Annotated in this window: 50 protein-coding genes and 1 tRNA gene (2 of these 51 only partly in view); 36 read left to right on the top strand and 15 right to left on the bottom strand. The window is 59.4% G+C overall.

Annotated features, from left to right (window positions below; translation table 11 throughout):
• Positions 1 to 136, top strand: partial view of a mannose-1-phosphate guanylyltransferase gene (locus JN12_RS05835; protein ID WP_145019598.1) — the end only. The gene continues 941 nt to the left of window position 1, outside the view; only the last 136 of its 1,077 coding nucleotides appear in the window; the start codon falls outside the window, past its left edge; the stop codon is at positions 134 to 136.
• Between the two features lie 178 nt (positions 137 to 314).
• Positions 315 to 2,054: an aldehyde ferredoxin oxidoreductase family protein gene (locus JN12_RS05840; protein WP_145019601.1), complete on the top strand. Its 1,740-nt coding sequence runs from the start codon at positions 315 to 317 to the stop codon at positions 2,052 to 2,054.
• A 15-nt stretch (positions 2,055 to 2,069) separates the two neighbouring features.
• Here JN12_RS05840 and JN12_RS05845 read toward each other — a convergent pair whose 3' ends face one another.
• Positions 2,070 to 2,423: a hypothetical protein gene (locus JN12_RS05845; RefSeq protein WP_145019604.1), complete on the bottom strand. Its 354-nt coding sequence runs from the start codon at positions 2,421 to 2,423 to the stop codon at positions 2,070 to 2,072.
• A gap of 439 nt (positions 2,424 to 2,862) precedes the next feature.
• Here JN12_RS05845 and JN12_RS05850 point away from each other — a divergent pair, with 439 nt between their 5' ends.
• From JN12_RS05850 to JN12_RS05895, 10 genes are all read left to right on the top strand, one after another.
• Complete coding sequence (locus tag JN12_RS05850) at positions 2,863 to 4,713, top strand: methyl-accepting chemotaxis protein (RefSeq protein WP_145019607.1); 1,851 nt, start codon at positions 2,863 to 2,865, stop codon at positions 4,711 to 4,713.
• Positions 4,714 to 4,730: 17 nt separating this feature from the next.
• Positions 4,731 to 5,093, top strand: coding sequence for an STAS domain-containing protein (locus JN12_RS05855; RefSeq protein ID WP_145019610.1), 363 nt, complete (start codon positions 4,731 to 4,733; stop codon positions 5,091 to 5,093).
• The gene (locus tag JN12_RS05860; protein ID WP_145019612.1) at positions 5,093 to 5,458 is read left to right on the top strand and encodes a response regulator; all 366 of its coding nucleotides are present in this window, start codon (positions 5,093 to 5,095) and stop codon (positions 5,456 to 5,458) included. The genes JN12_RS05855 and JN12_RS05860 overlap by 1 nt, the downstream gene beginning before the upstream one ends.
• Positions 5,455 to 7,563 (top strand): chemotaxis protein CheA, encoded by a 2,109-nt coding sequence (locus JN12_RS05865; protein WP_145019615.1) that lies wholly within the window; start codon positions 5,455 to 5,457, stop codon positions 7,561 to 7,563. Before JN12_RS05860 ends, JN12_RS05865 begins: the two co-directional genes overlap by 4 nt.
• Before the next feature lie 91 nt (positions 7,564 to 7,654).
• Positions 7,655 to 8,158 (top strand): chemotaxis protein CheW, encoded by a 504-nt coding sequence (locus JN12_RS05870; RefSeq protein WP_145019618.1) that lies wholly within the window; start codon positions 7,655 to 7,657, stop codon positions 8,156 to 8,158.
• Between the two features lie 78 nt (positions 8,159 to 8,236).
• Positions 8,237 to 9,928, top strand: a complete 1,692-nt coding sequence (locus tag JN12_RS05875; RefSeq protein WP_145019621.1) for a HAMP domain-containing methyl-accepting chemotaxis protein — start codon at positions 8,237 to 8,239, stop codon at positions 9,926 to 9,928.
• Between the two features lie 161 nt (positions 9,929 to 10,089).
• Entirely contained in the window at positions 10,090 to 10,962 is an 873-nt protein-coding gene (locus JN12_RS05880) for a CheR family methyltransferase (RefSeq protein ID WP_407925375.1), read from the top strand.
• Entirely contained in the window at positions 10,959 to 11,468 is a 510-nt protein-coding gene (locus JN12_RS05885; RefSeq protein ID WP_145019624.1) for a chemotaxis protein CheD, read from the top strand. Before JN12_RS05880 ends, JN12_RS05885 begins: the two co-directional genes overlap by 4 nt.
• 39 nt (positions 11,469 to 11,507) lie before the next feature.
• Positions 11,508 to 12,578 carry a protein-glutamate methylesterase/protein-glutamine glutaminase gene (locus JN12_RS05890; protein WP_145019627.1) on the top strand — a complete coding sequence of 357 codons (1,071 nt, stop codon included), beginning with the start codon at positions 11,508 to 11,510 and terminating at the stop codon, positions 12,576 to 12,578.
• Positions 12,579 to 12,679: 101 nt separating this feature from the next.
• Entirely contained in the window at positions 12,680 to 13,402 is a 723-nt protein-coding gene (locus JN12_RS05895; RefSeq protein ID WP_145019630.1) for a J domain-containing protein, read from the top strand.
• Between the two features lie 97 nt (positions 13,403 to 13,499).
• On the opposite strand, the gene JN12_RS05900 is transcribed toward JN12_RS05895, so the two are convergent.
• Positions 13,500 to 13,576: transfer RNA gene (locus JN12_RS05900), tRNA-Arg, on the bottom strand.
• A 123-nt stretch (positions 13,577 to 13,699) separates the two neighbouring features.
• Between JN12_RS05900 and JN12_RS05905 the strand changes: the two genes are divergently transcribed.
• Both JN12_RS05905 and JN12_RS05910 read left to right on the top strand, forming a co-directional pair.
• Entirely contained in the window at positions 13,700 to 14,578 is an 879-nt protein-coding gene (locus JN12_RS05905; protein ID WP_145019633.1) for an MBL fold metallo-hydrolase, read from the top strand.
• 114 nt (positions 14,579 to 14,692) lie between these two features.
• A complete protein-coding gene (locus JN12_RS05910) occupies positions 14,693 to 16,255 on the top strand; it encodes a DUF3426 domain-containing protein (protein ID WP_145019875.1) in 1,563 nt (520 codons plus the stop codon).
• An 80-nt stretch (positions 16,256 to 16,335) separates the two neighbouring features.
• Here JN12_RS05910 and JN12_RS05915 read toward each other — a convergent pair whose 3' ends face one another.
• On the bottom strand, positions 16,336 to 16,503 hold the full coding sequence (locus JN12_RS05915) for a DUF362 domain-containing protein (protein WP_145019636.1): 168 nt from the start codon (positions 16,501 to 16,503) through the stop codon (positions 16,336 to 16,338).
• A gap of 280 nt (positions 16,504 to 16,783) precedes the next feature.
• Between JN12_RS05915 and JN12_RS05920 the strand changes: the two genes are divergently transcribed.
• A complete protein-coding gene (locus JN12_RS05920; RefSeq protein WP_145019639.1) occupies positions 16,784 to 18,049 on the top strand; it encodes an acetate kinase in 1,266 nt (421 codons plus the stop codon).
• A 113-nt stretch (positions 18,050 to 18,162) separates the two neighbouring features.
• Here the strand turns inward: JN12_RS05920 and pta are convergent, their stop codons facing one another.
• From pta to JN12_RS05950, 6 genes are all read right to left on the bottom strand, one after another.
• A complete protein-coding gene (pta, locus tag JN12_RS05925) occupies positions 18,163 to 19,164 on the bottom strand; it encodes a phosphate acetyltransferase (protein WP_145019642.1) in 1,002 nt (333 codons plus the stop codon).
• A gap of 151 nt (positions 19,165 to 19,315) precedes the next feature.
• On the bottom strand, positions 19,316 to 19,609 hold the full coding sequence (locus JN12_RS05930) for an EscU/YscU/HrcU family type III secretion system export apparatus switch protein (RefSeq protein WP_145019644.1): 294 nt from the start codon (positions 19,607 to 19,609) through the stop codon (positions 19,316 to 19,318).
• Complete coding sequence (locus JN12_RS05935) at positions 19,593 to 21,260, bottom strand: flagellar hook-length control protein FliK (protein ID WP_145019647.1); 1,668 nt, start codon at positions 21,258 to 21,260, stop codon at positions 19,593 to 19,595. Before JN12_RS05935 ends, JN12_RS05930 begins: the two co-directional genes overlap by 17 nt.
• A gap of 3 nt (positions 21,261 to 21,263) precedes the next feature.
• Complete coding sequence (locus JN12_RS05940) at positions 21,264 to 21,752, bottom strand: MogA/MoaB family molybdenum cofactor biosynthesis protein (RefSeq protein WP_145019650.1); 489 nt, start codon at positions 21,750 to 21,752, stop codon at positions 21,264 to 21,266.
• Positions 21,749 to 22,231 carry a cyclic pyranopterin monophosphate synthase MoaC gene (gene moaC / locus JN12_RS05945; RefSeq protein WP_145019653.1) on the bottom strand — a complete coding sequence of 161 codons (483 nt, stop codon included), beginning with the start codon at positions 22,229 to 22,231 and terminating at the stop codon, positions 21,749 to 21,751. The genes JN12_RS05940 and moaC overlap by 4 nt, the downstream gene beginning before the upstream one ends.
• Positions 22,232 to 22,323: 92 nt before the next feature.
• The gene (locus JN12_RS05950) at positions 22,324 to 22,971 is read right to left on the bottom strand and encodes a helix-turn-helix domain-containing protein (protein ID WP_145019656.1); all 648 of its coding nucleotides are present in this window, start codon (positions 22,969 to 22,971) and stop codon (positions 22,324 to 22,326) included.
• A 131-nt stretch (positions 22,972 to 23,102) separates the two neighbouring features.
• Between JN12_RS05950 and JN12_RS05955 the strand changes: the two genes are divergently transcribed.
• Positions 23,103 to 23,537: a response regulator gene (locus tag JN12_RS05955; RefSeq protein WP_145019659.1), complete on the top strand. Its 435-nt coding sequence runs from the start codon at positions 23,103 to 23,105 to the stop codon at positions 23,535 to 23,537.
• A gap of 57 nt (positions 23,538 to 23,594) precedes the next feature.
• Here JN12_RS05955 and JN12_RS05960 read toward each other — a convergent pair whose 3' ends face one another.
• Positions 23,595 to 25,592 carry a cache domain-containing protein gene (locus JN12_RS05960; RefSeq protein WP_145019662.1) on the bottom strand — a complete coding sequence of 666 codons (1,998 nt, stop codon included), beginning with the start codon at positions 25,590 to 25,592 and terminating at the stop codon, positions 23,595 to 23,597.
• Positions 25,592 to 26,974, bottom strand: a complete 1,383-nt coding sequence (locus JN12_RS05965) for a sigma-54-dependent transcriptional regulator (RefSeq protein ID WP_145019665.1) — start codon at positions 26,972 to 26,974, stop codon at positions 25,592 to 25,594. The genes JN12_RS05960 and JN12_RS05965 overlap by 1 nt, the downstream gene beginning before the upstream one ends.
• A 267-nt stretch (positions 26,975 to 27,241) precedes the next feature.
• On the opposite strand from JN12_RS05965, the gene fdnG reads away from it, so the two are divergent.
• The 5 genes from fdnG (at position 27,242) to JN12_RS05990 (ending at position 33,571) form a co-directional block, all read left to right on the top strand.
• The gene (gene fdnG / locus JN12_RS05970; RefSeq protein ID WP_145019669.1) at positions 27,242 to 30,271 is read left to right on the top strand and encodes a formate dehydrogenase-N subunit alpha; all 3,030 of its coding nucleotides are present in this window, start codon (positions 27,242 to 27,244) and stop codon (positions 30,269 to 30,271) included.
• A complete protein-coding gene (locus JN12_RS05975) occupies positions 30,268 to 31,113 on the top strand; it encodes a 4Fe-4S dicluster domain-containing protein (RefSeq protein WP_145019672.1) in 846 nt (281 codons plus the stop codon). The genes fdnG and JN12_RS05975 overlap by 4 nt, the downstream gene beginning before the upstream one ends.
• Positions 31,110 to 32,327: an NrfD/PsrC family molybdoenzyme membrane anchor subunit gene (nrfD, locus tag JN12_RS05980; RefSeq protein WP_145019675.1), complete on the top strand. Its 1,218-nt coding sequence runs from the start codon at positions 31,110 to 31,112 to the stop codon at positions 32,325 to 32,327. The genes JN12_RS05975 and nrfD overlap by 4 nt, the downstream gene beginning before the upstream one ends.
• The gene (gene mobA / locus JN12_RS05985; RefSeq protein ID WP_145019677.1) at positions 32,287 to 33,015 is read left to right on the top strand and encodes a molybdenum cofactor guanylyltransferase; all 729 of its coding nucleotides are present in this window, start codon (positions 32,287 to 32,289) and stop codon (positions 33,013 to 33,015) included. Before nrfD ends, mobA begins: the two co-directional genes overlap by 41 nt.
• A gap of 127 nt (positions 33,016 to 33,142) precedes the next feature.
• Positions 33,143 to 33,571, top strand: coding sequence for a bacteriohemerythrin (locus JN12_RS05990; RefSeq protein ID WP_246125765.1), 429 nt, complete (start codon positions 33,143 to 33,145; stop codon positions 33,569 to 33,571).
• Between the two features lie 116 nt (positions 33,572 to 33,687).
• Here JN12_RS05990 and JN12_RS06000 read toward each other — a convergent pair whose 3' ends face one another.
• From JN12_RS06000 to JN12_RS06010, 3 genes are all read right to left on the bottom strand, one after another.
• Positions 33,688 to 35,991: a hypothetical protein gene (locus tag JN12_RS06000; protein WP_246125766.1), complete on the bottom strand. Its 2,304-nt coding sequence runs from the start codon at positions 35,989 to 35,991 to the stop codon at positions 33,688 to 33,690.
• A 254-nt stretch (positions 35,992 to 36,245) separates the two neighbouring features.
• A complete protein-coding gene (locus JN12_RS06005) occupies positions 36,246 to 36,569 on the bottom strand; it encodes a hypothetical protein (RefSeq protein WP_145019681.1) in 324 nt (107 codons plus the stop codon).
• A gap of 350 nt (positions 36,570 to 36,919) precedes the next feature.
• Positions 36,920 to 38,050 (bottom strand): ABC transporter permease, encoded by a 1,131-nt coding sequence (locus JN12_RS06010; protein ID WP_145019684.1) that lies wholly within the window; start codon positions 38,048 to 38,050, stop codon positions 36,920 to 36,922.
• Between the two features lie 87 nt (positions 38,051 to 38,137).
• Between JN12_RS06010 and JN12_RS06015 the strand changes: the two genes are divergently transcribed.
• On the top strand, positions 38,138 to 38,806 hold the full coding sequence (locus JN12_RS06015) for a metallophosphoesterase family protein (protein WP_145019687.1): 669 nt from the start codon (positions 38,138 to 38,140) through the stop codon (positions 38,804 to 38,806).
• Between the two features lie 10 nt (positions 38,807 to 38,816).
• Here JN12_RS06015 and JN12_RS06020 read toward each other — a convergent pair whose 3' ends face one another.
• On the bottom strand, positions 38,817 to 39,200 hold the full coding sequence (locus JN12_RS06020; protein WP_145019690.1) for a transposase family protein: 384 nt from the start codon (positions 39,198 to 39,200) through the stop codon (positions 38,817 to 38,819).
• A gap of 322 nt (positions 39,201 to 39,522) precedes the next feature.
• Here JN12_RS06020 and JN12_RS06025 point away from each other — a divergent pair, with 322 nt between their 5' ends.
• The 14 genes from JN12_RS06025 to JN12_RS06090 form a co-directional block, all read left to right on the top strand.
• On the top strand, positions 39,523 to 41,340 hold the full coding sequence (locus tag JN12_RS06025) for a PAS domain-containing sensor histidine kinase (protein ID WP_145019692.1): 1,818 nt from the start codon (positions 39,523 to 39,525) through the stop codon (positions 41,338 to 41,340).
• Positions 41,341 to 41,410: 70 nt separating this feature from the next.
• Positions 41,411 to 42,838 (top strand): sigma-54-dependent transcriptional regulator, encoded by a 1,428-nt coding sequence (locus tag JN12_RS06030; protein WP_145019695.1) that lies wholly within the window; start codon positions 41,411 to 41,413, stop codon positions 42,836 to 42,838.
• 40 nt (positions 42,839 to 42,878) lie between these two features.
• Positions 42,879 to 44,252 (top strand): tRNA lysidine(34) synthetase TilS, encoded by a 1,374-nt coding sequence (gene tilS, locus JN12_RS06035; protein ID WP_145019697.1) that lies wholly within the window; start codon positions 42,879 to 42,881, stop codon positions 44,250 to 44,252.
• 98 nt (positions 44,253 to 44,350) lie between these two features.
• Positions 44,351 to 46,195 (top strand): ATP-dependent zinc metalloprotease FtsH, encoded by a 1,845-nt coding sequence (gene ftsH, locus JN12_RS06040; protein ID WP_145019700.1) that lies wholly within the window; start codon positions 44,351 to 44,353, stop codon positions 46,193 to 46,195.
• On the top strand, positions 46,192 to 47,064 hold the full coding sequence (folP, locus tag JN12_RS06045; protein WP_145019702.1) for a dihydropteroate synthase: 873 nt from the start codon (positions 46,192 to 46,194) through the stop codon (positions 47,062 to 47,064). The genes ftsH and folP overlap by 4 nt, the downstream gene beginning before the upstream one ends.
• 29 nt (positions 47,065 to 47,093) lie before the next feature.
• Positions 47,094 to 47,867 carry a diadenylate cyclase CdaA gene (cdaA, locus tag JN12_RS06050; RefSeq protein ID WP_145019704.1) on the top strand — a complete coding sequence of 258 codons (774 nt, stop codon included), beginning with the start codon at positions 47,094 to 47,096 and terminating at the stop codon, positions 47,865 to 47,867.
• Positions 47,864 to 48,265 (top strand): hypothetical protein, encoded by a 402-nt coding sequence (locus tag JN12_RS06055; RefSeq protein ID WP_145019706.1) that lies wholly within the window; start codon positions 47,864 to 47,866, stop codon positions 48,263 to 48,265. The genes cdaA and JN12_RS06055 overlap by 4 nt, the downstream gene beginning before the upstream one ends.
• A gap of 2 nt (positions 48,266 to 48,267) precedes the next feature.
• Positions 48,268 to 49,623 carry a phosphoglucosamine mutase gene (gene glmM, locus JN12_RS06060; protein ID WP_145019708.1) on the top strand — a complete coding sequence of 452 codons (1,356 nt, stop codon included), beginning with the start codon at positions 48,268 to 48,270 and terminating at the stop codon, positions 49,621 to 49,623.
• A gap of 1 nt (position 49,624) precedes the next feature.
• Complete coding sequence (locus tag JN12_RS06065; RefSeq protein WP_145019710.1) at positions 49,625 to 50,344, top strand: pyridoxine 5'-phosphate synthase; 720 nt, start codon at positions 49,625 to 49,627, stop codon at positions 50,342 to 50,344.
• A 303-nt stretch (positions 50,345 to 50,647) separates the two neighbouring features.
• Positions 50,648 to 51,457, top strand: coding sequence for a hypothetical protein (locus JN12_RS06070; RefSeq protein ID WP_145019712.1), 810 nt, complete (start codon positions 50,648 to 50,650; stop codon positions 51,455 to 51,457).
• A 127-nt stretch (positions 51,458 to 51,584) separates the two neighbouring features.
• A complete protein-coding gene (locus JN12_RS06075; protein WP_145019715.1) occupies positions 51,585 to 53,477 on the top strand; it encodes an APC family permease in 1,893 nt (630 codons plus the stop codon).
• A 106-nt stretch (positions 53,478 to 53,583) separates the two neighbouring features.
• Positions 53,584 to 55,377, top strand: a complete 1,794-nt coding sequence (locus JN12_RS06080; RefSeq protein ID WP_145019718.1) for a bifunctional protein-serine/threonine kinase/phosphatase — start codon at positions 53,584 to 53,586, stop codon at positions 55,375 to 55,377.
• Positions 55,378 to 55,445: 68 nt separating this feature from the next.
• A complete protein-coding gene (locus tag JN12_RS06085) occupies positions 55,446 to 55,766 on the top strand; it encodes a YnfA family protein (RefSeq protein WP_145019721.1) in 321 nt (106 codons plus the stop codon).
• Between the two features lie 302 nt (positions 55,767 to 56,068).
• Positions 56,069 to 57,671: the 5' portion of an ammonium transporter gene (locus JN12_RS06090; RefSeq protein ID WP_211360509.1), read on the top strand. The gene runs 68 nt beyond the window's last position; only the first 1,603 of its 1,671 coding nucleotides appear in the window; it begins with the start codon at positions 56,069 to 56,071; the stop codon falls past the right edge of the window.

The raw sequence follows: 57,671 nt of genomic DNA on the forward strand, positions 1-57,671 counted from the left end.
GGCCCTGGTCGGGGTGGAGGGGCTGGTGGTGGTGAACAGTCCTGACGCCCTCCTGGTCTGCCCCCGTGAGCGGGCCCAGGAGGTGAAGAAGGTGGTAGAGGAGTTGCAGCAGAGGGGACTTACGGAGTACCTTTAAAGCCGTGACTGGTAACTGGTGACTCGTAAAAACCTTACAATCGGGTGAAACGAGTCACGAGTCACGAGTCACGAGTCACGAGTCACGAGTCACGAGTCACGAGTCACGAGTCACGAGTCACGAGTCACGAGTCACGAGTCACGAGTCACGAGTCACGAGTCACGAGTCACGGATTTTAATGAACGGCTGGACCGGAAAGATACTGCGTGTTGACCTGACCGAAGGGCGCGCCTGGCGGGAGGAGATCCCGCAGGAACTCCTCCACGCCTACCTCGGCGGGCGGGGGCTCGGGGTGCGTCTGATGCGGGACCATTTCCGCCTCGACCCCTTGGCACCGGAGATGCCGCTCATCTTTGCCGTCGGCCCCCTCTGCGGTACCACGGCGCCGACTGCGGCACGGCTGACCGTGGTCTCCCGCTCGCCGCTCACCGGTACCATCTACGACTGCTCGGCCGGTGGCCGCTTTGCCTGGCGGCTCAAGGCGGCCGGGCTCGATGCCCTTTTCATCACCGGTCAAAGCGAAAGACCGGTGCTCCTCGCCATCAATGATGACGCAGTCGAACTCCTACCTGCCGAAGAACTGTGGGGCGGGCGGATCAGGGAGACAGTTGCAGCCCTTGCCGACAGAGGGAGTGTGGCGGCCATCGGTCCGGCCGGCGAGAACGGCGTCCTGTTCGCCAATATCATGATGGGGGAGGGGAACTCGGTTGGGCGCGGCGGCCTGGGTGCGGTCATGGGGGCCAAACGGCTTAAAGCGATAGTGGTGGGCGGCAGCCGGCCGGTGACAATCGCCGACCAGGCCCGTTTCGACCATGCCCGCCAGGACGTGATGCGGCTCTTCCGGGCCTCGCCGGTCATCTTCGGCGAGTTGGGAATCGCCGAGTACGGCACGCCGGCCCTGGTGGACCTGATGCGCCAGCGCCGGATGGCGCCGACGGAGAACTTTGCCAGGACGGTGTTCGCCGGGTCGCACCACTATTCGGGACCGGCGATCCGCCGGGAGTGCGGGGCAAAGAAAGACGGCTGCTACGGTTGTCCCATCCAGTGCAAGAAGAGCACACCTAGCGGCGAACATCTCCCCGAATACGAGACGGTCTCCCACTTCGGCGGCCTGAACGGCATCGCCAGCCTGGCTGCCATTGTCGAGGCCAACACTCTCTGCAACCAGCTGGGCATCGACACCATCTCCGCCGCTGTCACGCTGGCGGCCTGGGGTGAGGCCCGCGGCCGCTTTCCCGTGGCCGACGAACTGCCTCCCCTGCTGGAAGCGATTGCCATGCGAAGCGGCGATGGTGAACACCTCGCCCTCGGCTCCCGCCGCGTGACGGAGCAGTTGGGGCGTCCCGGACTGTCCATGAGCGTCAAGGGGCTGGAACTGCCGGCCTATGATCCGCGGGGCGCCTATGGCATGGCCCTGGCCTACTGCACCAGCAACCGGGGCGGCTGTCACCTGCGGGCCTACCCGATTGCCCACGAGATCCTGCGCAAACCGGTGGCCACCGACCGGTTCTCCTTTTCCGGCAAGGCCCGGATCATCAAGATCGCCGAGGACACCAACGCCGCGGTCGACTCGCTGGTGGCGTGCAAGTTCTCCTTTTTCGGCGCCACGCTGGAGGAGTATGCCGAGCTGCTGTCCGCCACCACCGGCGTGGAGTATTCTCCCCAGAGCCTCAAGGAGATCGGCGAGCGGATCTACCTGACGGAGCGGTTCTACAACTGTGCCAATGGCTTTACCGCCGGCGACGACATCCTGCCGGCACGGTTTTTTGCCGAGGCCGGTTCCAGCGGGGAAGGGATTCAAATTCCCCCCATCGATCGTACCCGCTTTGACGAAGAGTTGCAGAAGTACTACCGCATCCGGGGGCTGAACCCGGACGGAACCTTTCCCGATGACACCTTCCTGGATCGCCAGCCATAGCCCATGTCTCGTTGATCAGTCGATCTCCCATTCCCCCCGGTCCCACCGTTCGATGGCCATCCCGGCCCTGAATCCCAGCAATCCCGGTTCCCCGGCAATCCGCCGAAGAACCGGCAACGCTTCCTGCGGAGCATAGCGCAGGGAATAGACGGCAGCCATACCGGCCACGGCCGGCTGTTCGCTGGTCAGGAGACCGAGCAGCCTTGCCCGGCCGGCAACACCGTGCGCAACAATGCCGGCAAAAAGCCGACTGATAAGGAAGGCCTGCCGGTTGGCCCCTGCTTCGTCCATCGCTTCCAGAGCTGCATTGTGACGTTCCGCGGCACGGGCAAAGCGAACAGTGAGTCTTTCCAAGGTCTCGTCGGGCATAACCATCCATGATGCCCATCTGGGCAAAATTTTCCCCGCAGCATACCATGATCTTCGGGCAGATGCCGCTTTTTCGCAGTGCACCAGAGCTGGTGGTTCTTCTCCCGTCGCTGTTCATGGCACTTAACCGTCTTTTTGACAAAAAATCGCATTTTTTTGCGGAATTGGCTTAAGTAAGTTTAATATTCCCCGATAATTCATACATGCAATAGGGGGATATCTTTTTGATGGTAACCGGCATTCAGCCGACAAGGCCTGCTCAGCCCCCCAATGCAATGCATTACGGAGTTTCTGATTTCTCAATCCCGATGTTGTCAAAAGAAAAATAAAGGATACAGTTATGATTACATTAAAACCCGCCAACCTTGTACTGACCAGGGCATTTGAGAGAGCTGTACCTTATCCTGATCGTTCCGATACGCTGGCTTGGTAATCCAACATGTTCGAACATAGTACAGAATCCAGGCATAACAACTTCCAGAACAACAACGCCTTTGGCGACTGGCAGGAGATTCTTGGCAGTCAGGCCAGATCCCTGGGAGCGGTAGCCGTTGCCAGCGAGCGGGAGTTCCTCGCGCTGGGCGGTCGTTTTCAAGGCCTTTGGGGACAGGCGCGCGGTGTGACTACTCAGTCTGACCAGATGGTGAGGGTGGTCAGCGGAGAGAAGATCACCGCGACCATGACGACCATCAACAATATCGTCAGCCGGCTCGGTCTCTACCTGTCCAATCTACAGAGAGAAATGGACGAGATTAGCGGAGACTTCCGGGAAATCATCAGCATGCTTGAAAACGCCAAGGCGCCGTTGGTCGGCTTCGGCAAAATCAACAAGGTGCTGCGCATGCTGGGGATCTCCACAAAGATCGAAAGTTCCCGCCTGGGAGGGAATGCTGCCGGTTTCGAGACGTTGGCCAATGACGTGGCCCGTCTCTCGGTGGATGTGGTGAGCAAGTCGGAAACCATAACCGGCCAGTTGAACAGTCTGGAAGGGCTGATCGGCGAAACTCTCGAACGGGTACGGGGGGTGGAAGCGCACCAGCACGCCCAGGTTCACGCGACGCTGCAGCGGGTTCGGGAAAGCCTGGAAACCCTGGAGACGGTAAACAGCCAACGTGGTGAGGCGGCAGCAGTCATCAGCGCCATTTCCGCCGAGATGGAACAGAACCTGGGTGAAATCGTTACGTTCATGCAGTTCCACGACATTGTCCGGCAGCAGCTGGAGCATGTTCAGGAGGCCTTCGACGAGCTCAGTGCCGCCATCGACAGGATGGATGACCTTTCTCAGCAGGCTCGGCACAACCTTGCCGTCGAGATCGGCGACATCTGCGAACTGCAGATGGCTCAATTGAAAAACTCGGACAATGAACTGGAACATGCCATTGGCACGATCACTAAAAGCCTTGAGTCGATCAGCACCAAGGGGGGAGGGCTTGCCGGTGAGGTCAGAAAGATGGCCGGGGTCTCGGATCAGACCGACCAGACCTTTTTTTCGACCATGGAAAAAGAGCTGGCAGGCGTGACCACGGTGCTTGCCGAGAGCGCCCGGGAAAACGGCAGGCTGATCAGTGCCATGGGGACGGTAATCGGGACGATCGGCGAGATTATCACCTTTGTCCGCGACATCGAAACCATTGGCACAGAGATCGAACTGATAGCTCTGAATGCCCAGATCAAGGCTGTCAGGGTCGGCAGCGAGGGGGCAGCCCTGGGTGTGCTGGCAGAGGCGATTCAGCGGCTCTCCCTTGACACCATGGAACAGACGGCGTCTGTTTCACGGCCGCTCCAGGCCATCACGGCGGTGACCGAGCGGCTGCAGGGACGGGTGGCCAATGATTCTGCCTCCATTGACCGGGACGTTAAAGGGATGCTCGACGAGTTGACCATATCCCTGCAGGAGATCTGTGCCGTCCAGAACGAAGTATTCGAGCTGGTTGCGTCGATCGACGGGACCGTTGACAGTCTGCAAGGGGAGATCGTGGAAGGGATCAGGGGGATTGCTGCCCACGAGGAGCTCTCGCAGGCGATTGCCGACTCGTTGCAGGCCGCAGAGCAGGTCTGCACGGCCAGCCGCCGGGAGTTTCCGCCACCGGTCGGGCAACCGGCTGCCGAACGGCTGAAAGTCTTGGCTGCCCGCTATACCATGCATAGCGAGCGTAAAGTGCACGAAGTCGTTACCCGGACAGAGCGCGGGGCAGCAGCGTTTGACAAGGCGGTGCCGTTTGGGGGAAGCCCTGCCGGCGATCAGGCGGCTTCAGCGGACAGCCTGGGCGATAACGTCGAGCTTTTCTGATATCAGGGGGATCGGGAATGAGTGACCTTTCAGTACAGACCTTGGCAGCGCCAGACGATCCAGCCGCGGTTGTGGTGACCATCGCCGGAGAGATGACCATTCCGTATGCCGGTGAGCTCCGGGAGCATCTGCTGGCAGCCTTCCAGAAGGCGAACCGTATAACTGCGGACTTGACCGCGGTGACGGGGATAGACGTTGCCGGGCTGCAAATTCTTTGCTCGGCCCACCGGAGTTCGGTGTTTATGAAAAAAAGTTTTACCATTATCGGCGGACCGGGGTCGGCGGTCTGGGAGGCAGCGGACGCTGTCGGCCAATTGCGGCAGATGGGGTGTGTGGTGGATGTCTGCCACACCTGTATTTGGACGGGAGGACGAGGCTGATGGCGAAGATGATCATGACTGCCGACGATTCGGCAAGTGTCAGGCAGATGGTGAGTTTTACCCTCAAGCAGCACGGTTATGACGTCGTCGAGGCGGTTGACGGTAAGGATGCCCTGCAGAAGCTGCAAGGGCAGAAGGTCGACATGCTGATTACCGACCTGAATATGCCCAACCTGGACGGCATCGGCCTGATCAAGGGGGCGCGGGCCCTGCCGGCCTGTCGCTTCATCCCGATCGTCATGCTCACCACCGAATCGCAGGATACCAGGAAACAGGAAGGCAAGGCAGCGGGGGCCACCGGGTGGATCGTCAAGCCGTTTCAGCCGGACCAGCTCATTGCGGTCGTAAAGAAGGTGCTGGGATGATCGATCAACATCGGCAGGCATTCAAAGACGAAGCCTACGAACTCCTGGCAGAACTGGAGAGTTCACTGCTTGAGCTGGAGGAAAATCCCACTGACAGCGAGCTCATCGGGCGTGTTTTCCGCGCCATGCACACCATAAAGGGGTCCGGGGCCATGTTCGGCTTCGAGACCATTGCCGCCTTTACCCATGAAGTGGAGGCCGTCTTCGATCAGGTGCGCAGCGGCAGGCTGTCGGTCAGCCAGAACCTGGTGGATTTGAGCCTGGGGGCCAGGGATCGGATCAAGGCGATGCTCGATGGTGACGGGGTCGATCCGGATACCGCTGCCAGCGAGGAACTCATTGCCGGGTTCAAGGCGCTTTCCGGCAATGGGGAGGTGCAAGGGACCAACGTTTCTCCACGTCCCGTAGACCAACTGCCAGCCGCGGAAGTCGGCGGCCAGGTTACCTATCGTATCCGGTTCAAGCCGTTTGCCGGGGTTTTCATGACCGGTACGAACCCCTTGTCGCTGCTGAATGAACTCCGCGGACTGGGCAGGGCCAACGTGGTTGCCCAGATGGCCAATCTTCCCGTTTTGAGCGATCTCGAACCGGAGAGCTGCTATCTCTATTGGGACATCATTCTCACCACCAACCGGGGTGAAAATGCCATCCGCGACGTTTTTATCTTTGTCGAGGACGACTGCGATCTGACCATCGAGATGATCGATGACGGCGGCCGGCTTGATGTCGACGAAGATTACAAAAAGCTGGGTGATATCCTGGTGGAGCGCGGAGAACTCCGGCCCGAGGATATGGAACATGTTCTGGCCCAGCACCGTCGTTTCGGCGAACTGGTAGTTGATGCCGGCCTGGTGAAGGCGGAGCAGGTAGTGTCTGCCCTGGTCGAGCAGCGGCACGTCCGGGAAGTGCGCCAGGAGAGGCAGGTCCAGGAGTCGGCATCCAGCATCCGGGTACCGGCCGAGAAGCTGGATGTTCTGGTCAACCTGGTGGGAGAGCTGGTTACCGTGCAGGCGAGGCTCACCCAGTTGGCCCAGTCCACCAAGCAGGCCGACCTCCTGGCCATTTCCGAAGAGGTCGAGCGGCTTACCGCCGACCTGCGGGACAATGCCCTGAATATCCGCATGCTTCCCATCGGTACCACCTTCAGCAAGTTCAAGCGGCTGGTGCGGGATCTTTCCCAGGAACTGGGCAAAGAGATCGAGATGACCACCGAAGGGGCCGATACCGAACTGGACAAGACAGTCATCGAGAAACTGAACGACCCGCTCGTCCATCTCATCCGCAACAGCATCGACCATGGCATCGAAGCCCCGGACAAACGGGAACGGGCCGGCAAGCCGCGCCAGGGAACGGTCCACCTGACCGCGGTCCATTCCGGCGACAGCGTTCTGATCACCATCAAGGACGACGGCGGCGGCCTGGACCGCGAAGCCATCCATGCCAAGGCGGTTGAAAAGGGGCTCATTGCGGCCACGGCCGAGATCGACGACAAGGAGATCTTTGCCCAGATATTCGAGCCGGGTTTTTCCACCGCCAAGCAGGTAACCAGCGTCTCCGGCCGCGGGGTGGGGATGGATGTGGTCAAGCGCGCCATTGAAACCCTGCGTGGCACCATCAACATCGACAGCAAGAAGGGGGTGGGGACGACCATCACGGTCAAGCTCCCCCTGACCCTGGCCATCATCGAGAGCCTGCTGGTACGGATCGGCCCCGACTGTTTCGTCATTCCCCTGGCGCTGGTCAATGAATGCGTGGAACTGACCCGCGAAGATGTGGAAAATTCCCACGGCCGGAACATTGCCAATGTCCGGGGACGTATCGTTCCGTATGTTCCCCTGCGGGAACAATTCTACATGCACGGGGAAAGGCCGGACATCGAGCAGATCGTCATTACGACCGTCGAGAACCACCAGGTCGGTTTTGTGGTCGATCATGTGATCGGTGAACACCAGACGGTCATCAAGTCCCTGGGCAGGGCCTACAAAAATATTGACGGCATTTCCGGCGCCACGATCCTTGGAGATGGCTCGGTTGCCCTGATTCTCGACATCCCGCATCTGATCAGGCGGGTTGAAGCGCTGGAGCGCAGAGTGGAAGCTGCTTGATCCTTCGGTTCGGACCGCAACCGTCTGCATACGCTGAAGCAGGTGGATAATGGTTCTCCGTTCAAACAAATCCGGATGAAAAGGGGGAGTTATGGCTGCGACAGAAGTCGGTGAATCAACCCAGTATTTGACCTTTACCCTTGATGAGGAGCTTTTCGCCCTGGACATTGCCAAGGTGCGGGAGGTGCTGGATTATACCAGTATCACCAAGGTGCCGCAGACGCCGGATTTCATGCGCGGCGTCATCAACCTGCGGGGGAGTGTGGTGCCGGTGGTGGACATGCGGAGCAAGTTCAACATGCCGGTGGCCGAAACCACGGTCAATACCTGTATCATCATCGTCGAGGTGGATATCGACGGCGAAGGGACGGTGCTGGGGGCCATGGCCGATTCGGTTCAGGAGGTGCTGGAACTCGGACCGGAGCAGATCGAGCCGCCCCCCCGCATCGGCACCAAGCTGAGGACCGATTTCATCAAAGGGATGGGGAAGCGGGACGACCATTTTGTCATCATTCTGGATATCGACAAGGTGTTCTCCGCGTCGGAGCTTACCATGGTGGAAGAGGCCCTGGTGCCGTCTGTGGCGGCGGTTTGATCGGGGCGTATCCGTAATCGAGACGAGTGTCTGTAACGGTGCCAGGCGTTGAAGGCATAGATCACAAGGAGGTTCGAGATGCTGAAGAACATGAAGATCGGAACAAGGCTGATGCTGGCGTTCGCAACGTTGCTCATTTTCATGGTGGGACTCATCTGGATCGGTATTGCCAATATGGCACACATTCATGACAAACTGGACCGGATTGTCAAGGTCAACGTCGTTCGCCTTGAAGAGGCGAACCATATGGGCGAATGCGTCAGGGAAGTGTCGATCCAACTGCGCAATATCCTCCTGGAGAAGAGCCCGGAAAAACGACAGGAAACCGTGAAAAAGATCTCTGTCGTCCGGGATGGTTACAATGAAGCCTACAAGAAGCTGGAAGAGATGACCCCGAAAGACGACAAAAAAGCCTACGAGATGATCGCCAAGGTCAAGGAGGCTGGGGACTCGGCGCGGTCGATGAACAACAGGGTAATAGAACTGGCAATGGCCGGCAAGGAGGAAGAGGCTGCCGGCGTGATGATGAAGGAGGCCCGTCCCCTGGTCCGCAAATGGCTGGACAATATTGATGAAGTAGTAAAGTTCCAGCATGAACGGAATACGATCCGCTACGAGGAGGCGCTGAAAGCCTATCAAAATGCCCGTAGCCTGATGCTTTTCATCGGCGCGGCAGCAATCGTTCTGGCAGGACTTGTCGCAGTTTTCCTGACCAGAAGCATAACGAAACCTCTTGTTGAGGCTGTAGACGTATCCAACCGCCTGGCGGAGGGTGATCTGACCGTCAAAATCGAATCGCACAGCACGGACGAGACCGGGCAGCTGCTTGCCGCCATGAAGAACATGGTTGAAAAACTCAAGGATGTTGTCAACGATGTCCGCTCCGCTTCGGACAACGTGGCGGCCGGGAGCCAGGAACTGTCGTCCGGCTCGGAAGAGATGTCCCAGGGGGCGAGCGAGCAGGCGGCGGCGGCCGAAGAGGCCTCATCCTCCATGGAGGAGATGTCGTCCAATATCCGCCAGAATGCCGACAATGCGGCCCAGACCGAGAAGATCGCCCTGAAATCGGCAACCGACGCCAAGGAAGGTGGGGAGGCTGTCACCCGGACCGTGGCGGCCATGAAGGATATCGCAAGCAAGATCTCGATCATCGAGGAGATCGCCCGGCAGACCAACCTGCTGGCGTTGAACGCGGCCATCGAGGCGGCACGGGCCGGCGAGCACGGCAAAGGGTTTGCGGTAGTGGCATCCGAGGTACGCAAGCTGGCCGAGCGGAGCCAGAAAGCGGCCGCCGAGATCTCGGAGCTGTCAGCCTCCAGTGTCGATGTTGCGGAACGGGCCGGGGAACAGTTGACCAAGATGGTGCCGGACATCCAGCGGACCGCGGAACTGGTGCAGGAGATCTCTGCCGCCTGCCGCGAGCAGGACACCGGCGCGGACCAGATCAACAAAGCGATCCAGCAGCTCGATCAGGTCATCCAGCAGAACGCCTCGGCCTCCGAGGAGATGGCGTCCACTGCCGAGGAGTTGAATTCCCAGGCCGAGCAGCTGCAAAGTGCCATTTCGTTCTTCAAGGTCGATTCCCGATCGCGGGCGGCTGCGTTGCCGGCCGGCATTGCCCATGCAAAACCGGTCATAAAAACCGAGAAGGTCAAAATATCCCATCTCGGGCAAACCGGGCAGAAGGCCAAAGCGGGAGCAACTGGCGGACGCGGCGTGAGTCTGGATATGGACGAGGACCGGCTGGACGAAGCGTTTGAAAAGTTTTGACAATCAGAGTGGTCCTTGAATCGAACGGAGACGTCAAACCATGGGGACGACGTCTCCGTTTTTCTTTATTAAGGGATTCACAATAATACCGATAACCACCTAAAGGGATTGGTCGGGAAGTGCCCTGACAATTTTTTCCAGGTACCGCGGAGGAGAACAGCGTGTTCAGTAGTGCGACCAGCATGCCAACTGCAGAGCGCAATCCTGCCCTCTCCGGCAAGGATTTTACGCGATTGAGCAGCTTCATCTACGAGCATTGCGGCATCAAGATGCCGCCGGCCAAAAAGACCATGCTTGAGGCCAGGCTGCAGAAGCGGTTACGCGCACTTTCAATGCCGTCATTTTCCGACTATTGCGAGTACCTCTTCTCTCAAGAGGGGTTGCGGAACGAACTGATCATGATGGTCGACCTGGTGACGACCAATAAGACCGATTTCTTCCGTGAACCGGCCCATTTCACCTATCTGGTAAATACCGTCATCCCGGAATGGCAGAAGAAAACGGGCGGCCGTCGGCCTTTGAATGTCTGGAGTGCCGGCTGCTCCACCGGTGAGGAACCGTACACGCTGGCCATGGTCTTGAGCGAGGTGGCCGCAGCGCAGCAGGACGGTTTCTCCTATCAGATCATGGCCACGGATATCTCGACCCGGGTTCTGGAAAGGGCTAAAAAGGCCGTATATGACGAGGACCGGATCGATCCGGTTCCCATGCAACTGAGGCGCAAATATCTGCTCAGGAGCAAGGATAGGACTAATCCCCTGGTGCGGATCGTCCCGGAACTTCGCTCCAGGATACGGTTCAGTCGCCTGAACTTCATGGACAGCGACTTCGGTTTCAAAGAGCAATTGGATATCATTTTTTGCCGGAACGTGATCATCTATTTTGATCGCAAGACCCAGGAGCGGCTTCTGAACAAGTTCCATGGGCACCTCAGGGCAGGAGGTTGGATCTTCATGGGGCATTCGGAAACGCTCAACGGGCTCGATGTCCCACTGGTCCAGGTGCATCCGACTGTCTACAGGAAACCGGCATGAGGCACCACGGCAGCCATCTGTCGCACCATTACCTCAAGCCGGGTGAGATGTTCATTGCACAGCAACCGACCATAGTCACCACCCTTCTCGGTTCGTGTGTGGCTGTTACCATGTTCCACCCGCAAAGGAGGATCGGGGCGATCTGTCATGGACTGCTCCCATCCTGTCGTGACAACGACGCCAGCAGATGCGATCGCAATTGCCTGTTGGGATTCAAGTACATGGATTGCTCCATCCGACGGATGCTGGAACAGTTCAATGCCTTGGGGATGTACCACAGCGAGTTGGAGATCAAGGTGTTCGGCGGGTCGGACATGTTCGGTGTTCCCGAGGCGGGCCAGCGCATGACCATTGGCACACAGAACGTGACGGTAACGAAAAGGATATTGGAAGAGGCGGGTCTTCTGGTGCAGGCCGCCGACATCGGCGGGCAACAGGGGCGGAAGATCTATTTTTACACCCATACCGGGGAGATACTGCTCAAGCGGCTCAACAACAGACCTTGACCAGAGCTGCATTATCATGGTTACGGCGTGGAGGGGCATGTGCCAACCAAAAAGATACGGGTATTGATCGTCGATGATTCGGCCGTGGTGCGTCAGACCATGGCGGATATCCTTTCTTCAGACCCTCAGATCGAGGTGATGGCAACGGCTTCCGACCCGTTCATCGCTGCAGAGCGGATGCGTGATGAAATCCCCGATGTAATCACGCTCGATGTGGAAATGCCGAAAATGGATGGCATTACCTTTCTGCACAAGATCATGAGCCAGCATCCGATTCCGGTCGTGATGTGCTCGAGTCTGACGGATCAGGGTTCGGAGACCGCGCTTAAAGCCCTGGAATATGGTGCCGTGGAGATAATCCAGAAGCCCAGGCTGGGCACCAAGAAATTTTTGGAGGAATCGCGCATCAGCATCTGCGATACGATCAAGGCTGCTGCTCAGGCGCGGGTCAGGCCCGTTGCCGCTACACCCCGCAAGATTGCCCCCAAGCTCTCGGCAGACGTAATCCTGGAAAAGCCGGCAACAAAGGCGATGATCCAGACAACGGAGAAGGTGGTCGTTGTCGGGGCCTCGACAGGCGGTACCGAGGCGCTGCGCATCTTTCTTGAGGCGCTGCCGGCCGACACGCCCGGAATCGTTATTGTCCAGCACATGCCAGAAGGGTTCACCAGAAGCTTTGCCCAGCGCCTGGACAGCCTCTGTCGGATTAATGTCAAGGAGGCGGATAACAATGACACGATCATCCGCGGCCGCGCCCTGATTGCCCCGGGAAACCGGCACACGCTACTCAAGCGGAGCGGGGCACGTTACTACGTGGAGATCAAGGACGGTCCGCTGGTTTCAAGGCACCGGCCGTCCGTGGATGTGCTTTTCCGGTCAGCGGCCCGCTATGCCGGGAAAAATGCGGTTGGTGTCATTATGACCGGCATGGGTGATGATGGCGCCAACGGCATGCTTGAAATGAAGCAGGCAGGAGCCTATACGGTTGCCCAGGATGAAGCGAGCTGCGTGGTCTTCGGTATGCCGCAGGAAGCGATCAAGAGGGGGGGCGTCAACCTCGTCATTCCGCTCGAAAGGATCGCGCGGGAAGTTCTGCACGTCTGCTCTTAATCCTCGTCTCAACAGGTTCGGACCGTTTTGGGTGGGCAATATGCCGCTCATATGCTAGGATTATCCCCTCTTGAGTTAGCCTGTGTTCGAGAGGGTGCCCTGTGAATGGAGATGCTTCCTACTCTGAGCTGTTTAACGCCTGCCGCGTGCTGTTTGGCCATGAAATCGACCTGTCCGTTGATTTTCTGCGGTATCTGCATCACGATGGAGTGAAGGCAGCCTTCCGCAGAAAGGCCAAGGAAACCCACCCCGACCTTGCTGCCCATGTCTCGCCCCACAATGCACCTTCTGGTTCCGAGCTCTTTCATCGGGCGAATGAAGCCTATGAACTGCTTGGTAATTTCATTCGGAATCGGGGCATACGGCTGAAGACTGACCACAATTTCAATCCCACCCGAACATACGAAAAACCACCAGAATCTGCCCGTCACACGTACCATCACGGTTCTCTTCCCCCTCGCCCGCTCCCCTTTGGCCGGTACCTCTATTATCGTGGCATCATACCATTCCGGGCGTTATTGGATGCCGTGACGTGGCAAAGGGGAGGCCGGGTGACAATTGGCTCCATTGCCCGTGAATGGGGCTGGCTGTCGCACTCTGATGTGGAGGCCATTCTTTCGGTCCGTCCTGCTGGCAGATTCGGCGAGAATGCCGTCCGTAGCGGCTTGTTGAATCCCTTTCAGGTGAAGCTGTTACTGATGAATCAGAAATCGCGAATGCGTCGTATCGGGCAGTACTTTGTGGTCCACAAGATGATCAGCGGGCAAGAGATGGAGCGGTTGGCAAGAGACCACTACACGCACAACCTGGTATTCGGAAAGTAGCAATAAGCCTTACGCATCGGGATTGGGACGATTCGAGGAGTGAAGGGCGCGGAACTGAAAAAGGGCTACGGCAATGCCGTAACCCTTTTGTTTTTTTTGGCGGGCGGCATGGGATTCGAACCCACGACCCCAGGCTTCGGAGGCCTGTACTCTATCCAACTGAGCTAACCGCCCGTGAGCTATCCTTTCTACAATATTTCATCACTAAACTCAAGACCTTAATGTCGATATTGAGCAAATTCTTTAGATAGCCGCAAATGTGTCGAAAATGTTACTATAATTTCGCACGGAGGTTCGATGAAGCGTTTTATACTGTTTCTGGTTTGCACGACCATTGTTTTTTTTGTGCCGGTGCAGGTGCGGGCGGCTTATTATTCCATCCAGAAAATCGGAGACGGTGTGTATGGCGCCATCGCGCTCCCGGAGGGAAAAGCGGCCAGCAATGCGATGATTGTCGTCACCAATTACCAGGTAATCCTGGTCGGAGCCCATTTTCTTCCAGAAGGGGTCAGGGAACTGGTTGCCGAGATTGCCAAGATTACCCCGCTTCCGATCCGTCATGTGATACTCACCCACCATCATCCGGGATTCAATTACATCGACTTTGACCTGCCCGCCAATGCGGAGATCATCACTTCATGGCAAACCTGGCAAGCACTGAAGAATGAGCTCAGGCCCTTCAAGAACCAGGTCATCATTTTCGACAGTCAGCTCACGCTGCAGCGGGATAATATTTCCCTGGTGCTGAACAATACGGTAAGTGGTCACAGCGATGGGGATGTCATTGTGTATGTCCCCAGCGAAGGGGTGCTCTTTGCCTCGGACCTCCTCTTCAATGATGCTGTCGGTTATATGGGGGATGGGCATATGCGGGACTGGGTCCTCAACCTGGACATGATGGAGCAGTTGAATCCACGGGTGGTGATCCCGGGGGTCGGGAAGGTGACGGATGCCGAGGGGATAGTCCGCTTCCGCACCACTATGCGTGCCTTCCTGACAGAGGTTTTGCAGAATATTGAAAAAGGATACACTTTGGCTCAGACCAAGAAGGCTTTTTCCCTGCCGGAATATCAATCGCTCCCCGGCTTCAAGGTTTTCTTTGACGTGAATCTGGAACGGGCTTACAAGGAATTGAAGGAAGACTACTCTACACCGCCCAGTTCTAGAGCCCATTAATGGTTTGACACTCATCTTTGTTTCTGTTATAGACGGGAATCGACAAAAGCTTGTAAAAGAGGGATATGACGGTGTTTTTGTCCAGTTACGGCATCTCTCCTTGTGGAGGGTTTCATGATTATTCAGTGTGAACAGTGTAATACCAAGTTCAGGCTCGATGATGCAAAGATCAAGGGTCGAGGTGTCAAGGTTCGCTGTTCCAAGTGCAGACACGTGTTCCTGGTGCAAAAGGAAGAACGGCCAGGTACCACGTTTGGCGACCTGTTGGGGCAGTACGGTGAGAGCGGGGGGGCTGCTTTCGGAGTGGAGTCGGGATCGGAGTTTGCTGGCACCACATCGGCCAACCTTGCTGATGAATCTGTTGCCAGTGCCCCTTCCGTGGTGCCAGTTGTCGCTGCGACCTCTGAAGTTCAAGAGGGGGCGAGTATCTCAGCATCACCGCAAGCTACGTCCATAGACGCAGAGCTCGCTTCGCTTGATAATCCCGACGCTGAACCCGGTCGATTTGACTCGGACAGGTTGCCTGCAGAATATGGCCCGGAGCCCGGCATCTCCTCCATTCCCGGTGAACCGGCCGGATTCGACCTTGACTATGATTTCAATGACGCGGACCAGTCCCAACAATTGGGTACGACGAACAGAGATGCTTCCTTCGATACCACCCCGCAGACGGATGCTGCTCCGGAGTCGACGGCGGCGGAAGACTTCAGTATTGATTTCGACGAGGTGAGTCTTTCCGGGGAATCGGTGGCCGACAGGGCTCCCGTGGCTGATGGCGAGGCGTCGGCGCGGGACGAATTTAATCTTGATTTTGATGATGTGTTCGGCGATGTCCCTTCGTTGCATGCTTCGGCATCTTCCACTCCTACAGCGATTCCCGATGGCGATTCGGCATCGGCACAGTCTGGGGAAAAAAGCGACGACGACCTTGGTGGGCTTGATTTGGGTGAGGTGTCGTCGTTGACGCCGAGCTCGCGGGGTGCAACAACAGGCGTTGCGCAGGATCACGAAGTTTTTCCCAAGGCCGACCCCTCTACTCCCGCACAATCTGCGCCACCTGCTTCCACCCCACCGGGACTCTCTGAGGGTACCGTCGATGAACTACCGCCCCTCACTATTTCGTCTCGTCGTAAAGGGGCCTCTTTTTTCCCGGCAGCCATTACCATTACCGCCATTTTCATTGTTGTGATTTTGGCAGGCGTCGGTTTCTTTGTTGTCAGTGGTCCGGAGACCATGACTAAAATGGGACTTGGCTTTCTGGTTTCGCTGACCGGTGGTGCTCAGGAAGAAGGAAAGATATCGCTGGGCAAGATAAGCGCAGAGTTCGTTACGAACAATGAGGCGGGAGAGCTTTTCGTCATCAGAGGGGAGACGATTAACAACTATAGCAAGCCACGGGCTTCGATCCAGGTAAAGGCAACGCTGTTGGGTGCAAATGGACAGCCGATACTTAACAAGCAAGCCTATTGTGGCAACAGTCTGACCAAGGAACAGCTCACGATGCTTTCCCTGAACAAACTGGAAGAGGTGATGAACAACCAGTTCGGAGATTCACTTTCCAATCTGGGAGTGCAACCCGGGAAGTCTATTCCCTTTGTTGTCGTATTTGCGAGTGTTCCAAAGGAAGCTGTTGATTTCAGTGTTTCCGTGGCAGGCTCTACCGTTGCTGCGAAGTGATGCTGTGGTTCAACGTTGCAGAACATAAACAAAAAAGGCCGACGGTAAGTCGGCCTTTTTTGTAACTACTTCGGGTGCAACTAGGCGCTGATGGCGTTAACCGGGCACGTATCAACACAGGCGCCGCAGTCGATGCAGGTGTCAGCGTCGATAACCCTCTTGGCACCTTGCTCGCTGATGGCGTTGACCGGGCAGGAATCTTCGCAAGCGGCACAGTTGGTGCAGTCGTCGGAAATCTTGTGAGCCAAGTTATTCACCTCCTTTGCTGTAAGTTTGACTGTAAGTTAGGTCGTATTGACTATTTTCTGATACATAGCATAAGGGGCGGGTAAAGTCCATAAAAAGCTGTTTATAGATTAGGTGTCATTTTGCCAGGCAAAACAAAAACCTTGAATTGATACATGACCTCCTGTAATATAAAAAACAGTTTTATTAGAGCTAAATTTCACTTTCTCTTTTTTTAACTTCACGGAAATCACAATTGAATCGGTTTGATTTATTCTAGATAGATCCTTAGTGGAGGCTTGCATGGATATTCTTGCCCTTAACTGCGGTAGTTCGTCGGTCAAATATCAGCTATTCAACTGGGATACACGTGAAGTCATAGCCAAGGGGATGGTTGAGCGGGTCATCATCGGTGATTCCTTTATCCTGCACGAGGTCCCGGGACGGGAAACCCACCGTCTTGAGCGCGACTGTCCGGACCACCAGGTGGCGATAGATTTGATCATCACTACGCTGACCGACCCGGTTCATGGTGTGTTGACCGACATTAACCAGATTTCGGCCGTGGGGCACCGGGTGGTGCATGGTGGCGAGAAGTTCACCTGTTCAGTCTTGATTGACGAACAGGTGCTTGACGCGGTCAAGGACGTTCAACATCTGGCTCCCTTGCACAACCCTCCCAATATTTCCGGCATCGAGGCGGCCCAGGCGGTTCTGCCCAACGTTCCCCACGTGGCGATATTCGATACCGCCTTCCATCAGACAATGCCGGAACACGCCTATATCTATCCCGTGCCGTACGAGTGGTACGAAAAGCACGGAGTCCGGCGCTACGGCTTTCACGGCACGTCCCATCTCTACGTCTCCAAGCGGGCTGCGGTGCTTCTTGGCAAGAAGCCCAGCGAGTGCAATATCATCACCATGCACATAGGTAACGGTGTCTCTCATTGTGCCATCAAGAACGGCATCTCGGTCGACACCACCATGGGGTTGACCCCTCTGGAGGGGGCAATGATGGGGACCCGCTGTGGCGATATCGATCCGGCGATTCCTGCCTTCATGATGCAGAAGGAAAACCTCTCGGCCAAGGAGATCGACAGCATCCTGAACAAGAAGAGTGGCGTCATCGGGGTCACCGGTCGTTTCACCGACCGGCGGGACGTCATTGAGCATGCCCATGCCGGCGATAAACGCTGTCAGCTTTCGTTGAAGATCGAGGGCTATCGCTTGAAGAAGTATATCGGGTCTTACCTCGCTGCCATCGGCCGGCTTGATGCGGTGGTGTTTACTGCCGGTGTCGGGGAGATGGGATGGCCTATTCGCGAGAAGGCCATTGAAGGGCTTGAGCACATCGGCATTGTTCTCGATAAGGAGCGGAACAAGGGGGCAATGACCCGTAAGCGGGAGAGCCTGATTACGACCGATGACTCGCCGATCAAGGTGTTCGTCATTCCGACCGACGAGGAGCTGGTATTTACCGAGGACGTGGTGGCCATTCTCAACGGTACCTACACCGATCACATGAACTTTGAGTATACCTTTGCCAGGAACGATTTCGTGAGGAAGTAGCGCAACTACGAAAGACGAAGAAGGATGACGAACGAAAAGGCCGTCGGGATTCCCGACGGCCTTTTCGTTTGGTCTTGTGAAGTCTGTGCAAGGGGTTCCTCGCCCAGATAGAACTACGCCTGCGCCTGCACTGCGGTAATTGCCACAACATTGACGATGTCGTCCACCGAGCAGCCGCGGGACAGATCGTTGATCGGCTTGGCCAGCCCCTGGATGACCGGGCCGACCGCCTCGGCCCCTGCGACCCTTTCGACCAGCTTGTAGGCAATGTTGCCGGCATCCAGGTCGGGGAAGATCAGGACATTCGCCTTGCCGGCCACCGTGCTGCCGGGGGCCTTCTTCTCACCCACCTTTGGCAGCAGGGCCGCATCTGCCTGGAGTTCGCCGTCGATCTGCAACCCGGGTTCGATCCCCTTGGCAATCTCCAGGGCCTTGAGCACCTTGTCGGCATCGTCGTGTTTGGCGCTCCCTTTGGTGGAAAAGGAGAGCATGGCGACCCTGGCGGGGACATCGAGAAATGCAGTGCAGTTGCGTGCGGTAGCAACAGCGATTTCGGCGAGGGCCTGGGCATCGGGATTGGGATTGACGGCGCAGTCCGCGAACAGCAGGATGCCGTTTTCGCCGAACGAAGGGGTCTTGGTGACCATCAGGAAGAATGACGAAACGGTTTTGATGCCCGGGGCCGTGCCGACGGTCTGAAAGGCTGCACGCAGGACATCGCCCGTTGTGCCGGTTGCTCCGGCAACTTCGCCGTCCGCGTCCCCGGTTCGTACCATCATGCCGGCAAAGTAAAGATTGTCCCTGGCGGTCAGAAGGTTAGTGGCTTCTTCTCTGGTGAGCCCCTTGCTTTTCCGGAGTTCGACCAGTTCGTCGACGTAGGCGTCAAGACGAGGAGCCGTAGCCGGCTCAATGATCTCCACGCCGGTCAGGTTGACCCCTTTGGCGGATGCGGCCGCTGCAATCTCGCCCGGATTGCCAAGGATGACAATTTTAGCCAAACCTTGTTCCATGACTTTCTGAGCGGCAAAGAGCATCCTTTCGTCGTAGCTCTCCGGCAACACAACGGTCTTCAGGGTTTTCCCCGCCTTGCTTTTGATCTGTTCGACGAGTGACATAGACACCTCCACGATGTTTTGTAGAACGGAATTGTGTGTATAACGTAACACTTGCTTCGGGTCAACAGAAAAGCCATGGGAGGTTAAACTAATGAAGTAAAATAAATAACTTTCGGGGGGGAGCTCGTCAGTGCTATGGGGAACACCTGCGTCAGGATGAAGGTGGCGGTGAGTCGGGCTTTCCGTGCTCCAGCCAGTAGAGCCAGGCCAGAATCTCGGCTATGGCCATATAGAGTTCGGGCGGGACAAAATGATCCAGGTCCACCTTTATGAGAAGGGAGACCAATTCCGGCGACTCGTGCACGTAGACTCCCGATTCTTTTGCCAGGGCGATAATCGCTTCGGCAGTGGCACCTCGCCCTTTGGCGATCACTCGTGGGGCGTAATCACCGGCCTTGTAGGCGAGTGCGGCAGCCAGTCGTTCACGGTCACTCTTTTTTGCCATGACGGATTACCATGTTTTCCAGATTCAGACCTGCCGCGGCAAGCCGTTCCTCAAGGTTAGGGGCTTCCTGCTGCATCAGGTCGGTTGTGGAGCCGGCGTCTGCCGTTAGCGAGAGGTGCAGCTTCTTGCCGCGGATCTTCAGGGACGCAACGACATTCCCCAGGTTCGGCAGGTCAACCCGCAGTTCACTGTGCCATCTTCCTTCCGAGGCTTCCCGATGTCTGGCTTCCCGGTCCTCGATCTTCCATTGCAGAGGCTGACCGGGCCATGCTTCGCCGTTCCAGGTGACAATGCCGCTATTCAGTGCCGACAGTTGCTCTTTTATGATAGATGCCGCGCGTGGGTCGGCAACTTCCGGCCGCTCCGCTCCCCGGCCAGTTGACGCTTCGTGGGTGGGCTTTGCCGATAGGGCGCTGGCAGGGGCGTTCATCTCCTCCGAGGCAACCGGATCGATATGCTGCAAAGGATGCAGCGGCTTTTGCCGGGACGACGCTGGTTGCTGGCTGGAAGAGATGGCACCGGTCTCGGTATGCAGGGCCGGGAGCGAGGCTGTCGTTGGCTGTTCGCGAATGATGCCGTTTTCCGGAGGAGGCATTTCGGACCTTGCAACGGGCGGGGAGGGGACTTGCTGCTGAAAAGGTGTTTGAGCCGCTGGCGGTGGTGCTGTTGGAGCTGCGCCGGTCTGCTGCGATGTTTCGGCGCCGGGGCGGATTGCTGCGGGCTGAGTGCCGGCAGGTTGAGGCACCGTGCCGGTGCCGCTGTCACGGCCGGTGTCGACCGTCAGTTCCCCTGCCGAGGGACCGACAGACGTGGTGGCTGCACGGCCTGGTTGCGGAGCAGACGGTAGTTGTGTATCTTCCGGCTGCCCTTCGCCCGAGCCTAGTGGTGCCTTGGCGCCGGCCGCCTCTGTCGCAGTAGGCGTCTCTGGCAGTGGGGATGCGGCGGCTGGAGGTTGCTGTGTGGCTGAAGCGCTTCCCGGCGCGGGTTGCGAAGGTTGTGCGGCTGATTCAGTTCCCTTGGTTGCTCCGGGAACGGTAACGGCGGGCTGTTCATTGCCGGAAAGAGGGGGGGCTGGAGTCTCGGCCGGTTGGGGCGAGAGAGAGGCCTGCGGTTCCTGCATGATGCTGGAGAGCTGACGCTTGCCGGCCGCCCACTCGACCAGGTGGGATTCGTAGAACAGGCCGCTGGTGGTCAGCGCCTCCCGGAGTGATGCTGCCAGCCGCGCCGTATCGACCGGCGGGCCGTCGCTGAGCCTGACAGAGCGGCCGAGCTGTTCCGGCCGGGACATGGTGCCGGTATCGCCCTGAACGATCTGGCCGAGCCAGCGACCTGTCTGGCTGATGGCCACCGGTGTGGCGCTGTTTTGCCGGAGCGACAGGGAAAAGGTGGGGCGCGGCTCTCTCCCCAGAAAGGTCATGCGCACCGAATCCGCAGTTGCCAGGGATTCCGGCAGCTCCATGGTCAGTACTTCTCCGGCGACCCGCATCAGGGTTCGACCATTGGCCATTCTCCCCAGTACCTCCGCCCGTACGTCGGTCCCCGGCGCCAGCTGCAGAATGGCCGACGGGATGGCGCTCACCCTGACCGGGGTGATGGCCTCGCCGATGGTCGGTGACTTGAGAAGGATGATGATGTCGGTGGATAGTTCCATGGGTCAGTTGGTGGCGCAGTCGCTCTTGTCACCCTGGATCTTGGCCACGGTGTGGGGAATTGCAGGCCAAATGGCCTCCAGGTTCTCGATGGCCCCCTTGGGACTGCCGGGGAGATTGACGATCAGGGCCTGTCCCCGGATGCCGGCCATGGCCCGGGAAATCAGGGCATGGGGGGTCTTTGCCAGGCTTTTGCGCCGCATCTCTTCGCCAAAGCCGGGAATTACCCGCTCAACCACCTTTAACGTCGCATCGGGCGTGACGTCCCGGGGGGATACCCCGGTTCCGCCACAGGTGAGAAGCAGGTCCAGGGCGCCGCTGTCGGCCCACCCCATCAGCTTAACCTCGATCAGTTCCTGCTCGTCGGGGATCACCTCCAGATGCATCACCTTGGCACCGTGCTGTGTCAGCCACTGTTCCAGAGCCGGGCCGCTGGTATCCTCGCGCTCTCCCCGTGCCCCCTTGTCGCTCAGTATCAGAATTGCCACTTTCATTGCGTCTCCTTTCGCCGGTAGACCCCGCTCTTGCCCCCCTCCTTGAAGAGAAGAACGATTTCGCCGATGGCGATGCCCTTATCGCGCCCCTTGCACATGTCGTAGATGGTGAGTGCCGCCACGCTGGCCGACGTCATGGCCTCCATCTCCACGCCGGTCCGCTCGAACGCCTTGACCGTTGCTTCCACCCGGATGGTACCGGCGGCCTGGTCGCTGGTAAAGTCGATGGAGACGAAGTGGATGGCCAGGGGGTGAGACAGGGGGATCAGGTCAGGCGTTTTTTTGGCGGCAGCAATACCGGCCAGTCTGGCCACTCCCAGCACGTCCCCCTTCGTGGTCCTTCCTTCCAGGATGGCGGCCAGGGTCTCCCGGCCCAGATGAACGGTAGCAGACGCAATGGCACTGCGCATGGTCGGCTCTTTCGCACTGACGTCCACCATGATTGCCTGGCCACGGTCGTCAAAATGGTTGAAGCTCATGATTGGTCCTCCTGTATCGGAAACTGATTTCCATCGCGTTTTTCGTTGATTCGCGGCATTTGCCGGAGTTGCTCCGCTTTGTGGCGGTAGTATCAGATCCTGATGTTACGCCAAACGGCGATTACCACGCCAATGATCTGCGTGGACGGATCGGGTTTGAACGAGGTGTAGAGCGAATTGTCCGGCGAAAAATGGGTCTCGCCGTCCTTGATCCGGTGTCTGCGCAGCATCGGCTCCCCCCAGCGGTTCTTGAACAGTACGACCATTCCGTGCAGAACCGGTTCCTCCGGCTTGATGACAATGATATCACCATCGCGGATGGTTGGAGCCATGAATTCTCCGGAATAGACCAGGCCAAAACAGCCCTTGGGCAGGTTCGGGAAGGCAAGAAAGGTCTCGATATCTCGGTCATCGATCTGGTCCGGAAACGTATCCGGAATCCGTTTTAGCAGAGGGAAACGGACCTGTCCATTATCAGTTTCCCGTACGGGCGCCATGGGTCCTGTGCCGGAAACGAGCCACTCCATATTTATCTCATAGAGATGCGAAAGGGCGATGAGCAGGGTGTCGGAAGGGAATTTTTTCCCCCGCTCAATGCCGCACAAGAACCCTTGCACAATGCCCAGTGATCGGGAAAATGCCTGTTGTGTCAGCTTTCTGGAGAGTCGGACCTCTCTTATTCTCCGGCCAATCTGGCTGTCTTCGTTGCTTGAGGTATGCAGTAGTATTTCTGTGTGCATAAAGCCTTGCTTGGTTGAGGTATGAGTATTGCTGTAACATAGATAACACTCAAAGAATTGTTGCGCAAGGGTAATATTTCCTAGAGATATTGCCCGACATCAACCTGCAGAGGCAGGGGGAGGTTACGGCCATGAAACCGGACATTCTTTTGGTTGAAGACAACACGGATGAAGTTGATCTTGCCATGCGTGTACTGGCAAAAGAGCTGCCCAAATGCCGTGTGGCGCGCGTCCGGGACGGGGTTGAGGCCATCGACTACCTTATCAACAGGGAGTTGAAGGTGTTGCCGAAAGTCATTTTCCTGGACCTCAAACTGCCTCGCCTCAATGGTATTGAGGTGCTGAGGATACTCAAGTCGGACTCGAGAACCAAAAGCCTCCCCGTCGTCATCATGACATCGTCGCAGGAACAGCATGACGTGATCGACTGCTATGCTTTGGGTGCCAACAGTTACATCGTGAAGCCGATTGACTTTCGTGAGTATTTCCTGGTGATCTCCAGCATTGCCAGGTACTGGCTGGCATTCAACCAGCCGGCGCCGCAGCCGGTCTGGTCGGCGGCATAATGGGATAGAAAATTCTTTTTGGTGTGCGGAAACGGGGTGCTTTGGCGCCCTGTTCCGTTAATTGTCACACGGTGACCGGTGCCCCAGCGGCAGAATGACCCGGAATATGGTCCCGTCCTCCTCGGTGCTGATGGCGCTGATCTCGCCGCCGTGATCCTTGACGATACCGTACGATATGGAGAGCCCCAGGCCGCTGCCGTTCTCCTTGGTGGTGAAAAATGGCGAGAATATCTGTTCCAGGTTGTCCCGGGGGATGCCGCACCCCGTGTCAGCCACATCGATGGCACAAATTCCCTCTGGCGCTGAGATACAGGTGGCCAGGGTCAGTACCCCGCCACCCGGCATGGCCTGGATGGCGTTCAGCACCAGGTTGCTGAAAACCTGGTGGAGCTGGTCGCCGTCGCCGGGAATGGTGGTCAGGTCAGGGGCGTAGTTCCGTACCACCCGGATCGCGGTCATCGGGACCTGAAAGCCGATCTGGGCGACGATGTCGTCCAGGAGCCCATGGATGGCGACGGTCCCCTGGCGGAGTTTTCCCTCCCGGGCAAAGGTAAGCAGGTTGGCGACGATCCGGGCAATCCGCTCGGTCTGCCGGGAGATGATGTCGATCTCCTCCCGGTTCTCGTGGCCGGCCGGGAGGCTCATCTCCAGGACTTCGGCATTGCCGCGGATAATGGCCAGCGGCGTGTTGATTTCGTGGGCCACGCCGGCAGCCATCACCCCCAGGTCGGCGAGTTTGGCGGACCGGGCAAGGTCGGCCCGGGTCTGCAAAAGCAGGTGGCTCTTCTCCTCCAATTGGGCGGTTCGCTCCTGCACCTTCTGTTCAAGGCTGCGGTTCAGGTTCCGTACCTCCGTTTCCCGCTGATCCAGTGCCCTGGTCATCTGGTTGAATTCACCGGCCAGCTCTTCCAGCTCATCGCCTGTCCGCACCTCGATCTGCAGGTTGCGCTCGCCGGCCGCCACCCGTCTGGCAAGGGTTTCCAGCTCCCTTATCGGCCGGGAGAGCTGGTTGCCGATAACCCCGGAGATGGCCAGGCCGATGACCGTGCAGACCAGCACGATGCCACCGAAAATCAGGTTCACCTCTTTCTTCAGCTCGGCATAGGGCCTCTCCAGTATCCCCACATACAGCGAGCCGACCGCCGTTCCCCCCAGGTCGAGGATCGGCTCGTAGGCGGACAGGTACCAGTCGGACACGACGAACGCCTTGCCCACCCATTTCGCCTTCTCCAGGATCACCCGGTTGTAGACCTCCTCGGAGAGGCGGGTGCCGATGGCGCGCCTGTTGTCCGGGGTCATGACGTTGGTGGCGATACGCAGGTCGCCGAGGAAGATGGTGGCCGTTCCCACCTCCTTGTTGTTGAACCGCACCCCCTCGTAGACCGTGTCCTTGATCTTGTCCACCAGGGCGTTGTTCCGGTTCAGGAGCAGTCCGCCGGTGAGAGCCCCCACGATGGCACCGCTTCGGTCCTTCACCGGCGCCGCGGCAACCAGCAGCAGCCCGGCGCCCTCCATCGAGGCCGGCGTCGGTCTGGCCCGCGGCGTTGCCACCGCCTCGATCTTCGCCCGGCGGGCCAGCTCTTCCTGCTCGTTCTGCAGTTCACGGGACGAGAACAGCTCGGTGCCGCTGACCGGCTCGCCGTGCAGCGCCCTGGCCACGGAGCGCCTTGTGCTCAGGTCGTCGCCGGCATGGGCCGGATTGTGCGCCCGGTAGAGGACGCGTCCGCTCCTGTCGACCACGGTCAGGAAATCCAGCTTCTTGCGCTGCCGGAGCGGGGTCAGCAGGGCGGCGATCCCTTTTCTGTCGCCGGTGGCAACGGTCTCGGCATAGAGCGGAATCGTGGCCGTGAACTGGATCAGTTCGTCGATATGGGCCAGTTCGTTCTGGTAGGCCTCCCGAGCCGAATTGATGTCGGTCCTGACCTTCTCCTGGGCCTGGTGGGCCACCCGGGAGTCGATGATGTACAGACCGGTGCAGGAGCAGATGACGAGCGCCACGAAAAAAGGGGTGAGGGCGCCGATGGTCAGCTTGGCCCTGATGGAGCGGCGCCGCATCAGCGGTCTTCTCCGTCGTCAAGCACGCTGTCCGTGAGCCGGTATTCCTCGATCTTCCGGTCCAGGGTCCGGCGGGCAATGCCGAGGATGCTGGCCGTCCTGCTCTTGTGGTAGCCGGTTCTTTTCAGCACGAACTGGATATGCTCCTTTTCCACGGTTTCCAGGGGGACGAGCCTCCCTAGCCGTACCGTTTCTCCAGGCGGTTCGCCGGCCAAAAGCGGGAGCTGTTCGGCGGTAATCGATGCGTCCCGGGCAAGGATCACGGCGCGCTCGATGACGTTCTCCAACTCCCTGATGTTGCCGGGCCAGGGGTAGCCGGTCAACCGGCGGATGGCGTCGGGAGTCAGTCCGGTCACCTCTTTCTTCATCCGGAGGGAGAACCTGTTGATGAAATGCCGGGCCAGCGGTTCGATATCCTCGGTCCGCTCCCTAAGCGGTGGCAGATGGATCGGGATGACGTTCAGCCGGTAGAAGAGGTCCTCCCGGAACCGGCCCAGCTTGACCTCCTGGAGCAGATCCTTGTTGGTGGCGGCAATGAAGCGGACGTCGACGCTTTTGGCCTTTGTTGCCCCCACCGGGATGAAGTCTCGCTCCTGGATGACCCGCAGCAGCTTGGCCTGGAGCACCGGGCTCATGTCGCCGATTTCGTCCAGAAACATGGTGCCGCTGTCAGCCTCTTCCAGGAGCCCCTTCTGCGGGGTGACGGCGCCGGTGAAGGCGCCGCGGACATGGCCGAACAGCTGGCTTTCCAGCAGGGTGTCCGACAGGGCCGCACAGTTGATCGACAGGAAGGAGCGTCCCCGGCGCGGGCTGTTGTGGTGAATCAGCCCGGCGATCAGCTCCTTGCCGGTCCCCGACTCGCCGAGGATCAGGATGTTGGCGTCGCTGGCCGCCACCTGCCGCGCCAGGTCGTACACTTCGCGGAAACGGGCGCTGGCGAAGACGATCTTCTTCCGGCTGGCCGGCTTGCCCAACTCCTCCTTCAGGGCCTGGTTTTCCTGCCTGAGCAGCTTGCGCTCGATGATGTTTTCCAGCAGTCCGAGCACCTTTTCCTTGGGAAACGGCTTGGTGACGTAATCGTAGGCCCCGAGCCTGATCGCCTCGATGGCCGAATCGATGGAGGCATAGGCGGTCATGATCAGTACCGGGATCTCCAGCCCCAGTTCCCTGATCCGGCCCAGTACCCTGATGCCGTCCATATCCGGCATCCTGATGTCCAGCAGGATCAGGTCCGCCGCTTCGTCAGAGCTGTTCTCCAGGTGATTCAGGAGGGCGCTGCCGGAGGTGAAGGTCTCCACAGCGACCCCTTTGGCCACCAGGATCTTGCGGAGATAACTCAGTATTTCGATTTCGTCGTCGCAAATCAGGATGCGCGCAGTCATAAAGGTCTCTGTTGAGTAAAAATATTAGTTTTTGATAATCATATGGTCAAAATGTTACATCCGTTGACTAAATTAAACAATACAAGTTTGTTTTAATCTGCGAGCTGCATTCCCATTCCGTGCGCCCGGTGCCTGTTTTCAGCCGGTTAGCCAGCATAACCAGCCAATACTGCGGCAAAATCCCCATGGCATACCGGTTGCTGTATACGGCTGGCGTTAAGGAACAGGCAACATGTATGCCTTTCGAATATCAGCAAGGAGGCGGGAATGGGAATTTCACGCAGGCAGTTTCTGCAGGGTGGGGCGCTGGCAACGGCCGGTATCGCCCTGGCCGGAAAAGGGGAGGCCAGTGTCGACTCCCCGGAGATGCGCACCAAGGGGCTGAAGAGCTCGACCACCATCTGTCCGTTCTGTTCGGTCGGCTGCGGTCTGCTCGTCCATACCAGGAACGGCAGGGTCGTCAATACCGAGGGTGACCCTGAGCACCCGATCAACCAGGGGGCGCTCTGTCCCAAAGGGGGTGCGCTCTTCCAGATCGCCAACAGCGAACACCGGCTCCAGAAGGTGAAGTACCGTGCCCCCGGTTCGGACCGGTGGGAAGAGAAATCGTGGGACTGGGCACTTGACCGGATCGCCCAGCGGATGAAGGAGACCCGCGACAAGAGCTTCAGGAAGAGCGAGCTGAACAAGAAGGACAACAAGGAATACCTGGTGAACCGGACCGACGGCATGGCCTTCTTCGGCGGCGCCGGCCTGGACAACGAGGAGTGCTACCTCTGGACCAAGTTCGCCCGTGCCATGGGGGTGGGGAACCTCGAACACCAAGCCCGACTGTGACACTCGTCAACAGTCGCCGGTCTGGCGGCTTCATTCGGTCGTGGTGCCATGACCAACCACTGGATTGACCTGAAGAACTCCGATGCGATCCTCGCCATCGGCTGCAACCCGGCAGAGAACCACCCGGTCTCGTTCAAATGGATCGAAAAAGCGCTGGAGAGCGGGGCGACCCTCATCTCCGTTGACCCGCGCTATACCCGGACCTCGTCCAAGGCGGACATCTACGCCCAGATCCGCCCGGGCACCGACATCGCCTTCCTGGGGGGGATGATCAACTACGCCCTCCAGCACGAGCTGATCCACAAGGAGTACGTCCGGGACTACACCAATGCGACGTTCATCGTTTCCGAGCAGTTCGACTTCCGGGACGGGATGTTCTGCTCCTTCGACGACCGGGAGAAAACCTACGATCTCAGCTCCTGGGCCTATGCCAGCGGCAGCGACGGGAACCCCAGGCGGGACATGGGGATGAACGACCCGCACTGCGTCTATCAGCTCATGAAGAAACACTACACGCGGTACGACGTGGAGATGGTCTGCGCCATCACCGGTACCAAGAAAGAGGATTACCTGAAGGTTGCCAGGGCGTTCTGCGGCACGGGCCGCCCGGACCGGGCCGGAACCATCCTCTACGCCATGGGGATCACCCAGTCGACCCACGGCAGCCAGAACGTCCGGGCCGTGGCGCTCCTGCAGATGCTCCTGGGGAACATCGGCATCGCCGGCGGCGGGGTGAACGCCCTGCGCGGCGAGTCCAACGTCCAGGGTTCCACCGACTACGGCCTCCTGTTCCATATCCTCCCCGGCTACCTGAAGTCGCCGGAGTTCGACAACGTGAGCCTTTCGGGGTACGTCGAGAAATGGACCCCCAAGACCAAGGACCCGAAGAGCGCCAACTGGTGGGGGAACACCCCCAAGTACATCACGAGCCTCCTCAAGGCCTGGTACGGCGACCACGCCACGAAAGAGAACGGCTTCTGCTACGACTATCTCCCCAAACGGTCCGGGAACTACGGGTACGTCAAGATCCTGGAGAAAATGGGGAAGGGGGAACTGGAAGGGCTCGTCTGCATGGGGATGAACCCGGCAGTGGGGGGACCCGACTCGGGCAAGGCCCGGGAGGCGCTGGGAAAACTCACGTGGCTCGTCACCGCCGACCTCTGGGAGACCGAGACCAGCATCTTCTGGAAGCGCCCCGGCGTCGACCCGAAGACGATCCGGACCGAGGTCTTCATGCTGCCGGCCGCCTCGTCCATCGAGAAGGAGGGCTCCATCTCCAACTCGGGCCGCTGGGCCCAGTGGCGCTACGCCGCCGTCAAGCCCCTGGGGGATGCCCGCAGCGACCTCCGGATCATCGACGAGTTCTACAAGCGGGTGAAGGCGCTCTACCTGAAGGAGAAGGGGGCATTTCCCGAGCCGATCACCCGGCTTGCCTGGAACTACGGCACCGGCCATGAGCCGGACGTGCACCTGGTGGCCAGGGAGATCAACGGCTACTTCACGCGGGACACGATCATCAAGGACAAGGACAAGACCTTGGAGTTCAGGAAGGGTGACCAGGTCCCGATGTTCAAGTACCTCCAGGACGACGGCTCAACCAGTTCCGGCTGCTGGATCTACTGCGGCTCCTACACGAACGAGGGAAACCAGATGGCCCGCCGGGACGCAAGCGACCCCACCGGCCTCGGCCTCTTTCCCAAGTGGTCCTGGTGCTGGCCGGTGAACCGCCGGATCATCTACAACCGCGCCTCGGTCAACCCGGCCGGCGAGCCGTTCAACCCCAAACGCCCGCTCATCGCCTGGGACAGCCAGGAGAAGAAGTGGCAGGGGGATGTCCCGGACGGTCCCTGGCCCCCCATGAAGGACGACAAGGAAGGGAAGTACCCGTTCATCATGCTTCCCGAGGGGCATGGCCGGCTCTACGCCCTGGACATGAAGGACGGCCCGTTCCCCGAGCATTACGAACCGGTGGAGAGCCCGGCCAGGAACCTCCTCTCCCGGGTGCAGACAAATCCTGTCGTTAAGGTGCCGAAAAACGTCTCCAGCGACACTGCCCGGTTCCCGTACATCGGCACCACCTACCGGGTGACCGAGCACTGGCAGGCCGGGGCCATGACCCGGAGCCTGCCGTGGCTCGTGGAGCTGGTGCCGGACATGTTCGTGGAGCTGTCCGAGACCCTGGCCCGGCACAAAGGTATCAGGCAGGGGGACAAGGTGCGGGTCACCACCGAGCGCGGCAGCATCGAGGCGAAGGCACTCGTCACCTCTCGCCTCAAGCCGTTCAACGTGGGGGGGAAACAGGTCGAGCAGGTGGGGATGCCGTGGCACTTCGGCTATGCCGGGGTTGCCACCGGCGACAGCGGCAACGTCCTGACCCCGACCGTTGGCTGCGCCAATACCGGCATCCCGGAGTTCAAGGCGTTCCTCTGCAGCATCGAGAAAGGGGGTAAGGCCGCATGAACTCCTCGACCATGGACTACGCAAAGACCAGGGCGTTCCTGATCGACACCACCAAGTGCACCGGCTGCCGCGGCTGCCAGGTTGCCTGCAAGCAGTGGAATCAGCTCAAGGGGGAAAAGACCGTCTTCTTCAGCGGCGAAGGGTACCAGAATCCGCCGCAGATGTCCGAGTACACCTTCACCCGGGTGAAGTTCAAGGACTATGAAAAGAACGGCCAGCACGAGTTCGCCTTCTACAAGGAGATGTGCATGCACTGCAATGATCCCGCATGCGCCTCGGTCTGCCCGGTGGGCGCCTTCCGCAAGACCGCGGAAGGGCCGGTGGTCTACGACTCGCAGAAATGCATCGGCTGCCGCTTCTGCATGGTCGCCTGCCCGTTCGGGGTTCCCAAGTACGAATGGAGCAAGGCGTTTCCGCTGGTGAAGAAGTGCACCGGCTGCTACAGCCGGATCAAGGAAGGCCTGCACCCGGCCTGCGCCACCGCCTGCCCGACGGCCATCACCTATGGCAGCCGGGGCGAGCTGCTCAAGGAGGCCGAAAAGCGGATCGCGGCCCGGCCGGGACGCTACTGCAAGACCATCTACGGCAAGGAAGAGGCCGGCGGGACCAGCGTGCTCTACCTCACCCAGCAGCCGCTGGACGAACTCGGCTTCCGGCCGGTGACCAAGCGGCCGCTCCCCTCCTACACCTGGCAGGCGCTCCGTTTCGTGCCGGGGGTGTTCCTGACCGTCGGCGGGACCCTGTCGCTCGTTTCCTGGTTCCAGCACCGCAAGGACCGGGTGCGGAAGGAGGAGGAGCAGAGGCGCCAGGCCGAAGCCGAGCGCAAGGAGGAGAATCGATGACCGCTGCCCGTCTCATTGTGAATGAAATAAAGGGGTACCACCGGTTCCTCAAGTTCATGATCTTCCTCGTCGCCCTGGGGGCGCTGGCCTCGGCCATCCGCTTCGTCTTCGGGCTCGGCGTCACCACCCACCTGAACGACACCTACCCGTGGGGCCTGTGGATCTCCTTTGACGTGGTAACGGCCGTGCCGCTGGCTGCCGGCGCCTTTACCATCGGTATCGTGGCCCACGTCTTCCATATCAGGAAGCTGGAGCCTCTGGTGCGGCCGGCGATCGTCACCGGTTTCCTGGGGTACTCCCTGGTCTGCGTCGGCCTGCTGCTGGACCTTGGCCAGCCCCAGCGGGGGATCAACGTGCTCCGCTTCTGGAACTTCCACTCCCCCATGTTCGAGGTCTCCATGTGCGTCATGGCCTACACCACGGTCCTGACCCTGGAGTTCCTCCACCCGGTCGCGGAAAAGTTCGGCTGGCACCTGCCGCTCAGGGTGCTGCGTACCCTGGAGCTGCCGTTCGCCATCCTGGCGGCCATGATCTCCACCCTGCACCAGTCGACCCTGGGGACCTTCTTCCTGATCGCCGTGGACAAGCTGCACAACCTCTGGTACAACCCTCTGCTGCCGCTTCAGTTCTGGCTTTCCGCCATCTTTACCGGCCTCTCCATCGTGATCCTGGAGGCGAGCCTGGTGCACAGGTACATGGGGCAGCCGGACGAGTCGGAGCTCCTGGCGACCTTGACCAGGATCATCCCCTGGGTGATGGCGGTCTACCTGGGAGTGAAGGGGTATGCCCTCATCTTCCTCAGCCACGGACCGCTGTTCGACCGGCCGGTGCTGCTCCTGCTGTTCATCGTCGAGGTCGTCGTTGGCGTGCTGGTGCCGTTCGTCCTGTTCCTCACCGGCAGGATCCGCATTGACAAGCGGCTCCAGCTCAGGGCCGCGAGTCTGGTGGTCTTCGGCCTGGTCCTCAACCGGTTCAACGTCTCCATGTTCGGCATGGAGCAGGCCAACCAGCAGGTCTATGTCCCGTCCCTCATCGAGTCGCTGGTGACCATCGGCATCATTGCCGCCCACATCCTCTTTTTCGTGCTGGTTGCCAAGTATTTCCCGGTCTTCGAACATCACCCGGAGGCGACCGACTACACCATCCCGGACCGTTTGCGCAGGATCGAGCGGCATGGTGAACGCCAGGCAGCTGAACTGGAAAATCCGGTTTGATGTGATGTCAACAGGGGGACTGTATGAAGCCTACCGTAAAAGGCATATTCCCGGGATAACCGGCGTCATCCTGGCCGGCGGCGAATCCCGCCGGATGGGGCGCACCAAGGCGCTCCTTCCCTACCAGGGGGGGCGCCTCATCGAGGCGATTTACCGGCAGCTGTCGGAACTGTTCGATGAGGTGATCGTGGTCACCAACCGTCCGGAGCTGTATGCGTTTCTCCCCTGCCGGAAGGTCCCCGACCTTTATCCCGGCAGGGGGGTCCTGGCCGGCATCCAGGGAGGGCTGCACCACAGCCGTTTCCCGCGCATCTTCGTGACTGCCTGCGATATGCCGCACCTGAACAGTGGCCTGATTCGTAGGCTGGCAGCGCTCATGGGGGAGAATGCCGCCCTGGTTCCCGCCAGTGACGGCGGTCTGGAGCCGCTCCATGCCTTCTACGACAAGGCTGCTCTGCCGGCGATCAACGCGGCCCTCGCCAGTGGTGTGCTGCGGATTGTGGAGCTGTTCGACCGTTTACCGGTCAGGATCGTTTCCGCTGCCGAGGTGGCCACTCTTGATCCGACATTTGCTTCATTCCGGAACATCAACACCCCTGACGACTACTGCCGGCTCCGGGACCGGGACGATACCTGTGATACTGACACTGACCACAACGATACGATGATGGCGAACGCAACGTCATAGCGGCTCGCCGTTCTTTCCCGTATTTTGGTTATTATATCCAATCTGTTTTGGGTATTCCTCTTGCCAGCAGACAGATCCCTTGGTAACGTTTCCGGCGAAAACGTTACCAAGGGAGGAGTTGAACAGTATGCCGATGATCGAGTGGAACAGTAATCTGGCGACCGGTATCGACGAAATCGACGACCAGCACAAGGAACTCTTCAGCAGGGTGAATCTCCTGATGGAGGCGTGCAACGTGGGCAAGGGCCGGGAAGAGGTCTCGCGGCTTCTGCAGTTTCTGAGTGCCTATGTCAGGATTCATTTCGAGAGCGAGGAGCAGATCCAGGTCGAATCCGGCTATCCCGGTTACCCTGAGCACAAGCTGGCCCACCAGCAGTTCAGCAAGGATATCGAACGGCTCAATCACCAATTTACTGCAGAAGGTGCCGGCCTGGTACTGGTCATCGAGACAAACCAGATGGTGGCGGCATGGCTTACCCAGCATATCAGCAAAATGGACAAGGCGCTGGCCGTCTATCTCAGGGACAAAGGCATGCCAGCGTCATGCTGCGCGTAACCCCCTGACATGCCCGAGTTTGGAACTCCCTTTAGCGGTCTGGTCAATGACCTTAAGCTGACCCGTGAGGACCTGGTGCGGGCGGTCCGCTTCATATCCCGGATTTGCTATGGTTATCACTGGTGGATACCTGCGGAGCATTGTCCGATTCCCCCTGTGCATTCGGAGCCGTTATAGGTCTTATTCGCCTCGCGGGTAAAGCTGCCCACATGGTCGGGCCCCACCATGTACGGCGCCGGATCCGTCTTAAGGACAAACATGGAAGGCCGCGGGGAGCCGTGGATGTTCGCCGCATGGCACATGGAGCATTTGTACCCGCTGATCCCCTGGCGGAAGGCGTGCTCCAGGTGCAGGTTGTTGGTGCCGGAACTGAAACCGCTGGAGCCCTGGGTACCGGTCGGGTCACTGGATGAAATACCGTACGACAGGGGATTGTGACAGAGCCCGCACTGCTCCGCCGGCCCGTGGAGAGACATGTCGACCGTCGCGGCCAGGGTCGGCTGATAATTCCCCCGGAGCATGTAGGGGTTCGTCGAGGCATGACCCCCCTTTGGATCGTTGGGTCCGTTGTTGCTGTTCACGTGGCAGTCGGTGCAGGTCAGGATGCTGTTCTTGTTCCAAGGGGTCCCGGCTGCGAAGTTGGAGGGTGAATCAGCCGGTACCCTGGAGTTTCCGATGACAGCATGGCCCGACTTGTAGGTGGGGTTGAGCTGTATCGCCAAGTCGGCCCCGTCGTAATTGGTGCCGACCCAGCCGGCCTGGTTGGTGTTGTAGCTGCTGTGGCATTTGAAGCAGATCTGCCACTCCTCCGAGGCCGGCACCAGGGCGTCCGGCCAGGTGACCGTTGTCCCGGCGGCCCGGGCGGTCGACCATGCAATCCAGGTCGGTGGCGTTACCCCCATGGCCCCGGTCAGGGCCGGGGAGAGGTTCCGCGGTCCCCCCTGCACATGGAGCCCCTTTTTCGCGCCGTGATGGTTATGGCAGTCGTCACAGGTGACATGCTTGTTGGCGGAGAGCTCGGCCCTGGTTTCGCCGGGCTTATGTTTGCCTATATAAGCAGCAAGCTGGACCTGGTGCTTGTGGGTCAGAGCCGGGTCGTTATAGTCGGCGGCGATGTTCTTGGTTCTGGCGGTCATGGAGGTCGTGCTGTACCAGTCGAATTGAGACGTGGAGCGGTAGACGTTGATGTTCGGGGTCGTGGTTCTGAACGGGTCCACATTGCCATGGCACTTGAAACAGAAATCGGCCTTCTGCGACGAGGTCACCTGAGCGCCGAAGGTGGTCAGCATCTGGGGGATCGAGGTGGTATGGTTGCCGAATTTGACACGGGAGATGCCCTGGGCGTTGTAGCCGGACTTGGGGTTTAGCGTATCGTTGTGGCACTTGGTGCAGTTGGCGGCGAACGTGTTGGTGCCGGTGCCGGAAAAGGTGGATGTTACGGTATAGTTGTGGGCCGAGCTCATGAAGACGAACACCTGCTTCTGAACCGTATCAGGATAGGGAATAGCCGGCTTTCTCAGCGAACCGTCCGGCTGGGTGTAGCCAAGATTCGTCTGCGCCGTCCGGTGGCAGGACATGCAAATGCCGCCGTTTTTCGTGGCGTCGGGCAGGAAGTCGGTGTTCGCATAGCTGGCCGTATTCGCGGCGGTGGGGGTTGTCGAAATATCGGCGCGGAGGTTATTTCCCCTGCCGCTGCCCGGGTTCGGGTTCAGATCGGGACGGAAGATGTCGTGGTCCACATGGCACATGAGGCACGTGCGATTCGTGTCCGCCGCTCCCCCCATGGTGACGGGTTGCGCAACATTCCCGTATGTGGCGGTATCGGTGCTTTGCAGATAGTGGTGATAGCCGTTTGTCCCCTTCAGAGCGGAAGCGAAGCTGCCGCTGTTGTGGCAGGTGGTACATGGCTGGCCGCCGCTGGATTCTGACCCTTTGAACGCCGCCTTGTGCGAATGGCAGCCGACGCAGTCGGTGCTGTTGTTATGCATCGTTCCGCCGGAGTTCCGTGTGGTGTTGTAGTTGTGATACTTGTTCCTGCTGTGGCAGACTTCGCAGATGCGGTTCGAGGTGGTGTGATTGTCATTGTCACGCCCCATGCCGGTCAGGTTCAGGAACGTCACCGACACGCCCGGAGTGCTCGACGAACTCCAGTTGCCGAGCGGAGCGGTGATTGTGCTCCGTACTTGTTTAATGTTGGAACTGTCGGGGGTATGGCAGGTGGAACAGTTAAAAGCGCCGTACTGGCCGCCGGCAATTCCCCAACCGTTCGGCCACTTGGTAGAGCCGGGAAACTCGTTGCTATTGTGGAGCAGACCTGCATGGGACAGCCCGGCAACCGACAACGTGGCAAGAGCCAGCACCAGCCCCACCTTGGCCCCGGTGGTTATTCTGCGGATTTTCCTTAGTAATGACGTTTCCATATTAATCCCCCCTGGTGTCGTACCGGAGCCGCTATTTCGTATTCGTAGAATTCCGCAGATCCTTGCTCTTCAGCGCAAAAATCGCTGAACGGAGCGTTTTCATGTTGCATATATAGGTTCTGACCGATGCCGGCTGATCTTCATAGGACGCCGCATCCGGTGTGAGATCCTGCGCCGCAGCTATCAACTAACGGCAGGTAGTTGGAGAATGTCTGTAACGTTATGGTCGAAGGGTTAGTTGTGTAAGACCCAATTTATGCCGGAGGGGCACGAGAAGAGATCAGAGCAACGGAACTGACCTGATAGCGGGGAAGAGCGTCGATGAAGGTAGGAAATGCAACGAGCGGAGCATGGAAGGGAGAAGCGGTCCCATTCAAAACAACAACAGCCTGCTGAAAATACTTCAGCTCGTTGTCAGTACGATTTACCAGGTCGAGTTCGCCGTTATCAGCATCGATGTGGCAAACGTTGGGCACATGGAGCGAAAGTACGACCCGCGTAGAGCTCTCCCCGAAGACGAGGAAGGCAACCATGAGGATAAGCGCTACCGCAGCAAGGTTTTTCTTGAGTATGGTCATATATGCAATCGTAGAGCAGACGAACTTGATATGTAATGTACTGTTGTGCAATCGGGAATGTCAGCTTCATTGCAACTGCTGAAAATAAAGGAATTTTCAATTTTAATGAAAGCAATAAATGTGCCGTAGAATGGCGTATTGGGTTGCTGTTTGGTACGGTAACCGCTTGAAATATTTAGCATAATAGCTCATTGTTGTAGTCGCAAATTGAAAAGGCTACGATTTATATTTCGGCTGGATAGTGCGAGGTTTGCGGTGAAATGACGCAGTCGCAAATTGATTGCCCGCCATTTCCCCACGTGAAATATGTAGGGGGATATTCTTGTTGACTCTCGTGTTGAACCATCGCCTCAGCTGACGGTCTTTTTGAACCGCCAGATGGCAAAGAAGAGGATGGTGCCGCCGAGGATCAGCAGCCCGACGAGTTCCGGCCAGAGGATGCCGAAGCCGATTCCCTTGAGGAAGACCCCGCGTACGATGACCAGGTAGTAGCGAAGCGGGTTCAGGTAGGTGAGCCACTGGATGGTCAGCGGCATGTTGGCGATGGGGAAGGCGAACCCGGACAGGAGCATGGCCGGGAAGGTGAACATGAACGAACTCATCATCGCCTGCTGCTGGGTATGGCTGACCGTGGAGATGAGCAGTCCGAAGCCGAGGGTGCAGAGCATGTAGGCGGCCGTAGCGGCGATCAGCACCGGGACGTTCCCCCGGAAGGGGATGTCAAACCAGTAGATCGCGACCAGTGTCACAACCAGGAGGTTGGTGTAGCCGATGCAGGCAAACGGGATCGTCTTCCCCAGGATGAACTCCCAGCGCCGGATGGGGGTGACGATGATCTGCTCCATGGTGCCGATCTCCTTCTCCCGCACCACGGCCATGCTGGAGAGCATCATGGTGGTGATGAGGAGCAGCAGCGCCGTCACTCCCGGCACATAGTAGTTCCGGCTTTCCAGGTTTTCGTTGAACCAGCTTCTTCCCGCCAGTTCCACCCGGCCGGTCCGTGGGCGTACCCCCTGTTGCCGGGCAAGCCGCTCCACCAGGATACTGTCGCTGAATCGGGTGGCAATGGCGGTCACGTGGCCGACGATGATCCCGGCCGACGAGGCTTCGCTGCCGTCAACGATCACCTGTACCGGCGCGCTCCGTCCGCCGGCCAGGGCGCCGGCAAAGCCGGGACCGATCTTTACCGCCATGGTAGCCTTGCCGCTGTCCAACAGCTCGCCCAGCTGGTCCTCACGGTCGACCTGCATGTCGATATCGAAGTAGCCCGACCGGCTGAGGCGGGCGATAAACTCCCGGCTTTCCCGGCTGTTGTCCAGATCGTGCACCGCGGTTGCCACATGCTTTACATCTGTGTTGACCGCATAGCCGAACATGACGATCTGGAAGAGCGGCACCACCAGGATGACAAAGCGCATCTTCGGGTCCCGGAGGATCTGGATGAACTCCTTGACGAGCATGGTTTTGAGGCGCTGAAACATGGTGGCTTCCCGGTTTGGTCCTGGACGCGGAGATTCCCGATAGCGACCGACTCTAGCATATTTCCCGGTTTCGATTAAGATTATTCCATGGGACGACGTTTCGTGATCGGTGATGTGCATGGCTGCGCCAGAACCTTGAGGCGGTTGGTGGAAGAGCGACTCGGGCTGACCCAGGAGGACGAGCTCTATCTTCTCGGGGACCTGATCGACCGTGGACCGGCCGTGCGTGAGGTGCTGGAGTTTCTCATCGGCCTGCAGGAGGCGGGATACGCGGTCGCGTCGATCATGGGGAACCATGAGGATATGTGTCTTGAGGCCTGCCGTGACCGGAGTCGGTTCTACCTCTGGATGCTCAATGGTGGCCATGCCACCCTGCGGAGCTTCGGGGTGGAGGATGCCTGCGAGATCCCTGAGCGCTATCACCGGTTCTTCGTTGCCCTGCCGACGCATATCCTGCTTCCCGACTTCGCTCTTGTTCACGCCGGCATGGACTGTGGACAGCCCGATCCCTTCGCCGACCGGCAGACCCTCCTCTGGAGCCGCTCCTGCATCGTCGACCCTGCCAGGATCGGCGGCCGGCGCGTTGTCAGCGGCCACACCCCCCGGACCCGCCAGGAGATCGAGGCGTCCGTTGCCGAGAACTGGATCGTGCTCGATAATGGCTGTGTCTACCGTGGTGTTGCGGGGTTCGGGAACCTGGCGGCGCTGTCTCTTGATACCCTGCGACTCTATTTTCAGGAGAATTGTGACTGCTGACCGAGGTGCTCTATCCGGTGGTGTCTGTGTCGTTTGCTGTGGTTCCGGGAACACGGGACGGGCGAGATTTGCTCCCGAGGAGGACAAATCGCGACCCGGGCCGCGACCACGGTACACTGACCGTGCTGATGCCGCAGCCGGCCGGACAGTCTATTAGGGGGACGCTGGCGTGGAGATAGGCAGCGTAGCGGAAAAAGTCGACATGATGCCAGAGTTCTTCACGGATGTCGCGGACCTGTGCATCCTGGCCGCAAACGGGGCAAGAAAAGCGTGCCCCGCTGCTGCAGGTGAGGAACAGATCGACCCGCCCGATTTCATCGACAAAGCTGATCCTGTCGATCTGCCATGGTTGCGACAGACCCAGTGTGGCAGCGAAGATACCCGTGTGGTCCATGGGAAAGCCTTTATTTCGAGTTGGGGAACGTTCTCTTCTGTTTGCGGCACCGGTATTTTTTGTTAGAGTCTAACACCAGACCGCATGTTCTTTTCATGATAATGCTCGTAGAGCAGATTTGGTGCCGGCAAGGCAATGTATCGTAGAATGGCTTTCCGGGCCGTTATTCAGGCTAGCCCGGCAGGGCGTCACGCCCACAGGGGTGTCGTGATTACCCGGGAAACTGGAGCCGGTTGGCTGTAACACCGCATGGAGCAAGGCATCTCGCTTGATACCCGCCGGTGACAACTGTAAATTTATTTGCACCAGTGCCGGGAACGATATGAACGCCGAACCATCCCACAATCGCAACTCGTTGCTGTTCAGACGGTATGTACGTCTGTTCCTGATCCTGTTTGCGATCGAACTCCTGATCGACAGCGCCTTGGAACTGCTGATACCCCGGTCGACGGAAACGGTGATGCAAATCGTCGACGGGCTTGCCATGGCCATCTGCAGTACACCTCTGATCTGGTGGCTGGTGGTACAGCCGCTCAGAAAGGACTTCACTGCCGAGAAGGCCCGTTTCGAACAGGTCATTAACCAGGTAATCGATTCGATTGTGGTGATTGATTGCCAGGGGCGGATCGAGGCGTTCAACACCGCTGCCGAGTTGACCTTCGGGTACCGGGAAGAAGAGGTGTTCGGACGCCAGCCGGATATGCTGGTGGTGGAGCCGGATGGCTATCTGCGGCAGATTCTGGTCCGGGCCGCGTCCGGTCAGGTCCCTACGGACTGCATCCACCATGAGATCATCGGGCTCCGTCGCAATGGCAGCCGGTTTCCCATGTCCATCTCGATAAGCCGGGCCGATCTGGGGGACCGGTCGAGCCTGATCCTGATTATCAGGGATATCAGTCCCATCCGGGAACAGGAATTGCGCCAGCAGCGGATGCTGTTGGCTCTGTCGGACAGCGAAAAGCGGTTCCGGCAAATCTTCGAACAGACCGAGGACGCCATTGTGCTCCTCACCGGCGAGAATTGGTCGGTGCTCGACATCAACCCGACCGCCGAACAGCTGTTCGGCTACGGCAAGGATGAGTTCGTCGGCCGGCCGCTGGTGATCTTCCGTAACAAGGGAGACCAGACCTCTTTTGAGGCGTCGCTTGCCTCGCTCAGGGAGAAAGAGCTGGTCCGGATGGAGCACGTGCAGGTGGTGCGCCGGGATGGAACCGGGATTCACGTGTCGATCCATGGTAAGCTGATCCAACTCCAGGGAGAACAAGCGGTCTATTGCACGTTCCGGGATGTCACGGAACGGATCCGGTTGGAGGAAGAGGCCCATGCCATCCAGTCCCGCCTGATCATGACCAATAAGATGACCTCCCTGGGACTGCTGGTGGCAGGTATTGCCCACGAGATCAACAACCCGAACAATGCCATCCTGGCCAACGCCCAGCTGCTGGAGCGGGTCTGGACCGACCTGGACAAACAACTTCAGGAGTATGCGAAGGAGCATGGCAGCTTCAGTGCCGGTGGTCTGGAGTTCAGCCAGCTGCATGCGGCCCTTCCCGAGATCCAGGAAGGGGTTATCGGCGGTGCCCGGCGGATCAGGGATATCATCGGTAACCTGAAGAACTACTCCCGCCAGGGGCGGGTGTTTCCGGATGCGACGATCGCGGTGAATCTGAACCGGGTGATCTCTTTGGCCATGGCGCTCTTGAATCACCATGTCAGCAGGCATACCGACCGGTTTTATCTGCAGCTGACCGAGGGTATTCCGCTGGTGAACGGGAGCCCGCAACAGCTGGAGCAGGTGGTGATCAACCTGATCATGAATGCCCTCCAGTCGCTGACCGCAATGGATCGCGGGGTGTGGGTCTCTACGGCGTATGATCCGGACCGGCGGGAGGTGAGCATGACCGTTCGCGACGAAGGGGAGGGGATTCCTGCGGAGCTGCTGGAGCGGGTCATCGAACCGTTTTTCACCACCAGACTGGACAGTGGCGGCACGGGATTGGGGCTATCGATAGCCAACTCCATAGTCAAGGCCCATGGCGGCACCATGACCATCGTCAGCCAGCCGGCCAGCGGGACTGCCGTGACCATCGTCCTGCCCGCTGTCCTGCCAACCTGTTTCTCATCAAGAAATTCCGCATGAAAACTGGTTGGTTCCTATTCCGGGGAAAACCTTTCCGGACGGAAGCCAATTACTGAAGGAGCAGTAACCCATGGAACGATGGAAGCGTGAAGAGAACCCTGCCACGATATTGCTGGTGGACGACGAGCTCCCCCTGCTCAAGGTCTCGAAGCTATCCCTGTTGAGCCAGGGGTTTACATCGGTGGTTACCTTGAACGACAGCCGCGAGGTTATGCCATTTCTGGCGGCACACAATGTTGCCGTGATGATGCTCGATCTGTTCATGCCGCATGTTGGAGGGCTCGAACTGTTGCCCCGGATCATCCGCGACTATCCCGAAATCCAGGTCATCGTCGTGACGGCGCTGGATGAGACCGAAACCGCGGTCCGCTGCATCAAGTCAGGCGCCTTTGACTATCTTACCAAGCCGGTGGAGAACGACCGCCTGATCACCAGTCTGCGCAAGGCCCTGGAACATTGGAGCATGTACCGGGAGATAAACCAGCTGCGCGACCGTTTTTTCAACGATCGGTTGGAGAACGAGGCGGCGTTCAGCGAGTTCGTTTCCTGCAACGAGAAGATGCGGGCGGTGTTCAGATACCTGGAAGTCATTGCCCCTTCCCGGCAGCCGGTCATGATCACTGGCGAGACCGGGACCGGCAAGGAGTTGGTGGCGCGGGCAGTGCACAAGCTGTCCGGTTGCCAGGGGGAGTATGTGGCCGTCAATGTGGCCGGTCTGGATGACACGATGTTTGCCGATACGCTGTTCGGGCACCGCAAAGGGGCCTTTACCGGTGCCGAACAGCATCGTGAGGGGCTGGTGGCCAGGGCGTCCGGCGGTACCCTGTTCCTGGACGAGATCGGCGATCTGAGCGAGCAGTCCCAGACCAAGCTTCTCCGGCTGCTTCAGGAACGGGAGTATTATCCGGTCGGTTCCGACACCCCCAGGAAGAGCGATGCCCGCGTGGTGCTCGCCACGAATCACGATCTGCAGCAGATGATCGCTGCCGGCCGGTTCAGGCGTGACCTCTACTACCGGCTCTGTACCCATCAGGTGTCAATCATTCCGCTCCGGGAGCGGCCGGATGATATCCCTTTGCTCCTGGATCACTTCCTTGCCGATGCTGCCCGCGAACTCCGCAAGAAGAAACCGACCGCTCCACGGGAACTGTCCGTGCTGCTTTCCACCTACCCGTTTCCGGGCAACGTGCGGGAGTTGGAGTCGATGGTGCATGACGGGGTGGCGCGCCATAGCGGCGGGGTTCTTTCGATGGAGAGCTTCAGCGCAGCGATCGGTTCGTTGCGCGGACAGGGAGTGGGCATGTCGCTTTCCGTGACCGAAGGGGAGCCTCTTCATGATATTTTCGGCCATTTCCCCAATCTGAGGGAGGTGGAGGAGTACCTCATTGCCGAGGCCATGAAACGGGCCAAGGGGAATCAGGGGATTGCCGCATCCCTCCTTGGTATCACCCGGCAGACCCTTAACAAGCGACTTCAGTCCCTGACGCCTCACTCGTGATGGGCGGACGACAGCCATACCGGTCCGGGAACCGTTGAGCGTGGAGCGGGAGATTTCACGCACGATAGCGGCGCACCGGCTGTTCACGGCAGGAGAGACCGTGGTCGTGGCGGTTTCCGGCGGTGCCGATTCGGTGGCGCTCCTGGACTTTCTGGCAACCGGGAGTGGCCTGGGACTGCGGCTGGTGGTGGCCCACGTGAACCACGGTCTGCGCGGTGCCGAGGCCGATGACGACGAACGGTTCGTGCGCGGGCTTGCAGAGCGGTATGGCCTGCCTATGGCGACTACCAGTGCCGATGTCCGGGCGCTCAGCCGGCAGCGGCGACTTTCGCTGGAAGAGGCGGGGCGTGAGGCGCGCTACGCCTTCTTTGAAGAGGTTGCCGGGCAGTATGGGGCGGCACGGATTGCCCTGGCCCATCACCGTGACGACCAGGCGGAAACGGTACTGATGCGCCTCATCCGTGGTGCCGGCGTTGACGGGCTGTCGGGGATGCGTCCCCGATCCGGCGATGGGCGGTATGTGCGGCCGCTCCTGTCTGTTACGCGCCGGGCGATTGTCGGCTATCTGCGGAAAAAGGGACTCGCCTGGCAAGAGGATGCCAGCAACCGGGATCAGCGTTTTCTGCGTAACCGGGTCCGCCACGAGCTGCTCCCCCTATTGGCCAGTTACAACCCGGCCATTGCCGAGCGGCTGGCAGCGACCGCCGAGTCGCTTGCCGCCGATGGCGAACTGCTGGAGCGGTTGACCGCTGAACGTTATGCGGTCTGTCGTGACTGCGCCGGGGAGGGGCTGGCAGTCCCCCTGCTGCGCCGGGAACCGGACGGTATCCGCCTGCGTCTCTATCGCCGTGCCATTGCCGCGGTGAAGGGGGATCTGCGCCGCCTTAGCCACCGCCATCTGCAGGCCATCGACCGGTTGGTGCTCGCGGCCAGGTCCAATGGGGCACTGGCGCTCCCCGACGGTGTCCGGATCACCCGTTGTTATGATGCCCTGACCGTTACGGTCGGTGATTCCGGGGAGGATTACGGGTATGAACTGCTGGTGGAGGGACCGGGCAGCTACCGGTTGCCCGGCGGCTGGAACCTGACGGTGACAGTGGGGAAAGCCCCGGCCTCCTGGGAAGGGGCTGCACTGGATACCGCCTGGTTCGACCCGGTAGCCGTCCCGTTCCCGTGGCTGGTCCGCACCTTTCGCCCCGGCGACCGGATCAGGCCGTTCGGGATGACAGGGGAGAAAAAGGTCAAGGATCTCCTCATCGATCTGAAGATCCCCCCGCTTGAGCGGCGCTCCCTGCCGCTCGTCTTTGCCGGCGGCGTGCTCGCCTGGGTTTGCGGTATCCGACGCGGGGCAGTGGGGGAGGTCGCACCGGGGAGTGACCGGGTGGTGGTCGCGGTCTGCTCACGGGAGCGGTAAGGCTTGTCAAGCCGGGCACTCTGTGCTAACTTTCCGTAACTTTACGACCCGATAAGCCTTAAAGCCCGTTGACGGGCATACACAACGAGGGGGTAACCTTGAATCAGTTTTACAAAAACCTGGCATTATGGCTGGTTATCAGCCTGATGATGATCCTATTGTTCAACCTGTTCAATAAGCCGAAGCCGGCACAGGACACTCTTACCTACAGTGATTTCATCACTGCTGTCGAGGCGGGCAAAGTCAAATCCGTTACCATTCAGGGGAACGATGTCCTCGGCAAGTACACGGATGGTAAATCGTTCAGGACCTACCGGCCGAGCGATGCCCAGGTTTCCGAGATGCTGATGGAGAAGAAGGTCGAGGTCTCGGCCAGGCCGGAAGAGGAGAAGTTCTCCTGGTTCTCCATCTTCATCTCCTGGTTCCCCCTGATCCTCCTGGTGGGGGTCTGGATCTTCTTCATGCGCCAGATGCAGGCCGGCGGCGGCAAGGCCATGTCCTTCGGCAAGAGCCGGGCCAAGCTCCTCACCGAGGCCCAGGGCAAGATCACCTTCGAGGATGTGGCCGGTATCGAGGAGGCCAAGGAGGAGTTGCAGGAGATCATCCAGTTCCTCAAGGATCCCAAGAAGTTCACCAAGCTCGGTGGCCGCATCCCCAAAGGGGTGCTCCTGATGGGGCCTCCGGGTACGGGTAAGACCCTGCTGGCACGGGCCATTGCCGGCGAGGCCGGGGTTCCCTTCTTCTCCATCTCCGGCTCGGACTTTGTCGAGATGTTTGTCGGCGTCGGCGCCAGCCGGGTGCGGGACCTGTTTGTCCAGGGGAAGAAGAACGCGCCGTGCATCATCTTCATCGATGAGATCGACGCCGTGGGGCGGCACCGTGGCGCCGGCCTCGGCGGCGGCCACGACGAGCGGGAACAGACCCTCAACCAGCTCCTGGTGGAGATGGACGGCTTCGAGTCCAATGAGGGGGTCATCCTGATCGCCGCCACCAACCGGCCGGACGTCCTTGACCCGGCCCTGCTCCGCCCCGGCCGCTTCGACCGGCAGGTGGTGGTGCCCCGTCCCGATGTCAAAGGGCGGGAGGCGATCCTCAGGGTGCATGCCAAGAAGACGCCGCTGGCGCCGGACGTGAACCTGGAGATCGTGGCCAAGGGAACCCCCGGCTTTTCCGGAGCCGACCTGTCCAACGTGGTGAACGAGGCGGCCCTCCTTGCTGCTCGCCGCAACAAGAACTTCGTTGACATGAGCGATTTCGACGACGCCAAGGACAAGGTGCTGATGGGGGTGGAGCGCAGGAGCATGGTCATCTCCGAGGAAGAGAAGAAAAACACCGCCTATCACGAGGCCGGTCATACCCTGGTGGCCAAGTTTCTTCCCGGCGCCGACCCGGTCCACAAGGTCTCCATCATCCCCCGCGGCCGCGCCCTGGGGGTTACCATGCAGCTTCCCATCGAGGACAAGCACAGCTACTCCCGCGAACTGCTCCTCGACCGGATCGCCGTCCTCATGGGGGGGCGTGCCGCGGAGGAGATCATCTTCCGCACCACCACCACCGGCGCGGGGAACGATATTGAGCGGGCCACGGAACTGGCGCGCAAGATGGTCTGCGAGTGGGGTATGAGCGAGAAGCTGGGGCCGGTTACCTTTGGCAAGAAGGACGAGCAGATCTTCCTCGGCCGTGAGATGGCTTCGCACAAGAACTACAGCGAAGCCACGGCGGTGGAGATCGATGGCGAGATCCGCCGGATCGTGGAAGACAACTACAGTCGGGTGAGAAGAATGCTGACCGCCCAGGTCGACGTGCTGCACCGTCTGGCCGGGGTGCTGATCGAGAAGGAAAATCTGAGCGGTGCCGAGGTGGACGAGATCATCAAGGGCGGGACATTACCCGTGTCGGCACCGGCGGTGTCCGAGCCGGCCCCGACCCCGACCGAGGCATGACACTGCCTCCTCTGCCTGCAGGCCGGGTATGGCGGTTCGGGAATCGCTGTTACGACCTGAGCCGGCGCCCCCTGGTCATGGGGATACTGAACGTCACTCCCGACTCCTTTTCCGACGGCGGCCGCTTCGATTCCCCGGAGAGCGCCGTTGACCGCGCCCTGGCCATGGTTGCGGAAGGGGCCGACATCATCGACATCGGTGGCGAGAGCACCCGTCCCAATGTATCGCCGGTCTCCGCCGCCGCCGAACTGCGCCGGGTGGTGCCGATTGTCGAGAAACTGGCACCGCTCGTTTCCGTTCCGCTTTCCATCGATACCTACAAGGCGGTGGTGGCCAGGGAGACCATTGCCGTCGGGGCCGAGATCATCAACGATGTCAGCGGCTTCACGTTTGATGATGACATGGCCGGAACCGTCGCCTCTTCAACTGCCGGAGTGGTCCTGATGCATACCCGCGGCCGGCCGACGGAGATGCAGCGAGATACGGTCTACACCGACCTAGTGAGCGAAGTGGCGGGCTGTCTTGCCGAACTGGTGGCCAGGACCGAAGCGTCGGGCATCGGCCGGGAGCGGATCGTGGTCGATCCCGGTATCGGGTTCGGCAAGAGTGTTGCCGGCAACCTGGAACTGCTGCGGCGTCTGGGTGACCTGACCGGAACCGGTTGCCCTCTGCTGGTCGGTACCTCCCGGAAATCGTTCATTGGTACCCAGCTGGGACGGGACGTTGATGAGCGGCTGTTCGGCACCGCCGCCACGGTTGCCGTGTCAATAATGAACGGTGCGCGGATCGTGCGGGTTCATGATGTCCGGGCCATGCGCGACGTGGTGGACATGACCTGGGCGATCATGGGGGGCGGGGAGGTGGCCTGACCGCCAATAGCAAAGCGGATGGAGAGGGGATGGCTGAACTCCTGCACAGATCGGACTGGTTGACGCATCTCGTTGATATCGCGCTGGTGGCCTTTCTCGTCTACCGTCTGGTTATCCATCTCAAGGAAACGACGGCCATCCGTCTGCTCCTTACCCTTCCCATTGTCCTCATCGCCTACCTGCTGGCCCAGTTGAGTGACCTGCGCGCGTTTCAGTGGCTTTTGGACAACTTCCTCGGTTCACTGGTCGTCATCCTGGTGGTCATCTTTCAGTACGATATCCGCCGGGCTTTCCTCTCCTTCAGCAGAAACCATCTCGTGAAGCGGTGGGAACCGGACGAGGACGAGTCCCACGCCGTCATCGAGGAGTTGCTGGCGGCGGTGGAGGGGATGGCCGGCAAGCGGATCGGCGCCCTGATCGTGGTCGAGCGTGAGGTGGCCCTGGATAACCTGATCGCCATCGGCACCGAGATCGATGCCAAGGTGACCAGCGAACTGATCTCTTCCATCTTCCTGCCGTATTCGCCCATTCATGATGGTGCGGTCATCATCCAGCATGGCAAGCTGACCAAGGCCGGCTGTTTTCTGCCGCTGACCCAGAACCCGGAGGTGGCCAAGGAGTTGGGGACCCGCCACCGGGCGGCCATCGGCCTGACCGAACTGTGCGATGCCGTGGTGATCGTGGTTTCCGAAGAGAGCGGCGGCGTGTCGGTGGTGGTTAGTGGCAGAATCACCCGGGATCTTGATCTCCAGGCGTTGCGCAAGGTGCTCAAGCGGCTGATCGAATCGAGGTGGCTGCAATGAACTGCATTGCTTCCACCAACCGTATCTGGCTCATCCGACTGCTTTCCCTGCTGCTGGCCGTCGTGATCTGTCTCTTTGTGGACCTGGAACAGCAGGATGAGGCCGAACTGGCGGCAACTGTCCGGGTTGAGAATCTCTCCCCGGGACTGGTCATAACCGGCGGGCAGCTGCCGGCGGTGCGGGTGAGGCTTGCCGGCCCCAAGATCCTGCTCATCCGCTACCAGGGGTTCTCTCCCATCCTTCCACTGGAATGCGGCGGCCTGCGGGAAGGGGTGACCAGGTTCGTGGGGCTGGAAAAAGGGGTGCGGGTTCCGGTCGGCATCCGGGTAGTCGGGGTTGTCCCGGCCACGGTTGAAATGAAGCTGCTAAAGCGTGACAAAGGAGGCAGGCGCCAATAGCCATGAAGAAACTTTTCGGAACCGACGGAGTACGGGGGGTGGCCAACGTCTATCCCATGACCACTGAAATGGCCATGCAGATCGGCCGGGCTGCGGCTTACATCTTCAAGGACGGTAACCGCCGCCACCGGCTGGTCATTGGCAAGGACACCCGCCTGTCCGGCTACATGATCGAGAATGCCCTGGTGGCCGGCATCTGCTCCATGGGGGTGGATGTGCTTCAGGTCGGCCCGCTGCCGACGCCGGGGATTGCCTATATTACCTCGTCCATGCGGGCCGATGCCGGAGTGGTCATTTCCGCCTCCCACAATCCGTTCCAGGACAACGGCATCAAGTTCTTCTTCAAGGACGGCTTCAAGCTGCCGGACGAGATGGAGCTGAAGATCGAGGAACTGATTTTCTCCAAGAAGATCGACTCGCTCCGCCCCATCGCCACCGAGGTGGGCAAGGCATACCGGATCGAGGATGCGATTGGCCGTTACGTGGTCTTTCTCAAGAGCACCTTTCCCAAGGAGCTTGATCTGGCCGGGATGCGGATCGTGCTGGACTGCGCCAACGGCGCGGCGTACAAGGTGGCGCCGGCGGTCCTGGGCGAGCTGGGGGCCGAGGTGATCCCCATCGGCGTGAAGCCCAACGGCACCAACATCAACGCCGGTTGCGGCTCGCTCCATCCCGAGATCATGAGCGAGGCGGTGAAGGAACACCGGGCCGACCTGGGGATAGCCCTGGACGGTGACGCCGACAGGGTGATCTTTGTGGACGAATTCGGCAATTCTGTGGACGGCGACCAGATCATGGCCATCTGCGCCACCGAGCTGATCCGGCAGAAAAAGCTCAGGAAGAACACCCTGGTGGCCACGGTCATGAGCAACATGGGGCTGGACATTGCCCTGCGCAAGGCCGGCGGCAAGGTGATCAAGACCGCGGTAGGTGATCGCTACGTGGTGGAAGAGATGGTCAAGGGTGGCTACAACCTGGGTGGCGAGCAGTCGGGTCACATGATCTTCCTTGACCACAACACCACCGGTGACGGGATGCTGTCGGCACTCCAACTGCTGGCCATCATCCGGCGGCAGGAAAAGACGCTCTCCGAACTGGCCGAGGTGATGATTCCCCTTCCCCAGGTGCTGGTGAACGTACGGGTGGCCGAGAAGAAGGATATCATGACCATCCCGGCAGTGGCCGGGCTGGTGCGGGACGTGGAGCAGAAGCTGGGGGACGAGGGGCGGATACTGATCCGTTACTCCGGCACCGAGCCTCTCCTGCGGATCATGCTGGAAGGGCAGGACAAATACCGGATTACCGGCTGGGCCAAGGATATTGCCGAGGCGGTTGAGACATCGATCGGAGGGAAGTAGGATGGCACGACTGGGCGTCAACATCGACCACATCGCAACGGTCCGCCAGGCCAGGGGGGGCACGGAGCCCGATCCTGTGGCGGCGGCCGCCATTGCCGAGCTGGCAGGTGCCGACGGCATCACCATTCATCTGCGTGAGGACCGGCGCCATATCCAGGATCGGGACCTGAAGCTGCTCAGGCAGACTGTGAAAACCAGGCTCAACCTGGAGATGGCAGCGACCCACGAGATGGTCGGCGTCGCCATTACCGTGAAGCCGGAGATGTGTACCCTGGTGCCGGAAAAGCGCCAGGAGCTGACCACCGAGGGGGGGCTGGATGTCCGGTATAATCTGGATCAGGTGAAGGCGTCGGTGGAGAGCCTGCAGAACGGCGGGATCGTGGTCTCCCTGTTCGTCGACCCCGACCCGGACCAGATCAAGGCAGCCACGAAAGCCGGGGCCGACTACATCGAAATCCATACCGGCGCCTTTGCCGAGGCAAAGGAGTGGAAGGCGGTGGACCAGGAGCTGATCAAGATCGAAAACGCCGTCAAGCTGGCCCAGAAGCTGGGGCTCGGCGTCAATGCCGGGCACGGGCTCAACTACACCAACATCAAACTGATTTCCGCCATCCGCGGCATCGAGGAGTACAACATCGGCCATTCCATTATCTCCCGGGCCGTGCTGGTAGGGTTGGACAAGGCGGTGCGGGACATGGTGGAACTGGTACGATTCGTCTGAACCTCACGAGTTGTTTGCTGAAAAAATATGCAATATGAAGGGCTGGTGCCGGAGACCAGCCTTTTTTTTGTGCCATCATTTTGTGCTGTTCATCTAACGCATCGAATTCATTAATTGTGCTTTGCTTCTGAAACACTGGCACGGCCTGTGCTTTAGCATGGAAACAGTGAGCCGGGCGCGACGAGTGCGCCGGAATAATGAATGACGATCAGTATGGCAAAGGCGCCATATCACCGCACGGTGATAGGTGCCTTTTGTTTTAATGCCGTTTTCGGCAAACAAACCCACGCAAGGAGGCTGGAAATGAAGAAGTTGATTGCAACGACCGCACTGGCAGTAACCACCACCCTGGCAGCAGCAGGGGCAGCCCTGGCAACCCCCTCCACCCAGATCTGGATACCGTCGACGGATATCCAACCCTACAAGCAGTTCCACCTGAACATCGACAACTACTTCAGGGCATCGGGTGTGGCCAAGTCTGCTCCTACCACGACGGCCACCCGGGATGCCAACGTCATGGATATCGGACCGACCGTCGGCATCCTCCCCTTCGAAAAGGTGCAGGCGGAAATCGGCTTCGACTACCTAGTCATTGCCAACGATCCGAACGACAACCACCCGTTTTCCTTCAACGCCAAGCTCGGCACGCCTGAAGACTCCATCTGCAAATTCTCCCCGGCCCTGGCCGTCGGCATCTACAACGCCGGTCCGACCCAGGACTCGGGTACCGCACCGGGAGTCATTTCCGGTCAGAACATCGTCTATGCGCTTGCCGCCAAGACCCTCCCTGCCATCGGTCCGGTTCCTTCCCTCGGGCGGATCTCTGCCGGTTACTATCGTGGTGCCAAAAGGGCTCTGATCAATACCAGCGGCAAAGCGGACAACGACGGGCTCCTCCTCTCCTGGGACCGGACCATGAGCGAGATCTCCGACAAGCTCTGGCTGGCGGTCGACTACATGAGCGGCCACAACGTGGACAGTGCCACGAACGTCGGCTTTTCCTGGAACTTTGCCAAGAACGTCTCCGTGATCTTCGCCTACGACATTTACAAGGAGAAGACCCTGGCCGGCAATAACACCTTCACCACCCAGCTGGACATCAACTTCCCGTAGTGCCTCCTTCAATGTGATGGGGGCTGGCCACCCGGCCCCCGGTTTTTCGAGGGAAAGACTAAACGACAAACAGCGAAGGGAAGGGTCAACGGTGCCCCTTTCGAGACTTAATTGAAAGGAGCATCCAATGGCAAATGAACAACAACCCACCAGGGGGACCCTGGGGCTTACCGGCCTGACAATGAATGCGATGGCGCTGATCGCCCCCGGCGCCTTCCTGTGGCTCACCTTCCAGATGCAGTCCCTCTACGGCGCACCGATGGCCGGCAGCGCCATGTGGTTCGGCATCCTCTTCGCCCTGTTGCTCTGTCTGGCAACGGCCTACAGTTATGCCGAGCTGTCCAAGCTCTATCCCGGTCCCGGTTCCTCGTACCTCTACGCGGAACAGGCGTTCCTGTCCAAGACAAAAGCCTTCAAGTTCGCCCGGATCGCCAAGTTCGTCACCGGCTGGGCCAGCCATCTCTACTACTGGGTCTATCCCGGGGTCATGGTCGGTGTCACCGCACTTCTGGCCGGATTCCTGCTGAACCAGTTCTGGCCGGACACCTTCAGCGGCACCTACAACAGCCCGCTATTCATGTGGCTCTTCTGTATCATCTTTGCCCTGGGCGTGGCCTACATCGCCTTCCGCGGCGTGACCGGGACCACGGCTGTCAACGTGGTGATCAACATCGTCCAGATCTCGGCCCTGCTGGTCTTCTCGGTGATCGCCATCGGTTACCGTACCCAGCACCCCCAGGGTTCCACCGGCTACCACCTCTCCAACGGCGTGGCCGTGACCTACCAGGTCGCCCAGGAGCCGGTAAAGGACGACAAGGGACAGCCGGTGCCGGTCATGGTCGACGGCAAGCCGAGCCTGGACAAGGACGGCAAGCCGGTCTACCAGATGCAGGACATGAAGGACGAAAAGAGTGGGGACCCGATCGGCGCGGACAAGGACGGCAAGCCGGTAAAGGATCTGAAGCTCGCCGCACCGTTTACCGTCGACTATGCCGATGGCGCAATCACCAAGGACGACAAAGGGGTTGAGACCTTCAACTACCACAAGGATGCGAAATCGGTCGTTGCCCCCCACGGCTTCAACTACATCTTCATCCAGGCGGCCATTGCCATCCTGATCCTGGTCGGTTTCGAGACCGTCACCGCCATGGCCGACGAAGCGAAAAACCCGAAAAAGGATGTGCCGAGGGCAGTGCTCCTCTCCCTGGTGATCCAGGGGGCGGTCTGCTACCTGATCGAGTACTTTGCCGCCAACTACATGCTGCACAACGGCTACACCATGCCGAACGCCGGCGCCTCGGGCGCACCGCTGGGCGACATGATGGTCATCACCGGCACCTGGCTCTTCGGCAGTGCCGCTGCCGGCAAGGCGTTCATGCTGGTCCAGGCCTTCACCGTGTTCCTTGCCCTCATCGGCACGACCCTTTCCTGCCTTTCCACCGGTGCCCGCGTCACCTACGCCATGGGGCGCGACGAAGAGGTGCCGTCCCACTTCGGCCTCCTCCACGGCAAGACCATGTCCCCGTACAAGGCGATCTGGGCACTGGCTGTCATCTCGGCGATCATCGGCATCGTTACCGTGTCGGTGTACCAGGGGGGAACGACCCCGGCGGCGCTGGACAAGCACAACTTCTGGTACAGCATCGGCATCTTTGCGCCGGAACTGTACGCCAAGCTCCCCAACACCCTGGTCATCGTCACCCTGATCAGCAATTTCGGCACTTTCCTGCTCTACATGATCACCTGCTGGATCGCCATGGTGGCCTTCAAGGAGCACCACACCTTCAACACCTTCAAGCATGTGGTCATCCCGGTTTTCGGCCTGCTGGCGAACTTCGTGATCATGCTCTTCTATCTGATCGGTCCGTTCATGGTGTCCGGCATGAGCTGGAAGGAACCGTACATCGCCCTTGGAGTCGTTGCGGTGTGGGGTATCTACGGCGCCCTCTACTTCCTCCGGGCCAGCAAGGCCAAGGGGAAGGAAGTGCTCTTGAGCAGCAGACCGGTGGTTTCCCACTAGGAATATTCCGGCTGTAACTTCAAGGGACGGTCACCTCCGGGTGGCCGTCCTGTTTTTCACCCGCATCCTTCCAACGACGGAAGATACATGCTAGAGTCCCAAACCTATGGAACTTATCTACGCTGAACTCTCATCGCCAGGCCCGGTCCGCGATAACAACGAAGATTTCGTGGGCTTCTGGCAGCCGCAAACCCTGGAGGAAAAGCGCAGTCACGGCGCCGTGGCCGTGCTGGCCGACGGCGTGGGGGGGCTGAATCATGGCGAAGTGGCCAGCCAACTGGCCGTGGAAACCGCGCTCCAGACCTTTCGCGAAGCCCCTGACGGCAAGAGCCCGCAGCAGCTCCTCACCCAGATGTTCAACGCGGCCAATCTGGCGGTGTATGACAAGGGGATGGAGGACCACGGCAAATCCCGCATGGCAACGACCCTCTGCATCGCCGTGTTCCGGAACAACGAAGTCGTTGTGGGGAACGTGGGTGATTCCCGGGTCTACCTGGTCCACAAGGGGGAAATCAAACAGCTCTCCACCGACCATTCCTACGTCGGTATGCAGCAGAAATTCGGCCTCATTTCCGAGCAGGACGCCAAGACCAGCGAGCACCGCAATATCCTGACCCGCAGCGTCGGGCAGGATCCCGTGATCCGGGTCGACGTGGAGGACGCCACGGTAGGCAAGGGGGACCGGGTCGTGCTCTGCTCCGACGGTCTCTACACCCACGTCGCTGACAACGAAATCGCCGACATCGCGTCCCGCCTTTCTCCGGCCCAGGCCTGCCGCCAGCTGGTGGCGCTGGCCGAGCAGCGAGGCACCGATGACAACCTTTCCGTCCAGGTCATTCAGATCAATGACGTCGAGGAGATCACCTACTATCGGGGGGCACCGATGTACCACAAGCCGTCTGCCCCGTCCGACGGTTACGAACTCCATCCCGGCCAGACCCTGGACGAGCGGTTCTTCATTACCGAGACCATCAGCCGGAGCGGCATGGCGACCATCTTCAAGGCGACCGACCTGAAGACCAGGGAAACCGTGGCCGTGAAGGTGCCGTTCATGGAGTTCGAGAGCGATGCCGGTTTCTATGCGCGTTTCGAGCGCGAAGAAGAGATCGGCCTCCGCCTGGATCATCCTTACATCCTCCGTTTCGTTCCCGTGGAAGAGCACCGGAGCCGGCCGTACATCGTCACCGAGTATCTGCGCGGCTATACGCTGGCACATCTGCTGAACAATGTGCGACCGATGCCGGAGAAGGATGCGATCAAGCTGGCCAGCCGTGTCTGCGAGGCGTTGGCGTACATGCACGAGCACGGCGTTATCCATCGCGACCTGAAACCGCAGAACATCATGATCTGCTACGACGGCACCATCCGCATCATGGACTTCGGCATCGCCAAGGCCGAAGAGGGGCGACGGATTACCTTTGCCGGTTTTTCGCCGGCAGTGGGGACTCCCGATTATATGGCCCCGGAACAGATCAAGGGGAAGCGCGGGGATGCGCGCACCGATATCTACAGCCTGGGCGCCATGCTGTACGAAATGGTGGTCGGTGCCACCCCGTTCGAGGGGGAGAATCTGTTCGTGGTCATGAACGCCCGTGTCACGGGCGATCCGGTGGCCCCGCGGGAACTCAATCCGAACGTCTCGCCGCAGCTCGAAGAGGTCGTCCTCCACGCCATGGAGCGCGATCCGGCAAAGCGCTATCCCACCGCCGCCGCCATGAAGGGGGAGCTGGACAATCTGGCCGCTGTGTCTTTGACCGGGCGTTGCGACCGGCTGCAGAAACCGACCGCTTTAAAGAACGGCTGGAACAAGGCACGCTGGGTCGTCCTGGCTGTAGTGATCATGGCCATTGTCTTCATCCTGTTGTTGCTGCTGATCCTCCAGCGTGGGCCGGCGCACTGACCCCGTGAAGGTCTCTCAACAGCAGAGGGTGAGACTGTCCGCAAAATGAGTAAGGAGAGGAGGTAAGAATGACTGTTGTTGCCTGGCTTGTTTTTATTACCGCGGCCATTCTGGAGGTTGCCGGTGATGCCGTGATCAGAAAAGGGCTGCGCGGCAGCGTCGTCTGGTTCATCGTCTTCGGTTTCCTGATGCTTGGGTGCTATGGCGTGGTCGTGAACACGGTCAAGTGGGATTTTTCCCGGCTGTTGGGGGTCTACGTCGCCGTCTTTGCGGTCGTGAGTATTCTTGCCGGTCGCCTGGTCTTCAAAGAAACGATTCCGGTCACCACCTGGGTGGGGCTTGCCATCATCGTTGTTGGCGGGGCGGTGATCCAGACAGGGCAGGGTTAGCCTAAAAAATAGACAGTAGTGGTCCTTCTTTACCTTGCTGACTCATAATGTGCCGTAATTATAATGGTTTATGTCGTGATAAGCTGTGGCGCGTTTTGTGCTAGAGAATTGCGACGATCGAACGCACAAAGGTGTGCAGATCTATATTCGGAACGGGCAAAGGCGCCTCGTCACCAGATGGTGAGAGGCGCCTTTTTTTGTCTGATTTTGAGGGAACGCGGGCAAAGACCCCGGAGATTGCTGCGAAGAGTGCGGATGGGCCATGACAGGTTCTTTCCGAGTCTGAGAGAAAGGAGTGCACCGTGAAAGGGGCGTATAGAAAATTCACCGGCATACTTGGCGTTATGGTTCTTGCGCTGATAATTGCGGTTCCGGTCTTCCCGGAAGACAAACCAGCGCCCGCGGCAGCTCCCGGCCGGGCTCAAGCTCACGTCATCACGGAAACGTCAACAACAGCTATCGCTGCATCACCATCACCCACGGTGATCAAACCTGATCCGTCCGGCGCCAATACCGGCGGCGTTGGCGACGTGCCCGGCGGTTCCGCCAACGCGCCGACCAGGGAGGAGATCACCAAGGCGGCCATGACCGAGCCTCTGGCAGTCAAACTTGCCGACGTCATCGGTCACAACAGGATCGCCATCAATATCGCCTGGACCCTCGTGTGCGGCTTCCTCGTCATGTTCATGCAGGTCGGCTTTGCCTTGGTGGAGACCGGTCTCTGCAGGGCCAAGAACGCCAGTCATACCATGGCGATGAATGTCATGATTTACTGTATCGGCCTGCTCGCCTACTGGGCCTGTGGTTTTGCCATCCAGATGGGAGGGGTCGGCAGCCTCCCGACCCTTGGCGGGGGCCAGGTCCTGAACGGAGAATTCACCCTGCACCTGTTTGGTAAGGCGTTCGGCCTGTTCGGCACCAAGGGGTTTTTCCTTTCCGGAAGCACCTATGACGCCTGCGTGTTCACCATTTTCCTCTTCCAGATGGTGTTCATGGATACGGCAGCCACTATCCCCACTGGAGCCATGGCAGAGCGTTTCAAGTTTTCCGCCTTTGTTGTCTATGGGTTCCTCATGGCCGGCCTCATCTATCCCCTCTTTGCCAACTGGGTCTGGGGTGGTGGCTGGCTTTCCGCACTTGGTTCCAACTTTCATTTCGGCCATGGCCACGTGGATTTTGCCGGCTCTTCCGTGGTCCATATGACCGGCGGGGTCTGTGCCCTGGCCGGGTCTCTGGTGCTCGGGCCACGGTTTGGCAAGTACGGCAAGGACGGTTTCGCCCGCCCTATTCCCGGTCATCACATCCCGATGGCGATCACCGGCGCCCTGATTCTCGCCTTTGGCTGGTTCGGTTTCAACACCGGTTCCACCCTGTCGGGAACCGACCTCCGGATCGGAGTGGTGGCCACCAATACCATGCTGGCGAGTGCCGCGGGCGGATTCTCCGCCATGCTCTACATGTGGCTCAGGTTCGGCAAACCCGATCTCACCATGAGCGCCAACGGCCTGTTGGCCGGCCTCGTGGGCATTACCGCCCCGTGCGCCTTCGTCAACTCGGTCTCTGCGGTAGCCATCGGTCTGGTGGCCGGCGTACTCTGCTGTCTCAGTGTCTTCTTCTTCGAGCGAGTCGTAAAGGTTGACGATCCGGTCGGCGCAGTGTCGGTCCATGGCGTTTGTGGCGCCTGGGGGGTGATTTCCCTCGGACTCTTTGCCGACGGCACCTATGGCGATGGCTTCAACAATGTCAAGGGCAGCGTACGGGGGCTCTTTTATGGCGACTCCAGCCAGCTCATCGCCCAGTGCATTGGTATTGTTACCAACATCGTCTTTGTGTTCGCCATTTCCTATGTCGCCTTCAAGCTCATCGATCTGGCCATCGGCATGAGGGTCTCCAGAGAGGTGGAGA

Origin of the sequence: Geobacter argillaceus (assembly GCF_007830735.1) — a bacterium.
GTDB lineage: Bacteria > Desulfobacterota > Desulfuromonadia > Geobacterales > DSM-12255 > Geomobilibacter > Geomobilibacter argillaceus.

What these genes read in the sequence shown, in the direction of transcription:
- JN12_RS05840 (WP_145019601.1), top strand. Translation starts at nt 315, where the DNA reads ATGAACGGCTGGACCGGAAAGATACTGCGTGTTGACCTGACCGAAGGG.
- JN12_RS05860 (WP_145019612.1), top strand. Translation starts at nt 5,093, where the DNA reads ATGGCGAAGATGATCATGACTGCCGACGATTCGGCAAGTGTCAGGCAG.
- JN12_RS06085 (WP_145019721.1), top strand. Translation starts at nt 55,446, where the DNA reads ATGACTGTTGTTGCCTGGCTTGTTTTTATTACCGCGGCCATTCTGGAG.
- JN12_RS05865 (WP_145019615.1), top strand. Translation starts at nt 5,455, where the DNA reads ATGATCGATCAACATCGGCAGGCATTCAAAGACGAAGCCTACGAACTC.
- JN12_RS06065 (WP_145019710.1), top strand. Translation starts at nt 49,625, where the DNA reads ATGGCACGACTGGGCGTCAACATCGACCACATCGCAACGGTCCGCCAG.
- pta (WP_145019642.1), bottom strand. Translation starts at nt 19,164, where the DNA reads ATGTCACTCGTCGAACAGATCAAAAGCAAGGCGGGGAAAACCCTGAAG.
- JN12_RS06075 (WP_145019715.1), top strand. Translation starts at nt 51,585, where the DNA reads ATGGCAAATGAACAACAACCCACCAGGGGGACCCTGGGGCTTACCGGC.
- JN12_RS05950 (WP_145019656.1), bottom strand. Translation starts at nt 22,971, where the DNA reads ATGCACACAGAAATACTACTGCATACCTCAAGCAACGAAGACAGCCAG.
- JN12_RS05955 (WP_145019659.1), top strand. Translation starts at nt 23,103, where the DNA reads ATGAAACCGGACATTCTTTTGGTTGAAGACAACACGGATGAAGTTGAT.
- JN12_RS05940 (WP_145019650.1), bottom strand. Translation starts at nt 21,752, where the DNA reads ATGAAAGTGGCAATTCTGATACTGAGCGACAAGGGGGCACGGGGAGAG.
- JN12_RS06000 (WP_246125766.1), bottom strand. Translation starts at nt 35,991, where the DNA reads ATGGAAACGTCATTACTAAGGAAAATCCGCAGAATAACCACCGGGGCC.
- JN12_RS06080 (WP_145019718.1), top strand. Translation starts at nt 53,584, where the DNA reads ATGGAACTTATCTACGCTGAACTCTCATCGCCAGGCCCGGTCCGCGAT.
- JN12_RS06010 (WP_145019684.1), bottom strand. Translation starts at nt 38,050, where the DNA reads ATGTTTCAGCGCCTCAAAACCATGCTCGTCAAGGAGTTCATCCAGATC.
- JN12_RS05990 (WP_246125765.1), top strand. Translation starts at nt 33,143, where the DNA reads ATGCCGATGATCGAGTGGAACAGTAATCTGGCGACCGGTATCGACGAA.
- JN12_RS06015 (WP_145019687.1), top strand. Translation starts at nt 38,138, where the DNA reads ATGGGACGACGTTTCGTGATCGGTGATGTGCATGGCTGCGCCAGAACC.
- JN12_RS06070 (WP_145019712.1), top strand. Translation starts at nt 50,648, where the DNA reads ATGAAGAAGTTGATTGCAACGACCGCACTGGCAGTAACCACCACCCTG.
- JN12_RS06055 (WP_145019706.1), top strand. Translation starts at nt 47,864, where the DNA reads ATGAACTGCATTGCTTCCACCAACCGTATCTGGCTCATCCGACTGCTT.
- JN12_RS05910 (WP_145019875.1), top strand. Translation starts at nt 14,693, where the DNA reads ATGATTATTCAGTGTGAACAGTGTAATACCAAGTTCAGGCTCGATGAT.
- JN12_RS06030 (WP_145019695.1), top strand. Translation starts at nt 41,411, where the DNA reads ATGGAACGATGGAAGCGTGAAGAGAACCCTGCCACGATATTGCTGGTG.
- nrfD (WP_145019675.1), top strand. Translation starts at nt 31,110, where the DNA reads ATGACCGCTGCCCGTCTCATTGTGAATGAAATAAAGGGGTACCACCGG.
- JN12_RS05935 (WP_145019647.1), bottom strand. Translation starts at nt 21,260, where the DNA reads ATGGAACTATCCACCGACATCATCATCCTTCTCAAGTCACCGACCATC.
- glmM (WP_145019708.1), top strand. Translation starts at nt 48,268, where the DNA reads ATGAAGAAACTTTTCGGAACCGACGGAGTACGGGGGGTGGCCAACGTC.
- JN12_RS05965 (WP_145019665.1), bottom strand. Translation starts at nt 26,974, where the DNA reads ATGACTGCGCGCATCCTGATTTGCGACGACGAAATCGAAATACTGAGT.
- JN12_RS05855 (WP_145019610.1), top strand. Translation starts at nt 4,731, where the DNA reads ATGAGTGACCTTTCAGTACAGACCTTGGCAGCGCCAGACGATCCAGCC.
- JN12_RS05905 (WP_145019633.1), top strand. Translation starts at nt 13,700, where the DNA reads ATGAAGCGTTTTATACTGTTTCTGGTTTGCACGACCATTGTTTTTTTT.
- JN12_RS05875 (WP_145019621.1), top strand. Translation starts at nt 8,237, where the DNA reads ATGCTGAAGAACATGAAGATCGGAACAAGGCTGATGCTGGCGTTCGCA.
- JN12_RS06005 (WP_145019681.1), bottom strand. Translation starts at nt 36,569, where the DNA reads ATGACCATACTCAAGAAAAACCTTGCTGCGGTAGCGCTTATCCTCATG.
- mobA (WP_145019677.1), top strand. Translation starts at nt 32,287, where the DNA reads ATGGTGAACGCCAGGCAGCTGAACTGGAAAATCCGGTTTGATGTGATG.
- JN12_RS06020 (WP_145019690.1), bottom strand. Translation starts at nt 39,200, where the DNA reads ATGGACCACACGGGTATCTTCGCTGCCACACTGGGTCTGTCGCAACCA.
- JN12_RS05975 (WP_145019672.1), top strand. Translation starts at nt 30,268, where the DNA reads ATGAACTCCTCGACCATGGACTACGCAAAGACCAGGGCGTTCCTGATC.
- JN12_RS05885 (WP_145019624.1), top strand. Translation starts at nt 10,959, where the DNA reads ATGAGGCACCACGGCAGCCATCTGTCGCACCATTACCTCAAGCCGGGT.
- JN12_RS05870 (WP_145019618.1), top strand. Translation starts at nt 7,655, where the DNA reads ATGGCTGCGACAGAAGTCGGTGAATCAACCCAGTATTTGACCTTTACC.
- folP (WP_145019702.1), top strand. Translation starts at nt 46,192, where the DNA reads ATGACACTGCCTCCTCTGCCTGCAGGCCGGGTATGGCGGTTCGGGAAT.
- moaC (WP_145019653.1), bottom strand. Translation starts at nt 22,231, where the DNA reads ATGAGCTTCAACCATTTTGACGACCGTGGCCAGGCAATCATGGTGGAC.
- JN12_RS05960 (WP_145019662.1), bottom strand. Translation starts at nt 25,592, where the DNA reads ATGCGGCGCCGCTCCATCAGGGCCAAGCTGACCATCGGCGCCCTCACC.
- JN12_RS06025 (WP_145019692.1), top strand. Translation starts at nt 39,523, where the DNA reads ATGAACGCCGAACCATCCCACAATCGCAACTCGTTGCTGTTCAGACGG.
- JN12_RS05930 (WP_145019644.1), bottom strand. Translation starts at nt 19,609, where the DNA reads ATGGCAAAAAAGAGTGACCGTGAACGACTGGCTGCCGCACTCGCCTAC.
- JN12_RS05850 (WP_145019607.1), top strand. Translation starts at nt 2,863, where the DNA reads ATGTTCGAACATAGTACAGAATCCAGGCATAACAACTTCCAGAACAAC.
- JN12_RS05845 (WP_145019604.1), bottom strand. Translation starts at nt 2,423, where the DNA reads ATGCCCGACGAGACCTTGGAAAGACTCACTGTTCGCTTTGCCCGTGCC.
- JN12_RS05920 (WP_145019639.1), top strand. Translation starts at nt 16,784, where the DNA reads ATGGATATTCTTGCCCTTAACTGCGGTAGTTCGTCGGTCAAATATCAG.
- cdaA (WP_145019704.1), top strand. Translation starts at nt 47,094, where the DNA reads ATGGCTGAACTCCTGCACAGATCGGACTGGTTGACGCATCTCGTTGAT.